This window comes from Pseudaquabacterium inlustre, assembly GCF_038066595.1.
GTDB lineage: Bacteria > Pseudomonadota > Gammaproteobacteria > Burkholderiales > Burkholderiaceae_C > Pseudaquabacterium > Pseudaquabacterium inlustre.
In genome coordinates, this window is record NZ_JBBUTH010000001.1 from 166,889 (window position 1) to 222,738 (window position 55,850).

Annotated in this window: 51 protein-coding genes, 2 tRNA genes and 1 riboswitch (2 of these 54 running past the window's edge); of the genes, 32 read left to right on the forward strand and 21 right to left on the reverse strand. The window is 71.0% G+C overall.

Going from position 1 to position 55,850, the window contains the following annotated elements; all coding sequences use genetic code 11:
- Positions 1-175: the 5' end (the start) of a hypothetical protein gene (locus AACH10_RS00805; protein ID WP_341408446.1), read on the reverse strand. 542 nt of this gene lie to the left of the window's left edge; the window shows 175 of its 717 coding nt (coding positions 1-175); the start codon lies at positions 173-175; its stop codon lies beyond the left edge, outside the window.
- 64 nt (positions 176-239) lie between these two features.
- Between AACH10_RS00805 and AACH10_RS00810 the strand changes: the two genes are divergently transcribed.
- The 7 genes from AACH10_RS00810 (at position 240) to AACH10_RS00840 (ending at position 8,845) form a co-directional block, all read left to right on the forward strand.
- On the forward strand, positions 240-998 hold the full coding sequence (locus AACH10_RS00810; protein ID WP_341408447.1) for an SDR family NAD(P)-dependent oxidoreductase: 759 nt from the start codon (positions 240-242) through the stop codon (positions 996-998).
- A 16-nt stretch (positions 999-1,014) separates the two neighbouring features.
- Positions 1,015-1,584 (forward strand): hypothetical protein, encoded by a 570-nt coding sequence (locus tag AACH10_RS00815; protein WP_341408448.1) that lies wholly within the window; start codon positions 1,015-1,017, stop codon positions 1,582-1,584.
- 116 nt (positions 1,585-1,700) lie between these two features.
- A complete protein-coding gene (locus AACH10_RS00820; RefSeq protein WP_341408449.1) occupies positions 1,701-3,551 on the forward strand; it encodes an ABC transporter ATP-binding protein in 1,851 nt (616 codons plus the stop codon).
- Entirely contained in the window at positions 3,535-5,382 is a 1,848-nt protein-coding gene (locus AACH10_RS00825; protein WP_341408451.1) for an ABC transporter ATP-binding protein, read from the forward strand. Before AACH10_RS00820 ends, AACH10_RS00825 begins: the two co-directional genes overlap by 17 nt.
- A complete protein-coding gene (locus tag AACH10_RS00830) occupies positions 5,336-6,742 on the forward strand; it encodes an MFS transporter (RefSeq protein WP_423228552.1) in 1,407 nt (468 codons plus the stop codon). The genes AACH10_RS00825 and AACH10_RS00830 overlap by 47 nt, the downstream gene beginning before the upstream one ends.
- A 15-nt stretch (positions 6,743-6,757) precedes the next feature.
- On the forward strand, positions 6,758-7,876 hold the full coding sequence (locus AACH10_RS00835; protein WP_341408453.1) for a GGDEF domain-containing protein: 1,119 nt from the start codon (positions 6,758-6,760) through the stop codon (positions 7,874-7,876).
- Between the two features lie 180 nt (positions 7,877-8,056).
- The gene (locus AACH10_RS00840; RefSeq protein ID WP_341408454.1) at positions 8,057-8,845 is read left to right on the forward strand and encodes an enoyl-CoA hydratase; all 789 of its coding nucleotides are present in this window, start codon (positions 8,057-8,059) and stop codon (positions 8,843-8,845) included.
- 18 nt (positions 8,846-8,863) lie between these two features.
- Here the strand turns inward: AACH10_RS00840 and AACH10_RS00845 are convergent, their stop codons facing one another.
- From AACH10_RS00845 to AACH10_RS00860, 4 genes are all read right to left on the reverse strand, one after another.
- Positions 8,864-9,022 (reverse strand): DUF3149 domain-containing protein, encoded by a 159-nt coding sequence (locus AACH10_RS00845; RefSeq protein WP_341408455.1) that lies wholly within the window; start codon positions 9,020-9,022, stop codon positions 8,864-8,866.
- A gap of 313 nt (positions 9,023-9,335) precedes the next feature.
- Complete coding sequence (locus AACH10_RS00850) at positions 9,336-10,394, reverse strand: 6-phosphofructokinase (RefSeq protein ID WP_341408456.1); 1,059 nt, start codon at positions 10,392-10,394, stop codon at positions 9,336-9,338.
- A gap of 44 nt (positions 10,395-10,438) precedes the next feature.
- Positions 10,439-11,959 carry a S10 family peptidase gene (locus AACH10_RS00855; protein ID WP_341408457.1) on the reverse strand — a complete coding sequence of 507 codons (1,521 nt, stop codon included), beginning with the start codon at positions 11,957-11,959 and terminating at the stop codon, positions 10,439-10,441.
- Between the two features lie 30 nt (positions 11,960-11,989).
- Positions 11,990-12,988 carry a threo-3-hydroxy-L-aspartate ammonia-lyase gene (locus tag AACH10_RS00860; RefSeq protein WP_341408458.1) on the reverse strand — a complete coding sequence of 333 codons (999 nt, stop codon included), beginning with the start codon at positions 12,986-12,988 and terminating at the stop codon, positions 11,990-11,992.
- A gap of 202 nt (positions 12,989-13,190) precedes the next feature.
- Between AACH10_RS00860 and AACH10_RS00865 the strand changes: the two genes are divergently transcribed.
- Positions 13,191-13,439, forward strand: a complete 249-nt coding sequence (locus tag AACH10_RS00865; RefSeq protein WP_341408459.1) for a hypothetical protein — start codon at positions 13,191-13,193, stop codon at positions 13,437-13,439.
- Between the two features lie 33 nt (positions 13,440-13,472).
- Here the strand turns inward: AACH10_RS00865 and eda are convergent, their stop codons facing one another.
- Positions 13,473-14,102 (reverse strand): bifunctional 4-hydroxy-2-oxoglutarate aldolase/2-dehydro-3-deoxy-phosphogluconate aldolase, encoded by a 630-nt coding sequence (gene eda / locus AACH10_RS00870; protein WP_341408460.1) that lies wholly within the window; start codon positions 14,100-14,102, stop codon positions 13,473-13,475.
- 39 nt (positions 14,103-14,141) lie between these two features.
- Complete coding sequence (gene edd / locus AACH10_RS00875) at positions 14,142-15,962, reverse strand: phosphogluconate dehydratase (RefSeq protein WP_341408461.1); 1,821 nt, start codon at positions 15,960-15,962, stop codon at positions 14,142-14,144.
- Positions 15,963-16,051: 89 nt separating this feature from the next.
- Between edd and AACH10_RS00880 the strand changes: the two genes are divergently transcribed.
- Together AACH10_RS00880 and AACH10_RS00885 are read left to right on the forward strand one after the other, a co-directional pair.
- Complete coding sequence (locus tag AACH10_RS00880; protein ID WP_341408462.1) at positions 16,052-16,741, forward strand: gamma-glutamylcyclotransferase; 690 nt, start codon at positions 16,052-16,054, stop codon at positions 16,739-16,741.
- 98 nt (positions 16,742-16,839) lie between these two features.
- Positions 16,840-17,790 carry an IS481 family transposase gene (locus AACH10_RS00885; RefSeq protein ID WP_341408463.1) on the forward strand — a complete coding sequence of 317 codons (951 nt, stop codon included), beginning with the start codon at positions 16,840-16,842 and terminating at the stop codon, positions 17,788-17,790.
- Here the strand turns inward: AACH10_RS00885 and AACH10_RS00890 are convergent.
- Positions 17,787-18,473 (reverse strand): nucleotidyltransferase family protein, encoded by a 687-nt coding sequence (locus tag AACH10_RS00890; protein WP_341408464.1) that lies wholly within the window; start codon positions 18,471-18,473, stop codon positions 17,787-17,789. The genes AACH10_RS00885 and AACH10_RS00890 overlap by 4 nt on opposite strands.
- Before the next feature lie 250 nt (positions 18,474-18,723).
- Here AACH10_RS00890 and pdxH point away from each other — a divergent pair, with 250 nt between their 5' ends.
- A complete protein-coding gene (gene pdxH / locus AACH10_RS00895) occupies positions 18,724-19,362 on the forward strand; it encodes a pyridoxamine 5'-phosphate oxidase (protein ID WP_341408465.1) in 639 nt (212 codons plus the stop codon).
- 97 nt (positions 19,363-19,459) lie between these two features.
- On the opposite strand, the gene msrA is transcribed toward pdxH, so the two are convergent.
- Together msrA and AACH10_RS00905 are read right to left on the reverse strand one after the other, a co-directional pair.
- Entirely contained in the window at positions 19,460-19,990 is a 531-nt protein-coding gene (msrA, locus tag AACH10_RS00900) for a peptide-methionine (S)-S-oxide reductase MsrA (protein ID WP_341408466.1), read from the reverse strand.
- Positions 19,991-20,263: 273 nt separating this feature from the next.
- Positions 20,264-21,826, reverse strand: coding sequence for a UbiD family decarboxylase (locus tag AACH10_RS00905; RefSeq protein ID WP_341408467.1), 1,563 nt, complete (start codon positions 21,824-21,826; stop codon positions 20,264-20,266).
- A gap of 270 nt (positions 21,827-22,096) precedes the next feature.
- On the opposite strand from AACH10_RS00905, the gene AACH10_RS00910 reads away from it, so the two are divergent.
- From AACH10_RS00910 to ribD, 10 genes are all read left to right on the forward strand, one after another.
- Complete coding sequence (locus AACH10_RS00910) at positions 22,097-22,984, forward strand: lytic transglycosylase domain-containing protein (protein ID WP_341408468.1); 888 nt, start codon at positions 22,097-22,099, stop codon at positions 22,982-22,984.
- Positions 22,985-23,014: 30 nt separating this feature from the next.
- Positions 23,015-23,143, forward strand: a riboswitch (ZMP/ZTP riboswitch).
- 67 nt (positions 23,144-23,210) lie between these two features.
- Positions 23,211-24,461, forward strand: a complete 1,251-nt coding sequence (glyA, locus tag AACH10_RS00915) for a serine hydroxymethyltransferase (RefSeq protein WP_341408469.1) — start codon at positions 23,211-23,213, stop codon at positions 24,459-24,461.
- A gap of 47 nt (positions 24,462-24,508) precedes the next feature.
- The gene (gene nrdR, locus AACH10_RS00920) at positions 24,509-24,952 is read left to right on the forward strand and encodes a transcriptional regulator NrdR (protein WP_341408470.1); all 444 of its coding nucleotides are present in this window, start codon (positions 24,509-24,511) and stop codon (positions 24,950-24,952) included.
- A gap of 178 nt (positions 24,953-25,130) precedes the next feature.
- Positions 25,131-25,700 carry a GspH/FimT family pseudopilin gene (locus AACH10_RS00925; protein WP_341408471.1) on the forward strand — a complete coding sequence of 190 codons (570 nt, stop codon included), beginning with the start codon at positions 25,131-25,133 and terminating at the stop codon, positions 25,698-25,700.
- A gap of 127 nt (positions 25,701-25,827) precedes the next feature.
- Positions 25,828-26,292 (forward strand): type IV pilin protein, encoded by a 465-nt coding sequence (locus AACH10_RS00930; RefSeq protein ID WP_341408472.1) that lies wholly within the window; start codon positions 25,828-25,830, stop codon positions 26,290-26,292.
- A complete protein-coding gene (locus AACH10_RS00935) occupies positions 26,292-26,879 on the forward strand; it encodes a prepilin-type N-terminal cleavage/methylation domain-containing protein (protein WP_341409186.1) in 588 nt (195 codons plus the stop codon). Before AACH10_RS00930 ends, AACH10_RS00935 begins: the two co-directional genes overlap by 1 nt.
- Positions 26,880-26,887: 8 nt before the next feature.
- Positions 26,888-27,598 carry a PilW family protein gene (locus AACH10_RS00940; protein ID WP_341408473.1) on the forward strand — a complete coding sequence of 237 codons (711 nt, stop codon included), beginning with the start codon at positions 26,888-26,890 and terminating at the stop codon, positions 27,596-27,598.
- A gap of 1 nt (position 27,599) precedes the next feature.
- Positions 27,600-28,952 carry a PilX N-terminal domain-containing pilus assembly protein gene (locus AACH10_RS00945; RefSeq protein ID WP_341408474.1) on the forward strand — a complete coding sequence of 451 codons (1,353 nt, stop codon included), beginning with the start codon at positions 27,600-27,602 and terminating at the stop codon, positions 28,950-28,952.
- Between the two features lie 4 nt (positions 28,953-28,956).
- Positions 28,957-30,291 (forward strand): hypothetical protein, encoded by a 1,335-nt coding sequence (locus tag AACH10_RS00950; protein WP_341408475.1) that lies wholly within the window; start codon positions 28,957-28,959, stop codon positions 30,289-30,291.
- Entirely contained in the window at positions 30,291-31,427 is a 1,137-nt protein-coding gene (gene ribD, locus AACH10_RS00955; protein WP_341408476.1) for a bifunctional diaminohydroxyphosphoribosylaminopyrimidine deaminase/5-amino-6-(5-phosphoribosylamino)uracil reductase RibD, read from the forward strand. Before AACH10_RS00950 ends, ribD begins: the two co-directional genes overlap by 1 nt.
- A gap of 83 nt (positions 31,428-31,510) precedes the next feature.
- Here the strand turns inward: ribD and AACH10_RS00960 are convergent, their stop codons facing one another.
- The 3 genes from AACH10_RS00960 to AACH10_RS00970 all read right to left on the reverse strand — a co-directional run bounded on the left by AACH10_RS00960 (position 31,511) and on the right by AACH10_RS00970 (position 32,163).
- Positions 31,511-31,732, reverse strand: a complete 222-nt coding sequence (locus tag AACH10_RS00960) for a hypothetical protein (protein ID WP_341408477.1) — start codon at positions 31,730-31,732, stop codon at positions 31,511-31,513.
- A gap of 213 nt (positions 31,733-31,945) precedes the next feature.
- Positions 31,946-32,022 (reverse strand) — tRNA-Asp (locus AACH10_RS00965).
- A 64-nt stretch (positions 32,023-32,086) separates the two neighbouring features.
- Positions 32,087-32,163 (reverse strand) — tRNA-Asp (locus AACH10_RS00970).
- A gap of 78 nt (positions 32,164-32,241) precedes the next feature.
- On the opposite strand from AACH10_RS00970, the gene AACH10_RS00975 reads away from it, so the two are divergent.
- Together AACH10_RS00975 and AACH10_RS00980 are read left to right on the forward strand one after the other, a co-directional pair.
- The gene (locus AACH10_RS00975) at positions 32,242-33,105 is read left to right on the forward strand and encodes a DMT family transporter (protein WP_341408478.1); all 864 of its coding nucleotides are present in this window, start codon (positions 32,242-32,244) and stop codon (positions 33,103-33,105) included.
- Between the two features lie 101 nt (positions 33,106-33,206).
- Entirely contained in the window at positions 33,207-33,641 is a 435-nt protein-coding gene (locus AACH10_RS00980; RefSeq protein ID WP_341408479.1) for a universal stress protein, read from the forward strand.
- A 22-nt stretch (positions 33,642-33,663) separates the two neighbouring features.
- On the opposite strand, the gene AACH10_RS00985 is transcribed toward AACH10_RS00980, so the two are convergent.
- Positions 33,664-34,455, reverse strand: a complete 792-nt coding sequence (locus AACH10_RS00985; protein ID WP_341408480.1) for a ZIP family metal transporter — start codon at positions 34,453-34,455, stop codon at positions 33,664-33,666.
- 121 nt (positions 34,456-34,576) lie between these two features.
- Here AACH10_RS00985 and AACH10_RS00990 point away from each other — a divergent pair, with 121 nt between their 5' ends.
- A complete protein-coding gene (locus tag AACH10_RS00990; protein WP_341408481.1) occupies positions 34,577-36,094 on the forward strand; it encodes a Ppx/GppA phosphatase family protein in 1,518 nt (505 codons plus the stop codon).
- A 28-nt stretch (positions 36,095-36,122) separates the two neighbouring features.
- On the opposite strand, the gene AACH10_RS00995 is transcribed toward AACH10_RS00990, so the two are convergent.
- From AACH10_RS00995 to polA, 7 genes are all read right to left on the reverse strand, one after another.
- Positions 36,123-36,596, reverse strand: a complete 474-nt coding sequence (locus tag AACH10_RS00995; RefSeq protein ID WP_341408482.1) for a SixA phosphatase family protein — start codon at positions 36,594-36,596, stop codon at positions 36,123-36,125.
- 38 nt (positions 36,597-36,634) lie between these two features.
- Positions 36,635-38,731 carry a polyphosphate kinase 1 gene (ppk1, locus tag AACH10_RS01000; RefSeq protein WP_341408483.1) on the reverse strand — a complete coding sequence of 699 codons (2,097 nt, stop codon included), beginning with the start codon at positions 38,729-38,731 and terminating at the stop codon, positions 36,635-36,637.
- 20 nt (positions 38,732-38,751) lie between these two features.
- Positions 38,752-39,498: a phosphatase PAP2 family protein gene (locus AACH10_RS01005; protein WP_341408484.1), complete on the reverse strand. Its 747-nt coding sequence runs from the start codon at positions 39,496-39,498 to the stop codon at positions 38,752-38,754.
- A complete protein-coding gene (locus AACH10_RS01010; protein WP_341408485.1) occupies positions 39,495-41,027 on the reverse strand; it encodes a glycosyltransferase family 39 protein in 1,533 nt (510 codons plus the stop codon). Before AACH10_RS01010 ends, AACH10_RS01005 begins: the two co-directional genes overlap by 4 nt.
- Positions 41,028-41,082: 55 nt before the next feature.
- A complete protein-coding gene (locus AACH10_RS01015) occupies positions 41,083-42,141 on the reverse strand; it encodes a glycosyltransferase family 2 protein (RefSeq protein WP_341408486.1) in 1,059 nt (352 codons plus the stop codon).
- Positions 42,138-43,106, reverse strand: a complete 969-nt coding sequence (locus AACH10_RS01020; RefSeq protein ID WP_341408487.1) for a lysylphosphatidylglycerol synthase domain-containing protein — start codon at positions 43,104-43,106, stop codon at positions 42,138-42,140. Before AACH10_RS01020 ends, AACH10_RS01015 begins: the two co-directional genes overlap by 4 nt.
- Positions 43,107-43,267: 161 nt before the next feature.
- Positions 43,268-46,135 carry a DNA polymerase I gene (gene polA, locus AACH10_RS01025; RefSeq protein WP_341408488.1) on the reverse strand — a complete coding sequence of 956 codons (2,868 nt, stop codon included), beginning with the start codon at positions 46,133-46,135 and terminating at the stop codon, positions 43,268-43,270.
- A gap of 169 nt (positions 46,136-46,304) precedes the next feature.
- Here polA and AACH10_RS01030 point away from each other — a divergent pair, with 169 nt between their 5' ends.
- From AACH10_RS01030 to AACH10_RS01065, 8 genes are all read left to right on the forward strand, one after another.
- Positions 46,305-47,291: a trypsin-like serine protease gene (locus AACH10_RS01030; protein ID WP_341408489.1), complete on the forward strand. Its 987-nt coding sequence runs from the start codon at positions 46,305-46,307 to the stop codon at positions 47,289-47,291.
- 46 nt (positions 47,292-47,337) lie between these two features.
- A complete protein-coding gene (locus AACH10_RS01035; protein WP_341408490.1) occupies positions 47,338-47,652 on the forward strand; it encodes a hypothetical protein in 315 nt (104 codons plus the stop codon).
- 13 nt (positions 47,653-47,665) lie between these two features.
- The gene (locus AACH10_RS01040) at positions 47,666-48,649 is read left to right on the forward strand and encodes a homoserine kinase (RefSeq protein ID WP_341408491.1); all 984 of its coding nucleotides are present in this window, start codon (positions 47,666-47,668) and stop codon (positions 48,647-48,649) included.
- A 46-nt stretch (positions 48,650-48,695) separates the two neighbouring features.
- A complete protein-coding gene (locus tag AACH10_RS01045) occupies positions 48,696-49,529 on the forward strand; it encodes a BPSS1780 family membrane protein (protein WP_341408492.1) in 834 nt (277 codons plus the stop codon).
- A gap of 104 nt (positions 49,530-49,633) precedes the next feature.
- Positions 49,634-49,813, forward strand: a complete 180-nt coding sequence (locus AACH10_RS01050) for a hypothetical protein (RefSeq protein WP_341408493.1) — start codon at positions 49,634-49,636, stop codon at positions 49,811-49,813.
- 154 nt (positions 49,814-49,967) lie between these two features.
- Complete coding sequence (locus tag AACH10_RS01055; protein ID WP_423228541.1) at positions 49,968-52,217, forward strand: TonB-dependent receptor; 2,250 nt, start codon at positions 49,968-49,970, stop codon at positions 52,215-52,217.
- 2 nt (positions 52,218-52,219) lie between these two features.
- Positions 52,220-53,185 (forward strand): BMP family lipoprotein, encoded by a 966-nt coding sequence (locus tag AACH10_RS01060; RefSeq protein ID WP_341408495.1) that lies wholly within the window; start codon positions 52,220-52,222, stop codon positions 53,183-53,185.
- A gap of 120 nt (positions 53,186-53,305) precedes the next feature.
- On the forward strand, positions 53,306-55,850 hold the 5' portion of the coding sequence (locus AACH10_RS01065) for a valine--tRNA ligase (RefSeq protein ID WP_341408496.1). 302 nt of this gene lie beyond the right edge of the window; the window shows 2,545 of its 2,847 coding nt (coding positions 1-2,545); the start codon lies at positions 53,306-53,308; its stop codon lies off the right edge, out of view.

A 55,850-nucleotide genomic window follows, 5' to 3' on the forward strand; every position in this document is an offset into this window, starting at 1 on the left:
GTGCGCGCACCTGCCACGGCAGGTTGGCGTCGGCGGCGTCGGGCCGCCGCGCGTCGGCCGTGGCCCCGCCGCCCGGCTGGCCCAGGTGCAGCAGCGGCAGCGCGGCGGCCACCAGCAGCACCGCCAGGCCCAGGCCGGCGGCGATCACGAACGGGTGCTTGATCCAGGACTTCATGGCCGGGATTGTCCCCGCCCGCTGCCGGACCAGGGTCACCAGGCGCGGCGTATGCTGCTGCGCCATGACAAGCCACCTCTACATCGTCACCGGTTCGTCGCGCGGCCTGGGCGCGGCGCTGGCCACCCAGCTGCTGCAGCCCGGCCACCGCGTGCTGGGCATTGCGCGCGGCAGCAACGCCGCGCTGCAGGCCCATGCCCAGGCCAACGGCGTGCCGCTGACGCAGTGGACGCTGGACCTGGCCGATGCCCCGGCAGCGGCCACGCGGCTGGAGCGCTGGCTGGCCGAGTTCGACCCGGCCGAGGTGGCCAGCGCCACGCTGATCAACAACGCCGGCGTGGTCGGCCAGCCCGGCGCGCTGGACGAGGTGCCGCTGGCCACGCTGTCGCTGGCCATCCGCGCGGGGCTGGAATCGGCCCTGCTGCTGAGCGCCGCCTTCCTGGCCGGCACCGCACGCTGGACCGGGCCGCGCCGCATCATGAACATCTCGTCGGGCCTGGGCCGGCGCGCCATGGCCGGCAGCGCCGCCTACTGCGCGGCCAAGGCCGGCATGGACCATTTCAGCCGCGCCGTGGCGCTGGAGCAGGCCGGCCGCGCCAACGCGGCGCGCATCGTGTCCATTGCCCCCGGCGTGATCGACACCGACATGCAGGCCGAGCTGCGCGGCGCCGATGCCGCGCAGTTCCCCGAGCAGGCGCGCTTTGCCCAGCTGCATGCCAACGGCCAGCTGAGCAGCGCGGCCGACTGCGCCGAGCGCCTGCTGCGCTACCTGGGCCGGCCCGACTACGGCGCCGACCCGATCGCCGACATCCGCGAGGTGTGAGGCTGCGGCAACCGACATGACGGTCAGAAGCGTCATCCTGTTCACCGGGCACATCGTCGACCGGCCGGGGCGCACGCCGCCGCGCTTTCCACCCTCGGCCGTGCCGGCCGCCGCGGCGCGCATCGCCGACGCGCTGGCCAGCCTGGACGCCGGTCCGTCCGACCTGGCGCTGACCCAGGGCGCCGCCGGCGGCGATCTGCTGTTCGTCGAGGCCGCGCAGGCCCGTGGCGTGCCGGTGCAGCTGCTGCAGCCCTTCGACGAGCCGCGCTTCCTGGCCGAATCGGTGCTGCCGCATGGCGAGGCCTGGCTGGCGCGCTATGCCGCGGCGCGGGCGCGGCTGGGCGCCGACCACCCCGTGCTGGCCGCACCGGCCGTGCTGGGCGACCTGGCCGCCGGTGACGATGCCTACGAGCGCTGCAACCGCTGGCTGCTGGCCACCGCGCTGGCGCAGCACGGCGCCGCGTTGAGCCTCATCGCGCTGTGGGATGGCGCCGGCGGCGACGGCCCGGGCGGCACCGCCCACCTGGTGCGCACCGTGGGCGAGCAGGCCGGCCGCGTGATCGTCATCGCGCCCCAGTCGCTGTGACCCCTGGGCAGCGCGGCGACACGGCCGGCCCCTAGAATCCGGCGCTTCCCGCCCCGGCCGGCCGGCGCCCACAAGGTGCGTGCGCTGGCGCCTGCCGTCCCCCTCCCACCCGCCGGATGACCCTCTCCCACCTGATCGGTGGCTTCGTGCGCCGCCACTGGCGCGCCTATGCCGCATCGGCGGCCATGCTGGCCACGATCGCCGTGCTCACCGTGTGGCTGCCGCGCCAGATCGGCCAGATGGTCGACGGCCTGGTCACCCAACGCCTGAGTGGCGCGGCCTTGTGGCGCGAGATCGGCTGGCTGCTGGCCGCCGGCATCGCCATCTACTTCCTGCGCGTGGCCTGGCGGCAGATCCTCTATGCCGCGGCCTACCGCATGGGCATGGATCTGCGCAACCAGCTCTACCGCCAGCTGGCGCTGCAGGGCGCGCGCTTCTTCCAGCGCCACCGCACCGGCGACCTGATGGCCCTGGCCACCAACGATGTGGATGCCGTGGAGATGGCCGTCGGCGAGGCGCTGCTGGCCGGCTTCGACGGCACGCTGACCCTGGTGCTGGTGGTGGCCACGATGACGCTGGGCGTCGACTGGCGCCTGGCCGCCGTGGTGCTGCTGCCCTTCCCGGCCATGGCCTGGAGCTTCTGGTGGATCTCGCGCCATGTGCACGAGGCCTCGCGCGATGCGCTCGCCGCCTTCGGCACCTTGAACGACCAGGTGCAGGAAACGCTGACCGGCGTGCGCACGCTGCGTGCGCTGGGGCTGGAGGCGCGCAGCAGCGCCCACTTCGCCACGCTGGCCGGCCGCGCCGCCGACACCAGCCTGTCCGCCCAGCGCTGGGAGGCCGCCTACGAGCCCGCCGTGGGCCTGACGCTGACCGCCGCCACCGTGCTGGCGCTGGGCTACGGCGGCTGGCTGGTGTGGCATGGCCAGATCACCGTGGGCCAGCTCACCAGCTTCGGCCTGTACCTGGGCCAGCTGATCTGGCCGATGTTCGCCGCCGGCTGGGTGCTGGCGCTGATGGAGCGCGGCCGCGCCGCCTGGGCCCGGCTGCAGCCGGTGCTGGCCGAGCCGCCGGCCATCGACGACCACGGCACGTTGGCCGCGGTGACGCCCGGCCCGCTGCGGGCCGAGCAGCTCGCCTTCCACTACCCCGCCGAGGCGGGCGGACAGGGCGGACAGGGCGGCCAGGCCGGCCACGCCGCGCTGCAGGGCGTGGGCTTTGCGCTGCCGCCGGGCGGCACGCTGGGCATCGTGGGCCCCACCGGATCGGGCAAGAGCACGCTGCTGAAGCTGCTGATGCGCCAGTGGACGCCGCAGCAGGGCCGCATTACCTGGGGCGGCGTGCCGCTGGCCGAGCACACGCTGGCCGCGCTGCGCGCGGCCCAGGCCTGGGTGGCGCAGGAGCCCTTCCTGTTCTCGGCCACGGTGGGCGAGAACATCGCGCTGGCGCGGCCGGACGCGACGAAGGCCGAGATCGAGGCCGTGGCCCGCCTGGCCGCGGTGCACGAGGACATCGCCCGGCTGCCCCAGGGCTACGACACGCCGGTGGGCGAACGCGGCGTCACGCTCTCGGGCGGGCAGCGCCAGCGCGTGGCCATCGCCCGCGCGCTGCTGGCCGAGGCGCCGCTGCTGCTGCTGGACGATGCGCTGTCGGCGGTGGACACCGAGACCGAGGCACGCATCCTGGCCGCGCTGCGCGGCGCACGCCAGCAGGCCAACGGTTCCGGCCACGCGGGCACACCGCGCAGCACGGTGATCGTGAGCCACCGCCTGCGCACGCTGCTGGATGCCGACGAGATCCTGGTGCTGCGCCACGGCCGCATCACCGAGCGCGGCACACACGCCGAGCTGGTGGCACTGGGCGGCTGGTACGCCACGCAATGGCGGGTGCAGCAGCTGCAGGCCTCGCTGGAAGCCGACGACGGCCCCACCTCGACGACCGGAGGCGCGCATGGCCCCGCTGCCTGAACACCGCCCGCCGGCGCAGCGCGAGCGCCGCGCCGCGCTGGCCCTGCTGCTGCGCGCGGCCGCGCCCGAGCTGCCGCTGCTGCGCGGCGCGCTGCTGTGGCTGGTGCTGGCGGCCGGCCTGGAGGCGCTGGGCCCGGTGCTGGGCAAGGCCTTCATCGACCGCCACCTGCTGCCGCGCGATGCCGATGCGCTGGCCATCGCCGGCCTGCTGGGCGGTGCGCTGGTGGCCGGCTGGATCGCCAGCTGGCTGCGCTACGGCCAGCTGCTGCGCCTGGCCGGCGTGGCCATGCGCTCGGTGCAGCGCATCCGCGAGCGGGTCTACGGCCATGTGCTGCGCCTGCCGATGGCCTTCTTCGACCGCGCCATCACCGGCCAGCTGGTCAGCCGCGTCACCAACGACACCGAGGCGGTGAAGACGCTCTATGTGCAGGTGCTGTTCGTGATGCTGGACAGCGTGGTCACGCTGGGCGGCATGCTGGTGACGATGGCGCTGCTGGACTGGCGGCTGATGCTGGTGGTGGCCCTGCTGGTGCCGGCGGTGGTGGGCATCGTGTGGATCTACCAGCGCCTGTCGGCCCCGGCCGTGGCGGCCAGCCGCGCGCTGCGCAGCGACCTCAACGCCCAGGTGGCCGAGGCGATTGCCGGCATGGCCACGCTGCAGGCCGCCGGCGCCGCGCCGCGCTTTGCCGAGCGCTATGCCGGCACCAACGCCGGGCATTACCGCTCGCGCCGGCTGGAGCTGCGCGCCAACGCCTGGCTGCTGCGCCCGGCGCTGGACCTGCTGAACGTGGCCATGCTGGGCGCGGTGATCGCGCTGTTCGGCCTGCGCGCCGACGGCGCGGCCGGCGGCCAGCTCAGCGCGGTGGAGGTTGGCGTGCTCTACGCCTTCGTCAGCTACATCGCGCGGGTGGTCGAGCCGCTGATCCAGATCACCATGCAGTTCTCGCAGCTGCAGCAGGCGGTGGTGGCCGCCGCGCGCGTCAACACCCTGCTCGACGAGGCCGAGGCGCCGCCGGCCCAGGCCGCAGGCCAGGTGACGGCCGGCGCCTTGTCAGTGCGCCAGCTGACGTTCGGCTACCAGCCGGGCCGGCCGGTGCTGCACGGGCTGGACCTGGAGATCCCGGCCGGGCGCTTCACCGGCATCGTGGGCGCCACGGGCAGCGGCAAGAGCACGCTGCTGTCGCTGCTGCTGCGCTTTTACGAGGCCACGCCCGGCAGCCTACTGATCGACGGCCAGCCGCTGGGCCGCATCGGCGACGACGACTTCCGCGCCGCCGTGGCCCTGGTGCCGCAAGACCCCTTCCTGCTGGCCGCCAGCGCGCGCGAGAACATCGCCATGGGCCGTCCGCTCAGCGACGCGCAGATCGAGGCCGCGGCGCGCGACGCCCAGGCGCACGATTTCATCCTGCGCCTGCCGCAAGGCTACGACACGCCGCTGGGCGAAGGCGGCGCGCGCCTGGCCGTGGGCGAGAAGCAGCTGATCGCCATCGCCCGCGCGCTGGCCGGCGCGCCGCGCGTGCTGTTCCTCGACGAGGCCACGGCCCACATCGACAGCGAGACCGAGCGCCTGGTGCAGCGCACGCTGGGCGCCCTGCGCGGGCGCATCACCATCGTGGCCATCGCCCACCGCCTGTCCACCATCCGCGAAGCCGACGAGATCGTGGTGCTCAACCATGGCCGCATCGCCGAACGGGGCCCGCACGAGGCGCTGATGGCCCTGGACGGCGGGCTTTACCAGCGCCTGGTGCAGCTGCAGCAGCTGGTGGTGGACACTGACGATGACGATGAATCCCCCGCAGCCCCCCAGCCCACGCCCTCACCTGCCCGCTGACGCCGTCGACACTGCCGCACCGGCCGCAGCGCCCGGACACACCGCCCTGGCCGAACTCGCCGAAGAGGCCCGCGCCGAGGTGACCCTGCTGCGCCATCCGGGCTTTCGCCGCTTCTGGCTGTCGCGTCTGTCCAGCACCGCCGCCGGCCAGATGCTGATGGTGGCGCTGGGCTGGCAGATGTACGACCTGACCGCCAGCGCCTGGGACCTGGGCCTGGTGGGCCTGGCGCAGTTCGTGCCCGCGCTGCTGCTGGCGCTGCCGGCCGGCCATGTGGTCGACCGCCATCCGCGCCAGCGCGTGCTGGCCGGTGTGCTGCTGGCGCAGGTGCTGGTGGCCACGCTGCTGTCGGTGGCCACCGCGCAGGGGGCGCTGGGGCGCGGCGGGGTGCTGGCGCTGTCGATGGTGCTGGGCGCCGCCCGCGCCTTCCAGATGCCGGCCAGCCAGGCACTGCTGCCGCTGCTGGTGGAACTGGCCGTGCTGCCGCGGGCGCTGGCGCTGTCATCGGTGGCGCTGCAGGGCGCCATCATCGCCGGACCGGCGCTGGGCGGTGCGCTGTATGCTGCAGGCAGCTGGCTGGACGCCAGCCACACCTCAGCCGGCACGGCCGCAGCCGGTGCCGCGGCGGTGTACGCGATGTCGGCGCTGGGCTTCGCCATTTCGCTTTGGGCCGTGTGGGGCCTGCGGCCGCGGCCGGCCCAGCAGCACAAGGAGCCTGCCTCGCTGGCCACGCTGTCGGCCGGCCTGGGCTTCGTGTGGCGGCAGAAGGTGGTGCTGGGCGCCGTGTCGCTGGATCTGTTCGCCGTGCTGCTGGGCGGGGCCACGGCGCTGCTGCCGATCTTCGCGCGCGACATCCTGGCCACCGGGCCGCAGGGCCTGGGCCTGCTGCGCGCGGCACCGGCCGCCGGGGCACTGGCGATGTCGCTGTGGCTGGCGCGCCGGCCGATCGAGCGCCACACCGGCGCCTGGCTGCTGGGTTCGGTGGCGGTGTTCGGGCTGACGATGGTGGCCTTCGGCCTGTCGCGCTGGTTCTGGCTGTCGCTGGCGGCGCTGGCCGTCTCGGGCGCCGCCGACATGGTCAGCGTGGTCATCCGCCAGACCCTGGTGCAGCTGGAAACGCCCGACGCCATGCGCGGCCGGGTGTCGGCGGTCAACGGCCTGTTCATCGGCGCCAGCAACCAGCTGGGAGAATTCGAGTCGGGCGCGACGGCGGCGCTGCTGGGGCCGGTAGGATCGGTGGTGTCGGGCGGCATCGGCACGCTGCTGGTGGTGCTGACCTGGATCCGGCTGTTTCCGGCGCTCTCACGCCGTGACCGCCTGGTGACACCCGATTCCCGGCACCCCCCGACATCCCAGCAGTAACCCCAGGAGTAGTGGTTGAACGAGGCGGACCTTCAGGCCCTGGCGCAGTTGCTGGACGGCTTCGGCCTGGCCTGCAGCCTGGTCGATGCCGACGGCCAGCCGCTGCTGGCCAACCGCCAGGCCGCGCAGTTGCAGGCCCAGCGCCGGCCCGGCGCCCGCCCGGCGGCGCTGCGCCTGTCCGACGGCCGCCGGCTGCTGCTGGCCGAGGGCGACCGCCGCCCGGCCAACGACGGCGCCGAGGTGCGTTTTCGCCTGCTGGCCGAACACTCGATGGACCTGATCGTGGCCGTGGACGCCGATCTGGCCATCCGCTACGCCTCGCCGGCCACGCGCACGCTGCTGGGCTGCGAGCCGGCCGACCTGCACGGCCACACGCTGGCCGAGCTGCTGGTGCCCGAGGAGCGCGCCGCCTTCATCGCCCGCCACTTCACCAAGGCCGCGCAGCGCGGCGCCGGGCCCGACCTGTTCCGCACGCTGCGCCGCGACGGCGGCACGCGCTGGGTGGAGGCCCGCGTCGCGCCGCTGCCGCCGGGCAACGGCCTGGGCGACTACCTGGTGACGATGCGCGACGCCGAGCAACGCCGCCGCACCGAGGAACAGCTGGGCCAGGTGAACGCCGAACTGTCGGCCCTGGCCTCCACCGACGCGCTGACCGGCCTGCCCAACCGCCGCGTGTTCGACGCCACGCTGAACAAGGAATGGTTCCGCGCGCTGCGCGACGCCCAGCCACTGGCGCTGATGATGATCGACGTGGACCGCTTCAAATCGCTGAACGACCTGTTCGGCCACCAGATGGGCGACGCCTTCCTGGCCCTGGTGGGCAAGGTGATCCGCGACAATGTGCGCCGCGCCGGCGACATGGCCACACGCTACGGCGGCGAAGAGTTCGCCGTGGTGCTGCCCGGCACCTCGGCCACCGGCGCGCTGGAGATCGCCGAGATCATCCGCCGCGCCGTGGCCGCGGCCGACACGCGGCCGATCATCGAGGGCGGCTATCCCATCAGCGTGAGCATCGGCGTGGCCGCCACCGTGCCGCTGGCCGGCGGCGGCGCAGCAGCCCTGGTGCACAGCGCCGACGCCGCGCTGTACCAGGCCAAGCGCAACGGGCGCAACCGCGTGGAAATTCTGCATTAGTCACCCCCGAAGCGCCCAAGGGCGCTCCCCCTGGGCACTCCTCCTTGGGCACCGCCAGCGGCCCGGCAGAGCCGGTTCCGCGGCGGTCGCTGGGTTTCGGCCTTGGCCTGCCGCGATCGCGACACCTGGCCAGGCCACGCGCTGGCAGCATCGGCCGGCTTTCAAACGCTGGAGACCGCCTTGGCCGATGCCGCCCCCGACGCTGCCCTGATCCTGACCGAGATCGACCCCGCCGGCTTTGCCGTCGTCACGCTGAACCGGCCGCAGGCCATGAACGCGCTGTCGCGCGGGCTGATGAGCGAGCTGGCTGACACGATCGACGCGCTCAGCGCCAACGACGCGGTGCGCGTGATCATCCTCACCGGTGCCGGCCGCGCCTTCAGCGCCGGGCTGGACCTGAAGGAAATCGGCGCCGGCGAAGGCTCGCTGGGCTCGGGCAAGGCTGCAGGCGACCCGGTGGCGGCCATCGACCGCTGCCCCAAGCCGGTGATCGGCGCCATCAACGGCGCCGCCGTGACCGGCGGATTCGAGCTGGCGCTGTGCTGCGATGTGCTGCTGGCCAGCAGCGCCGCGCGCTTTGCCGACACACATGCGCGCGTGGGCGTCAGCCCGGGCTGGGGCCTCTCACAGCGGCTGTCGCGCGCCATCGGACCGTACCGGGCGCGCGAGGTGTCGTTCACCGGCAACTGGGTGAGCGCCGAGCAGGCCGCCGCCTGGGGCTTCGTCAACCGCGTGGTGGCGCCCGAGGCGCTGCTGGACAGCGCCAAGGCGCTGGCGCGCGACATGCTGGGCACGCTGCCCGAGATGCTGCTGCGCTACAAGGCCGTGATCAACGACGGCTACCGCCTGCCGTTCGGCGAGGGCATGGTGCTGGAAAAGACCCGCGCCCGCGAGTTCAATTCAAAGGTCACGGCCGACGGCGTCGAACAACGCCGCGAGGCCGTGCGGGCGCGCAATCGCAGCGCCTGACGCGCTGCGGCACCGGGCTCAATGCGCCAGCTTCTCGCGCTCGGCGCGCTCGGTGTCTTCCTTGATGTGCTTGGCGAAGTAGCGGCCGTAGAAGACGCCCATGCCGAGCGTGAACACGATGACCACCGCGCTGAGCAGGCCGTAGTCGGTGGTGAAGAAGTCCTTCAGGGCGTGCATGTCGTTGCTCCGTTGCAAGTCGATGCACGCATCTGACGCCTGATCCCCCCGGCGGTGCTTGCGCTGCCTCAAACCCGCACCCGGCGCCCAAAAAAAAGCCCCCGGGGGTTTGACCTGATCCCGGGGGCAATGCTCCTCATCGCTGCCGTGGCCTGGCGCCTGCGCCGCCCGGATCGGCCGGACCGCGCTTCACCTCAGCGAACCCACGACAGCTCAACCTTACGCCGCCGGGCCGGGCCTGCCATCCGGGCAAATGCAGGGGGAGCGTGACGGAACTTGTCAGGACGGCAAGACTCCACGCCCGGCTGAGGTTTCAGCCCAGCGACACGCCCAGCCCGCGGGCCGCCGCCAGCAGCGGATGGTCGGCCGGCACCGGCCGGTTGCGCCCGGCCACGGCCTCCAGCGGCACGCTGGCAATGTCTGACCCCGCCAGCGTGACCATGCGGCCCCACTGCCGCCGCTCCACCAGCTGCGCCGCGGCATAGCCGAAGCGCGTGGCCAGCACGCGGTCAAAGGGCGTCGGCGAGCCGCCGCGCTGCACATGGCCCAACAGGGTGGCGCGCACCTCGCTTTGCACCAGCGGCTGCAACTGGTGCGCCAGCACCGCGCCAACGCCGCCCAGGCGCAACGGATCGGGGCTGTCGGCCAGGGTCTGCGCCACCACCAGCTCGCCGCCTTCGGCCTTGGCGCCCTCGGCAATGCAGACCAGCGTGCACAGGCCCTGGACCTCGCGCGCGCGGCAGACGTCGGCCACCGCCTCCAGCTGGTACGGCAGCTCAGGCAGCAGGATCACGTCGGCGCCGCCGGCCATGCCACCTTCCAGCGCGATCCAGCCGGCGTAGCGGCCCATGGTTTCCAGCACCATCACGCGGCCGTGGCTGCGGGCGGTGGTCTCCAGCCGGTCGAGCGCCTCGGCCACCACGGCCACCGCGCTGTCGAAGCCGAAGGTGCGGTCGGTGTGCTGCAGGTCGTTGTCGATGGTCTTGGGCACGCCCACCACCGGCAGGCCCAGCGCCTCGAAGCGGTGGGCGATGGTCATCGTGCCGTCGCCGCCGATGGCCACCAGCGCATCCAGCCCCAGCTCGCGCACGAAGGCCATGGCTCGGGCCGAGACATCGGCGCCGCCGGCGCCGAAGTAGTGGAACGGGTCGCACTTGTTGTGCGTGGCCAGGATGGTGCCGCCCTGGGCCAGGATACCGGCCACCGCGGCGCGGTCCAGTGCCTGAACATCGCGCTCGATCAGGCCCAGGAAGCCGCGGCGGATGCCAGTGACGCGGGCGCCGCATTCGTTGATCAGCGCCAGCGTCACGGCGCGGATCACCGCGTTCAGGCCGGGGCAGTCGCCGCCACCGGTCAGGATGCCGACATGCATGGGGTGGTGTCCTCGTGCGGAATGAAAACCCCGATCGTGCCGGATCAGCGGCCCAGCCAGGCGGCCAGATCGGCCGCCATCTGCGCCAGATCAGCCTGGCGCGTGTACATCATGTGGCCGGCGTCGTAATAGCGGTGGGTGATGCGCGCCAGCACCTCGGCCGGCGCGTCCAGCTGGGCCAGCGACCAGTCGGTGGCCGAATACGGTGTGCCCAGGTCGTAGCGGCCGCTGGCCACGAACACGCGCAGGTGCGGGTTGCGGCGCAGCGCGCGCGCCAGATCGTCGCTGGTGCTGGTGAAGCCGTTGGCCTCGATGCGCCCTTCCCCGCTGCCGCGCCGCCATTCCCAGGCGCGATTGACCTCGCCGTTCATCACCTCGAAACGCGGCTCGACCGGCAGGCCGATCCGGCTGAACCAGGCCATGGCCGCCGTGGCGTAGGGCGCCAGCAAGGCATCGATGCCGGGGTCGAACAGCATCTGCCGCTCCTGGCTGGCCGCCAGCGGTGCGGTGGCGCGCGATTCCAGCCGGCCGACCAGGCGGCCGCGCCCGCGCAGCGCCTCGACGAAGAAGCGGCTGTCGCTGATCCGCAGGTTGCAGGCCTCGACCAGGGCGGGGCTCAGGCCGGTGAGCTCGGCCACGCGGCGCGCCACGCGGCTGCGCTGGCGCGCATCCAGCCGGGCACCGGCGTGCAATGCGCGCAGGTAGTCGCCCTGGGCGAAGTCTTCCGCCGCCGTGCGGGCAGCCTCGGCCGACGCGCCCAGCGCCCCCTGCAGCGTGCCGTGGTACTGCGCAGTGGCGGCATAGGCCGGCAGGAACAGCGCATAGGGCAGATCGTTCTTCGGCGCGAAGACCAGGCTTTGCAGGTCCATCGCGCAACTGACCAGGATGGCGCCGTCGACGGCCAGGCCCAGGTCCAGCATCTTGTCCACCAGGGCCGCGCCGCGCGTGGTGCCGTAGCTCTCGCCGGCCAGGTACAGCGGCGCGCCGAAGCGCCGGTGCGCCGCCAGCCAGCCGCGCATCACCCCGGCCAGGGCCTCGACGTCGCCGTCCACCGACAGCAGCGTCTTGCGCGCCGCGTCGCTGGCGCTGGTGGACCAGCCGGTGTGCGGCGGATCGAGGAACACCAGGTCGAAGTGCGCCAGCCAGGTCAGCGGGTTGTCCTCCACGGCCCAGGGTGAGGGGCCGAGCATGCCGTCGTCCGACACCGGCACGCGCTTGGGGCCCAGCGCGCCCAGCTGCAGCCAGATCGAGCACGAGCCCGGCCCGCCGTTGAAGGCGAAGCACACCGGGCGCTGCGGCGCGCCCTCGGGCTGCGGCACCGTGTAGGCTGTGGTCATCACCGCCGCCTGCGGCTCGCCGGCCTCGGCCCCCAGGCCGCCGGCCAGCACCGGCAGGAAGCCGACGTGCACCCGGTAGGCCAGCGTGCGGCCGTCGGCCAGGGTCAGCTGGTCGTCGTGGGTGACGCCGGGACGGGCGAGCAGGCTGTCGACACGCGCGCGCTGGCGCTTGGCGGCATCGCTGGTGTCCGGGTTCGGCGAGTTGCTGGTGGTGGCGGTGTCGGTCATGAACGGGGCCTTGGGTGGGCAGGCGGGCGCTCAGCGCGCCAGGTACTCGGCAAAACGCGGCAGGTCGACATTGCCGCCCGACACGATGACGCCGACGCGTGCACCGCGCAGGTCGGGCAGCCCCGCCAGGCCGGGGTTCAGCGCGGCGGCGGCAGCCAGGCAGCCGGTGGGCTCGACCACCTGCTTCAGGCGCTCGGCAAAAAAGCGCATCGTCTCCACCAGTTGCGCGTCACTGACCGTGACGATGCGCTCCACCAGGGCCTGGATCACCGGAAAGGTGAGTTGTCCGCTGGCCGGCGACATGGCGCCATCCGCAATGGTGCGCGGCACCGGGATGGTGACGATCTCGCCACGCGCCAGGCTCAGCTGCGTGTCGTTGCCGGCCTCGGGCTCGACACCGATCACGCGCACATCCGGCAGCATGGCCTTGGCGATGGTGGCGCAGCCCGAGATCAGGCCGCCGCCGCCCACGCACACCAGCAGCGCATCGAGCGCACCCACCTCGTCGATCAGCTCGAGCGCAGCCGTGCCTTGCCCGGCCATCACATGCGGGTGATCAAACGGCGGGATCAGGGTCATGCCGCGCTCAGTGGCCAGGCGCTGTCCGATGGCGTCGCGGTCTTCGGTGTAGCGGTCGTACAGCACCACCTCGCTGCCGGCCTGGCCGGCCTGGTACTCGCGCGTGGCGGCCAGCTTGGCGGCGGGCGCGTCGTGGGGCATCACGATCACGGTGGGGATGTCCAGCAGCCGCCCGGCCAGCGCCACGGCCTGGGCATGGTTGCCCGAGCTGAAGGCCAACGCGCCGGCGCGGCGCTGCTCGGGCGTGAACTGCGCCAGCGCGTTGTAGCCGCCGCGGAACTTGAAGGCGCCCATGCGCTGCTGGTTCTCGGCCTTGAAGAACAGCGTGGCGCCGCTGCGGGCATCGGCCGTGCGCGAGCGCAGCACCGGCGTGCGGTGGGCCACGCCACGCAGGCGCTGGGCGGCGGCCAGCACATCGGCCGGCTGGATGGCGAGGGGCGAGGGGCTCATCCGCCACAGCATAACGGCCCGATGCGCCGCGCCACGGCATGCACCGCGATGCGGCCATGCCCTGCCACGGTGCATGGCGCCCGGGCCGCGCGCGGGCGGTTTGCAGCGCTTTCCTGCCGCTGCTGCCGAATTTGCCGCTCATGCGGCAGCCTATGCTGTGCACACCCTGGCTGGCATCGAACCTGCAGAGCACGGGGACACCATGCCTGCCTTGATGACCACCGACGCGCCGCCCCCACCCGCCCTGCCGCCACAGGAGGCCGCGGCGCTGGCCGAGTTCCGCCTGCTGATGGCCGGCGACGGTCACGATGTGGACCTGGCGCGGCTGCGCCTGGACCGGGCCTATGCGCGCGGCTGCCTGGCGCTGGCGCGCGGCTCCACCGCTCCCGGGCTGCAGGCCGCCGCCGATGCGCTGGGCCAGTGGCTGCGCGTCAGCGTGTCACGCGCCTGAGGGGGCACGAGAGGCCGGCCGGGCAGGTCCGGTTCAGCCGCGCAGCGCGTGCGTGGCGCGGGCCAGCGCCGTGATGCAGCCCCAATCCCCCGCCGCCACGGCATCGGCCGGCGTCAGCCATGAGCCACCGCAGACCTTGACATTGGGCAAGGCCAGGAACTGCGGTGCGGTCTCGGGCGTCAGGCCGCCGGTGGGGCAGAACACCACATCGGGGAACGGACCGCCCAGCGCCTTGAGCATGGCCACGCCGCCGGCCTGCACGGCCGGGAAGAACTTCAGGAAGTTCAGGCCGTCGGCATTGGCGGCCATCACCTCGCTGGCCGTGGCCACGCCGGGCAGCAGCGGCAGGCCGATGCGGCGGCAGGCGGCACCCACCTCGGCGGTGTAGCCGGGGCTCACGGCAAAGCGGCTGCCGGCATCCAGCGCGGCCTGGGCATCGGCCGCCGAGCGGATGGTGCCGGCGCCGACCAGGGCCTCGGGCAGCGCCTTGGCGATGGCCTCGATGCACTGCAGCGCCACCGGCGTGCGCATCGTCACCTCCAGCACCTTGACGCCGCCGGCCAGCAGGGCCTCGGCCAGCGGCACGGCGTCCTGCACGCGTTGCAGCACGATGACGGGAATGACGGGGCCGTGGCCGGCCAGGCTCAAGGTGTCGAGGGTCATGAAGGGTCCAGTCTGATGAATTCGTTGGGCGATCCAGGGTCACAGCCAGGTGACGGCGCCCTCTTCGGCGCTGCGCACGGTGCGGCGCAGACCGCCGAACAGCTCGCGGCCCAGGCCGTGGGCGCTGTCCTCGGCCTGGGCCGGGTCCAGCGTGGCCAGGTCGCGCGCGGCCCATTCGTCGTCCGGCACCAGGGCGGCCAGCGTGCCGGCCACGGCATCCAGGCGGATCAGGTCGCCGTCGCGCACGCGGGCCAGCGGGCCGCCGGCCAGGGCCTCGGGGCTCACGTGGATGGCGGCCGGCACCTTGCCGCTGGCGCCGCTCATGCGGCCGTCGGTGACCAGGGCCACGCGGAAGCCCTGGCCCTGCAGCACGGCCAGCGGCGGCGTCAGCTTGTGCAGTTCGGGCATGCCGTTGGACTGCGGGCCCTGGAAGCGCACCACCACCACCACATCGCGGTTCAGTTCGCCGGCCTTGAAGGCGGCCTGCATGGCCTCCTGGCTGGTGAACACCCGGGCCGGCGCTTCGATGACGTGGCGCTCCTCGGGCACGGCCGAGACCTTGATCACCGCGCGACCCAGGTTGCCGCTCAGCAGCTTGAGGCCGCCGCTGGGCGAGAACGGCGCCGCGGCCGGGCGCACCACGCCTTCGTCGGCGCTGGCGGCAGGCGTGGCGTCCCAAGCCACGCCGCCAGAGGGCGCCAGCCGCGGCACCTGGCCGTACGCGGCCATGCCGCCGGCCGCCACGGTGGCCACATCACCGTGCAGGTAGCCGGCATCCAACAATTCACGCAACACATAGCCGGTGCCACCGGCGGCCTGGAACTGATTCACGTCGGCGCTGCCGTTGGGGTACACGCGAGCCAGCAGCGGCACCTCGGCCGACAGATCGGAGAAATCGGTCCAGTCGATCAGGATGCCGGCCGCGCGCGCCACCGCCACCCAGTGGATCAGGTGGTTGGTGCTGCCGCCGGTGGCCAGCAGCGCGACCATGGCGTTGACGATCACGCGCTCGTCGACCAGGCGGCCGATGGGCGTGAAGCGCGCGCTGCGCTCGGTGATGCCCAGCAGCGTGGCCACGGCCTCACGCGTCAGCGCCTCGCGCAGCGGCGTGTGCGGGTGCACGAAGGCGGCGCCCGGCACATGCAGGCCCATGGCCTCCAGCAGCATCTGGTTGCTGTTGGCCGTGCCGTAGAAGGTGCAAGTGCCGGCGCCGTGGTACGCGGCCTGCTCGGCCGCCAGCAGCTCGTCGCGCCCCACCAGGCCCTGGGCGGCCCGTTCGCGCACCTTGGCCTTGTCACCGTTCGACAGGCCCGAGGCCATCGGCCCGGCGGGCACGAACACGCAGGGCAGGTGCCCGAAGTGCAGCGCGCCGATCAGCAGGCCGGGCACGATCTTGTCGCAGATGCCCAGCAGCAGCGCGCCGTCGAACACATCGTGGCTCAACGCCACGGCCGTGCCCATCGCGATGGTGTCGCGCGAGAACAGGCTCAGCTCCATGCCGGGCAGGCCTTGCGTGACACCGTCGCACATGGCCGGCACGCCACCGGCCACCTGCACCGTGGCGCCATGGCGCTGCGCCTCGGCGCGGATCAGCGCCGGGTAGCCCTCATAAGGCTGATGCGCCGACAGCATGTCGTTGTAGGCCGTCACCACGGCCAGGTTGGGCGCGCGCTCGGCCACGATGCGCAGGCGCTCGTCGCCCGGCAGCGCGGCAAAGGCATGGGCCACATTGGCACAGCCCATGCGCTGGGCACCGGGCGCGCGGCCGGTCAGCCGGTCCACCCGCGCCAGATAGGCGCTGCGCAGCGCCGCGCTGCGTTCACGGATGCGCTGGGTGACGTCGACGATGCGGGGCTTCATGCCGTCTCCATGTAACAGTGGATTCGATTATCAAGTAACCTGGTTACATGGTCAACCGTCACCGAATGCCACGACGGCGGCGGACAGGCATGGATCTGGCATGCTCGGGCGCCATGCACAACGGCGATCTCCCGGCTCCGTACCCGGCACCTGAGCCGGTGGCTGCCCAGGTGGACGGCCCCACCGCGCTGCCGGCCCCGCTGCGCGACACCGCGGCGCTGCTGGCGCGTGTGCGCGCCGAATGGGGCGGCCGCAGCGACCTGTGGGTGTTCGGCTACGCATCCCTGATCTGGCGTCCCGAGTTCGAATCCGCCGAGCACCGCCCGGCCCTGGTGCGCGGCTGGCACCGCGCGTTCCGCATGCGCTCACGCGTGAACCGCGGCACGCCGGAGCGTCCGGGGTTGGTCTATGCCCTGGTGTCGGGCGGCATGTGCCGCGGCATGGTCTACCGCATCCCGCGCGAGCGCGCCTCGGCGGAACTGGATCGCCTGTGGCTGCGCGAGATGCCCACCGGCGTGTACGACCCGCGCTGGCTGCGCTGCCAGACCGCCGACGGCACGGTGGCGGCGCTGGCTTTCACGCTCAGCCGCAAGAGCCCCAGCTTCACAGGCCCGATCGGCGACGCGGAGATGCTGCACATCCTGCGCCACGCCCACGGGCGCTACGGCAGCACGCTGGATTACCTGGTGCGCACCGCCGAGAGCCTGCACAGCCACCGCATGTGCGACCGCGAGAGCGCCCGCCTGCTGGCGTTGGCCCGGCGGCAGGGCTTGGTCTAGGTGTGAAGGTTCAATAGGTTGTTGCGGGTGTTCACCCGGAGAGGTTTTGAGAGACTGGCAATCGCCAAACCGCCCGTCTAACTCAAAGCCCGAACCGGATGAACACCCATAAGCATGCCCGATTGACGTACCTGCGCCGACTGGAGATGGTCAAGGACATCACCGAACACGGTGTAAGCGCCGCCCAGGCTGGCCGCCAACATGGCGTCAGTGCGGTCACCGCCCGCAAGTGGCTGGAACGCTACCTGGTCGAGGGCGCCGTCGGGCTGATGGATAAGTCGTCGCGTCCGGCCCGATCGCCTCGAAGCATCGATCCCAGCGTCGCCCTGACGATCGTTGAACTGCGCCGGAAGATGTTTCTGCAAGCGCGCATCGCCTCGTACATGGGCGTGTCCAAGGCCACGGTCAGTCGCGTGCTGCGTCGCGCCGGGTTGTCGCGTCTGAGCGACCTACAGCCCGACGAGCCGGTCCAGCGATACGAGCGCGAAGCGCCTGGCGAACTGCTGCACATCGACACCAAGAAGCTCGGGCGATTCGACAAGGTGGGGCATCGCATCACGGGGGACCGAACCCAGCGCGCCAGAGCCATTGGATGGGACTTCGTCTTCGTGGCCGTGGACGACAACAGCCGGGTCGCCTTCACCCAGGTCTATCCCGACGAAACGGGGCACAGCGCTGCCGCATTTGTGCGTGCTGCGGCGGCATATTTCGGCACGCTTGGCGTGCCGATCCAGCGTGTGCTCACGGACAACGGAAAAGCGTTCTACTCCGCAGCCTTCGCCGAGGCCTGCCTGGAGCAGGGCATCGCCCAACATTTCACCCGCGCCTATCGACCACAGACCAACGGCAAGGCCGAGCGCTTCATCCAGTCCGCGCTACGCGAATGGGCCTACGGCCGCGCCTACGCCAACTCGGCGCAGCGCAACCACGCCTTGCCTGTCTGGACGCACTTCTACAACTGGCATCGCCAGCACCACGGCATCCAGCTCAATGTCCCTGTCTCACGCCTCCCCGCGCTCGACAAGAACCTGTTGACACTTCACATCTAGGCGCGGCGACCCCCGCCCGCGGCGGCCAGGGCTGGCGCGACAGGGGCCACGGAGGCAGCGGGTGCGGCCGGGGCAGCAGGTGCCGCCGGCGGGGTGGCCCGCAGCGCCGCCAGATCAGCCTCGGTGTCCACATCCACCAGCACCCCGGTGTCAGGCAGTTCCACCCCCACCGACGGATAGCGCGCCATCACGCGGCGGGCGCCTTCGTCGCCGGTCAGCGCAACCAGTTCCGAGAACAGTTCCGCCGCGAAGCCCACCGGGTGCCCGCGCCGCCCCTGGTGCTGCGCGTAGGCCACCGGGTGGTGCTCGAGGGCCGACGCCACGGCCAGCAGGCTGGCCGGCTGCACCAGCGGCATGTCACCCGGCAGCACCAGCCAACCGGTGGCGTTGGGCCGCGCCGCCACACCGGTGGCGATGGAGTAGCCCATGCCCAGCGGCTGGCCACCGCCCTGCCCCACCTCGGGCAGCAGCACGATGTCGCGCCGCGCCACCCAACGCGCGGCTTCAGCGGCCAGCGGCTCGGTGGTGACCACCAGCACCGGCAGGCGCGTCTCGATGGCATGGCCGATGGTGCGGCCCAGCACGCTGGTGTCACCCAGGTCCTGCGCCAGCTTGTGGCGCGGACCGGCGAAGCGGCTGCCGCGGCCGGCGGCCAGCACCACGATGACGGGTTGCGGTTTCATTCGGATTGGCGGGCAGATGACGACGACTTCCGCAGCCTCCCCGGCACTGGCGGACGCGCTGTCATCGAGGTCAAGCATGGGCTCGGCCGACCGTGGCAGACAGTCGGACGATCACCTAGGGCATTGCACTTAGGGTGGATCACCGAGCTTGCAGGGGCCTTGCACGGTGGGTGAGCGGAATTCGAACAGACGGATGCAGCGCCGGCGCGCGGCGAGCCCACGCGCTGTGCCAGCGCGGCATACTGGCCGCATGGATCCCCGCATTGCCGACCTCCGCAAGAGCTACGAGCGCGCCGAACTCGACGAGAACGCGGCCGCCGACGCGCCGCTGGCGCAGTTTCGCACCTGGCTGGACGAAGCCCTGGCCGCCCAGGTGCCCGAACCGAACGCCATGACCCTGGCCACCGTGGGCGAGGACGGCCGGCCGTCCACCCGCATCGTGCTGATCAAGGGCGTGGACGAGCGTGGACTGGTCTGGTTCACCAACTACGCCAGCCGCAAGGGCCGCGAGATCGCCGGCCGGCCGTTTGCCGCCCTGCAGTTCCATTGGGTGGAACTGGAGCGGGTGGTGCGCGTGGAAGGCGCGGTCGAGAAGGTGTCGGACGAGGAATCCGACGCCTACTACGCCTCGCGCCCGCTGGATTCGCGCATCGGCGCCTGGGCCTCGCCGCAGAGCGAAGTGATCAGTTCGCGCGCGGTGCTGGTGGCCAATGCCGCCAAGTACGGCGCGCAGTTCCTGCTGCACCCGCCGCGTCCGCCGCACTGGGGCGGCTACCGCCTGCTGCCCGACCGCTGGGAGTTCTGGCAGGGCCGCAAGAGCCGCCTGCACGACCGCATCCGCTACCGGCTGGAGGCCGGGCAGTGGGTCAAGGAGCGGCTGGCGCCGTGAATTGGGGCACCCGGTGCCGCGGGTACGCGGCACCACCCGCCGGGCGGGTTTGCCGGCCGGCTTCGGGCGGCCGGGCGCTCGGCCGGCCCCGCATCAATCAGCGCCGCACGCGGCTGGCGAAGGTCTTCCTGAACTTTTCCACCTTGGGCCCGACCACGAAGGCGCAGTAACCCTGGTGCGGGTGGTTGGCGAAGTAGTGCTGGTGGTAGTCCTCGGCGCGGTGGTAGTTGGCCAGCGGCTGCAACTCGGTCACCACCCGGCCGCCATGCGCCGCATTCGCCTCGGCCAGCACCTCGCGCGCCACGGCCTCATGCGCCGGATCGCTGAGGTAGATGCCCGAGCGGTACTGCGGCCCGATGTCGTTGCCCTGGCGGTTCAGCGTGGTGGGGTCGTGGATGGCGAAGAAGATCTGCAGCACCTCGCGCAGGCTGATCACTGCCGGGTCGAAGGCGAGCTTCACCACTTCCACATGGCCGGTGTCGCCCTCGCATACCTGCTCGTAGGTGGGCCGGGCCAGGTGGCCATTGCAGTAGCCTGACTCGACGGCCGCAACGCCCTGCACCTGCTCGTACACGGCCTCCAGGCACCAGAAGCAGCCGCCGCCCAGGGTGATGGTCTCGAGGCTCATGCACGCGTCTCCAGGTGAGTTCAAGGGATTGGCGCCGATTGTGGGCCGCCACCGTCCGCCCGCGCCGGCCCACAAAACGAAACCCCTCCGGACCTTGCGGCGCCGGAGGGGCGGGTGGCCGATGGCCACCATGTGGGGATCCGGGGAAAGTGGGCCCGGGGCCCCGTTTCACGCAGCGACTGCGTGAATGGAGGTACCTTCATCGAAGGCGACTCAACATTACTCCAAGCCGCGGCGGGCTTCAAGTCGAGATCGCATGTCGGCTGCGTGGGGTCAGGTCGACCGGCCGGCCATCACGGCCTTGAACACGTCCTCGATGCGGCCGGTCACCTCGGCCGGCATGGTGATCGTGCGACCCCATTCGCGCTGCGTCTCGCCGGGCCACTTGTTCGTGGCGTCCAGCCCCATCTTCCCGCCCAGCCCGCTGACCGGCGACGCGAAGTCCAGGTAGTCGATCGGCGTCGAATCCACCAAGGTGGTGTCGCGCGCCGGGTCCATGCGGGTGGTGATGGCCCACATCACGTCCTTCCAGTCGCGGATGTCCACGTCGTCGTCGGTCACCACGATGAACTTGGTGTACATGAACTGGCGCAGGTAGCTCCACAGCCCGAACATCAGCCGCTTGGCATGGCCGGGGTAGGCCTTCTTGATCGAGATGATCGCCATGCGGTAGCTGCAACCTTCCGGCGGCAGATAGAAGTCGACGATCTCGGGAAACTGCTTCTGCAGGATGGGCACGAACACTTCGTTCAACGCCACGCCCAGCACCGCGGGCTCGTCGGGCGGCTTGCCGGTGTAGGTGGAGTGGTAGACCGGGTCGCGCCGGTGCGTGAGCCGGTCGATGCGGAACACCGGGAACCAGTCCTGTTCGTTGTAGTAACCGGTGTGATCGCCGTACGGGCCTTCCAGCGCATGCAGGTAGCCGCCGATCTCCTTGACTGGCACGCCGTGGGCGCTGCGACCTTCGAAGCCCGGCGCGGCGGTGGGGATGTGGCCTTCCAGCACGATCTCGGCCGTGGCCGGCACCTGCAGCTTGCGCTCGCCCTCGCCCACGGCGCAGTCCACCAGTTCGGTGGCGCTGCCGCGCAGCAGACCGGCGAACTGGTACTCGCTCAAGCTGTCGGGCACCGGCGTCACCGCGCCCAGCGTGGTGGCCGGATCGGCGCCCAGCGCCACGGCGATCGGGAACGGCTGGCCGGGGTTGGCGCGGGCGAAGTCACGAAAATCCAGCGCGCCGCCGCGGTGCGCCAGCCAGCGCATGATGACCTCGCGCGGGCCGATCACCTGCTGGCGGTAGATGCCGATGTTCTGGCGCAGGCGCGGCCGCGCCACGCCCTGCGGACCGCGTGTGACCACCAGGCCCCAGGTGATCAGCGGCGCAGCGTCGCCCGGCCAGCAGGTCTGGATCGGCCACTGGCCGAGGTCGATCTCGTCACCCAGCTGTTCCACCTCGCGGCAGGGGCCGTCGCGGCGGCGCGTGGGCTTCATGTCCCACACGGCCTTGGCCAGTTGCACGAAGCGGCCGGCGTCCTTCAGCCCCTGCGGCGGCTCGGGCTCCTTCAGCCGTGACAGCAGCGTGCCGATATCGCGCAGCTCGGACACATCGGCCGCACCCATGCCCAGCGCCACGCGCCGCGGCGTGCCGAACAGGTTGGCCAACACCGGCACGCGGTGGCCGGTGGGCTGGCTGAACCACAGCGCCGGACCTTCGGCGCGCAGCACGCGGTCGGCCAGGGCGGTCATCTCGAGCACCGGCGACACCGGCGTCGTCACGCGGCGCAACTCGCCCTGCGCCTCCAGCTGGGCAGCGAAATCGCGCAAATCGCGGTATTTCATAATTCGGAATGAATAAGAGACGAAAGTCTTATGCTTGACCGGTTATTTCGAGGCTTCCTAGAATGCCTCTCAGCCCGATACTTCGGGTTAACCCGCGCCCGTCGTGCCGCTGGCTCGAGCAGGGCGCAACGCTGCCAGTTCCGGGTCTGTGCCCACGGCCACTGCAAGGTGGCTCCGGCAGACCAGCGGACGATTATCGGCCCCCGACCCAAGCCCCTCCTCGCTGTGCGAGGCGCGGCCCGCCGTCGGAGGCCCGAAGAAAGGATGCACATGACAGCGATTGCGAAGCTGCGCGCCACCGCGTCGACCAGCCTGGCCTCGGCCCAGGTGTTCCTGCGCGACGTGGGCGCCGGCCTGCTGGAAGTCAGCCACAACTCGCTGGCCCTGCTGGGCCTGGCGGTGCTGGGCGCCGCCCTGTTCGCCGGCGGCCGTGAAGACATGCGCGACGCAATGGAGCGGCACGCCCTCGACTGGCTGCTCGCTCGCCAGGAAGCGCGCGAGCCGGCCGATGCGCTGGCCGAGATCACCGAACCCGATGCCGTGGCCCGGGCCACCGCGGCCGATCCCAAGGCCCTGCCGCGCCAGCAGGCCGCCGTGGCCGGCTGGCTCTCGCGCCGTTACCACGTGGCCCCCGAACCGGTGAGCCGCCTGGTGCAGGAAGCCTGGAGCGTGGGCCAGCGCATGGGCCTCGATCCCACGCTGATCCTGGCCGTGATGGCCATCGAGTCGAACTTCAACCCGTTCGCGCAAAGCGCCGTGGGCGCCCAGGGCCTGATGCAGGTGATGACCCGGGTGCACGACGACAAGTACGAAGCCTTCGGTGGCGTGCGCGCCGCCTTCGACCCGGTGAGCAACCTGCGCGTGGGCGTGCTGGTGCTCAAGGAATGCATCGCCCGCGCCGGCGGGCTGGAGGCCGGCCTGCGCTACTACGTGGGGGCCGCCAACCAGAACGACGACGGGGGCTACGCCGCCAAGGTGCTGGCCGAGCAGACCCATCTGCGCAAGGTGGCCGATGGCAAGACCGTGGCGGTGAATGCGCCGCTGCCCGCCGCGCAGCCGGTGGTGCCCGCCGCGCCGGCCAACACCGCCGACGACGGCGCGCCGGTCAAGTCGGCCGGCACATCCGCACACGACGAGCGGGTGGCCCTGCTGCGCTGACGCCCGTACGGGCCGAAGCCGCTAGAATCCAAAGTCTCGCGCAACTGGCGATCAGGGCCTCACCGGCCCGAGGTGGATTGACCACCGGGAAGCGCGAGCCGCCAGCCGCACGCCCAGCGTGACGACCGGCGATGTCAGCCGTTCGCCTGGGCAACCTGTTGCACCTTGCCACCGCGCGGGGTCGCCGCAACGGGTCTTCACCGCACCGTTGAAGAGGATGCCCTCCATGTTCGACCGCTCCCAATCCACCATCGCCAACGTCGATCCCGCGCTGTGGGCCGCCATCCAGGCCGAGAACCAGCGCCAGGAAGACCACATCGAGCTGATCGCCAGCGAGAACTACACCTCGCCCGCCGTGATGCAGGCGCAAGGCTCGCAACTGACCAACAAGTACGCCGAGGGCTACCCCGGCAAGCGCTACTACGGCGGCTGCGAGCATGTGGACGTGGTCGAGCAGCTGGCGATTGACCGCGCCAAACAGCTGTTCGGCGCCGAGTACGCCAACGTGCAGCCCAACAGCGGCAGCCAGGCCAACCAGGCCGTGTACTTCGGCCTGCTGCAGCCCGGCGACACCATCATGGGCATGAGCCTGGCCGAAGGCGGCCACCTGACCCACGGCATGCCGCTGAACATGTCGGGCAAGTGGTTCAAGGTGGTGTCCTACGGCCTGAACGCCCAGGAAGACATCGACTACGACGCGATGGAGCGCCTGGCCCACGAGAACAAGCCCAAGCTGATCATCGCCGGCGCCTCGGCCTTCTCGCTGCGCATCGACTTCGAGCGCATCGCCGGCATCGCCAAGGCCATCGGCGCGTACTTCTGGGTCGACATGGCGCACTACGCCGGCCTGATCGCCGCGGGCGTCTACCCCAACCCGGTGCCGCATGCCGACGTGGTGACCACCACCACGCACAAGACCCTGCGCGGCCCGCGCGGCGGCCTGATCCTGATGCGCGGCGAAGAGATCGCCAAGAAGATCAACTCGGCCATCTTCCCCGGCATCCAGGGCGGCCCGCTGATGCACGTCATCGCCGGCAAGGCCGTGGCGCTGCAGGAGGCGCTGTCGCCGGAGTTCAAGGCCTACCAGGAGCAGGTGGTGAAGAACGCCGCCGCCATGGCCGAGACGCTCAAGCAGCGCGGCCTGCGCATCGTCAGTGGCCGCACCGAGAGCCATGTGATGCTGGTCGATCTGCGCCCCAAGGGCCTGACCGGCAAGGAAGCCGAGGCGCTGCTGGGCCGCGCTCACATCACCTGCAACAAGAACGGCATCCCCAACGATCCGCAAAAGCCCATGGTCACCAGCGGCATCCGCCTGGGCAGCCCGGCGATGACCACGCGCGGCTTCAAGGAAGCCGAGGCCGTGAAGGTGGCCCACCTGATCGCCGACGTGCTGGACAAGCCCAACGACGAGGCCACGCTGGCCGCCGTGCGCGAGCAGGTGTCGGCGCTGACCCGCGCCTTCCCGGTCTACCGCTGACCGGACACGGCGGCGCAGTCGGGCCCGGCTTGAAGACGTAGCACCCCATGCGCTGCCCCTATTGCGCTCACAACGAGACCCAGGTCGTCGAGACCCGCGAGTCCGACGAAGGCGACGTCATCCGGCGTCGCCGCCGCTGCCTGAAGTGCGACAAGCGCTTCACCACCTACGAGCGGGCGGAGATCGCACTGCCGGCGGTGGTGAAGAAGGACGGCGCCCGGGTCGAGTTCGATCCCGCCAAGCTGCGCGGCTCGATGATGCTGGCGCTGCGCAAGCGGCCGGTCAGCGTCGAGCAGGTGGACGCGGCGATCGAGCGCATCCAGGAAAAGCTGCTGGCCAGCGGCGCCCGCGAGGTGCCGTCGGCCCGCGTGGGCGAGCTGGTGATGCGCGAGCTCAAGCGCATGGACAAGGTGGGCTATGTGCGCTTCGCCTCCGTCTACCGCAGCTTCGAGGACGTGGACGAGTTCAGGCAGCTGATCCGCGACATCTGATCCGCAACACCTGATCCCGGCCCGGCCATCGGGGCGATTCCCCCCTTTCGGGTGGCGCATCCCCCCCCGCGCCGCCCCTCCCTCCGAAAGCCCCCGCCCCCTCCCCCCGCGCGGGCGACGCGCCGCCGGGCGCCGATTTCTACAGTGTGCGCATCCCATCCCGATGCATGGAGCGCACATGTCCCAGACCCCCTGCTGCCCCCGGCCCCGCCCGCTGCCGCGCCAAACCAGCCGCGGCCTGACGATGGTGGAGTTGCTGTGCTGCCTGTGCATCAGCGGCCTGCTGCTCGCCGGCGCGCTGCCCTCGCTGCGCGACCTGCGCCTGCGGCAGACGCTGGACGCCGTGGCCGCGATGCTGGAGACCGATGTCCAGTACGCACGCTCGCTGGCCCGCGCCACCGACCGCACCGTGCGGCTGGCGGTGCAGGCGACCGCCGACGGCGGCAGCTGCTACGTGATCCACAGCGGGCCAGCCGGCGCCTGCAGCTGCGATGCCAGCGGTGCCGCCCGCTGCGACGAGCCGGCGCAGCTGCAACGCGTGCAGGTGCAGGCCGCCACGGCCGGCGTGCGCATCAGCACGGCCAGCCGCAGCCTGGTGTTCGACGCCGGCAAGGGCACGGTGACGCCCACGGCCACCTTCGTGGTCACCGACAGCGAGGGCCGCGCCCTGCACCAGATCGTCAACGTGCTCGGCCGCACGCGGTCCTGCTCGCCCAGCGGCCTGGCCGGCTACCGCCGCTGCGCCTGAGCGCTTCGCCGTCCAGCGGGCCCCTGAACCCCCGTGGTCACGGGAGTCGGCCGACGAGCGGTCAATCCCCCGCGATGAACGGCGCACCCGTGACAGGTTGCCGCGTGCATCGGCCAATAATCGGCACATGTTCACACCGTCTGCCCGCCCCCCGCGCGACCGCGGCTTCACGCTCGTCGAGTTGATGATCGTGCTGGCCGTGCTGGCCATCCTGGTGGGCGTGGCCTGGCCGTCCTACCAGTCCGCGGTGCAGAAGGGCCGCCGCGCCGACGCCATGGCCGCACTGGCCCAGCTGATGCAGGCGCAGGAACGCTGGCGCAGCGAGCACGCGAGCTACCAGGCCACGCTGTCCAGCCTGCCGGGCACCGGCAGCACGTCGCCCGAAGGGCACTACACGCTGACGCTGGTCGATGACTCGGTCACCGCCACCGGCTACACCGCCCGGGCCACGGCCAAGAGCAGTTCCCCCCAGACGCACGACAGCGTGTGCCGCGTGATGCAGGTGGCCGTGTCCGGCGGCAGCATCACCTACAGCTCGCTCACCGCCAGCAACACCACCAACTCCGCGCCCGATCCATGCTGGGTCAAGTGATGACACGACCGCGGTCCGCCCGCACCGGGCTGACCCTGGTCGAGATGCTGATCACCATGGCCGTGATGGCCGTGCTGGTGGCCATCGCCGTGCCGTCCATGTACCAGTTCATCATGCGCAAGCGGGTGCAGGGTGTGGCGGATGAGTTGTTGGGGGATGTGCGCTTGGCTCGCTCGGTACAAGCGCGCGACAACCGTGACACGGTGATCCGCTTCGGCAGCCTGGATGGCCAGACCTGCTACGTGGTGTACCACCCCAGTTCGCGCCTTGCCTGCGACTGCACGGCCACGCCGGTGTGCGCTTCGCGCGGTAGTTCCAGCGCAGTGGAAATCAAGACCGTGCGGCTGGCGAGCAGTGGCCGCGTGTCGGTCAACCCCGTCGACGACAGCGCGTCACTGCTGAAGTGGGACGCAGTCACTGGCTTGCCGACCGATGGCGTGACGCTGAACATCCAGGTGTCGGGCAGTTCTGGCGGCGAAGTCCGCATGCGAACCAATGCCACCGGCCGCGGACAGCTGTGCAGTGTCAGCGGCCACACCGGCACCTACCCGGCCTGCGCCACCACCACAACCTCGACGGAACAATGAGACACGCCTTGACGCGCGCCACTTTGTCGCCCCGCCCTCGCGGCATGTCGCTGGTGGAACTGATGGTCGGTGTGACCATCGGCCTGTTCATCCTGGCGGCGGCAACGCTGGTGGTCACCAGCCAGTTGGGCGACAACCGCCGAATGCTCACCGATGCCCAACTGCAGCAGGACATGCGCGCCACCATGGACATCGCCGTGCGTGACATGCGACGTGCGGGCTACTGGGCCCATGGCTGGAACAACGTCTGGGCCGACTCGGTGACCAACGCGATGGCGAACCCGTACAACACGGTGAGCGCCACACGCAGCAGTCGTGAAGGCGACTCGATCGTCTACGACCGTTCCACCGACGAGGAAGGTCAGCAGTCCGGCACCGACAACGACCGTGTCGATTCGTCGGAACGGGTGGGCTTTCGCTTCAACGCCGCGGCCGGCACGGTGGAAATGCTGATGGGCGGCGACACATGGCAGACCTTGACCGACCCTGCGGTGATGCGTGTGACAAGGTTTGATCTGACCTACACGACCCAGGCGGTGCCGCTGCCCTGCGGAGCGCAGTGCCCTGTCAGTTCCCGGGGCTGCGCGCTGGATCTGCTGGTGCGCAATGCCACATTGGTGTTCAGCGCACAGGCGGCGAGTGACGCCTCGGTCAAACGAAGCGTCCGCAGCGACCTGCGGCTGCGCAACGACATCCTGGTCGAGCGGAGTGGATGCTGACATGAGCCGCAGCGAGCCTCTCACCCTCTCCCTCCACCGTCGCCAGACACCGGCACGGGGATTGGCGGCCTTGACCATCGTGATGGTGCTGTTCCTGATCATGGCGATGGTCGCGGCCTACACGAACCGCAACCTGGTGTTCGAGCAACGCACGAGCGCCAACAGCTATCGCGCCGAGCGCGCCCTGGCCGCCGCGGATGCCGGCATCGACTGGGCGTTGTCGATGCTCAACAGCGGCCGCATCGACACGCGCTGCAGCCTGGACGCCGATGGCGGCAGTTCCTACCGCGCACGCTACCTGACCACCGACACCGAAGGTCGCATCAGCGTGGCCACCGGCACCGGCGGCGTCACCCTGTACTCGGGCTGTACCAATGTGGACGGTGCGCTGAGTTGTGGTTGCCCGACCGCCGACTCGCCGACGGTGTCGGTGAGCAACTCAGCCGATCCGCCAGGCAACGCGTTCCGCGTCAGCTACTTTGTGCCCGGCGGCGCGGCGCGCGCCGGGGCCATCGCACTGAACGTCCAAGGCTGCGGCACCCCGGGCGTCAGCGACGCAAACTGCGTCTCCGCATCCACCGATCCTCAGGTCGACGGCAGGGCGCGGGTGGTGGTCACGCTGGGCATGGTGCGTGCACTGCCGACACCGCCTGTGGCTGCACTCACTGCCGCCAACATGATCAGCGCCGCCGGCGTGGAACTGCAGATTGGCAACCAGGACAACCTGACCGGTGCCACCGTGCACACCGGCGCGGCCGGTCCCACCGATGCAGCCTCGACCAGCCGCTACGTGGTACCAGCAGGCGGCGGCGGCAACGGCTGGTTGGTCAACGACGGTGCGTTGTTCCAGAAGCGACTGCAGAACCTGGCTGATGGCGCCACCGCCAGCGATGGCATGTTCACCGCCACGTTCGGCATGGACGGGCCCAACTATCGCCGCCAGCAGGGTGTCGTGCGCAAGACTTGTACCGCAGCGTGCGGCATCGGCGACCTGGACTACATGCTCAAGTTGTTCCCTGGCCGCACGCTGTGGTTTGACGGTGATCTGAGTATTGACGGCAGCACCACGGCCGCTGCCGGCAGCATTGGCACCGTCGCCCAGCCGGCGCTGGTCATCGTCACCGGCACGCTGGGCGTCCAGCGCGACAACCCCATGGTCGGGCTGTTCTATGCAAGTGCCGTGAATTGGTCTGCGGCCGGCGCCTCGCTGCGTGGTGCGTTGATCTCGGCCTCGGACTTCACCGCCACCAGCCGCGCCACGATCAGCTACGACGCCGACGTGATCAATGCCATCGTGACCTCTTATGGCACGTTCGTGCGGGCACCAGGCAGTTGGAACCGCACCACCTTCTGACGCCATGCGCCCCATCCCTCACCCGCACCTGCGTCATCTCGGGGTCTCACTGATCGAGGCCTTGGTGGCACTGGCTGTCATGTCCTTCGGCATGCTGGCGCTCATCGGTGTGCAAAGCACGATGCGCATCAACACCGACCTGTCGCGCCAGACGACCGAAGCCGCGCGAATCGCCACCGAAGACCTCGAATCGTTGCGCCTGTTCGTTGATGTCCGACACGACGATGATCAGCCGGTCCCGTCCTGGGACGATCTGACCAACCGTACCGCCACCGTGCAACTGCCAGGCGATACCGGTAACGTCAGTTTCGCGCTCAGCCGACAATTGACGAACTTCCCGACCCGGCCCGAGCAGATGACGCGTCTGGGTCTGGTGGCCTCGCAGGCCAAGATCGCACAGACCACCGTGACCTGGACCGACCGCACCAACAGCACGCGCACGGTGCGCTTGCAGGGCCTGGTGTCGGCCACCTCGCCGGCACTGGCAGGAATCCTGTCACTGCCACCCATCTCCGGCGTGACGGCGCGCAGCAACAATCGGCATCCCAGCATTCCAGTCAGCGCGCGCGACCTGGGCAACGGCAAGAGCGCCTACAAGCCATCGACCACCAGCAACGTGGTCTGGGTCTTCAATAACACCACCGGCGCCATCACCGGCCGGTGTTCGTCGGTCGCACTGGCGCAGGCCGACATCACCGCCGATTCGGTCAGCAGTTGCACCGCGGTGGGCTATGGCAGCCTGGTCTCGGGCACCGTGCGCTTTCATCTCACCGCGCCACCCAGTGGTGGCTACACGGCCGCGCAGGCCGAAGATCCCCAGGGCGCCGCCGGCACCGAAACCTTGGCGCTCGGGAGCACGCCCTTGAGCTTCAATGCCAACAACCGTGTCGGCCTGGTGTCGCCGTTTTCGGAGTGTTTCGCAGGCCTGCTCTACACGCCGTCCGGCAGCACTGCCCGCGGCCCATCCGCGATCGACTACACCTGCCTGGTGTATGCCACGGACGCCAATGGCTGGGGTGGGCGGATCGATCTGAGTGTTGCGGTGCCGGGCTGGGCACCTACCAGCCTGTCCACGGCGGACAGCACGGCCCAGCGACTGCGGGTCTGCCGCTACACCCGGAGCAGCAGCGATTACACGGCCAACCGCGATCACCCCAGGACCTACTGCCGTGTCGCGTCCGATGAATGTCTGTCTGCCAATCGCGTCACCCGCAACCTCAACAACCAGAACTTCCTGGTCATCGCCGCCGGCGGCCTGTGCCCGGCGGACAGCGACAATAACGCGGCCAGTGGCCAGGATCCGCTGCGCAACGCCAACACCCTCGCCCACCAGCCCTGATGCACGATTGCCTGCCCGCCGCTGACCAGTTGCTGCTGCAGCGGGCGATCACGCTGGCGGAAGGTGCGATCGGCGTGTCCGAGCCGAATCCGCGGGTCGGTTGCGTGATCCACGATGCACAGGGCCGGCTGGCCGGCGAGGGCCACACGCAGCAGGCGGGAGGCCCGCATGCCGAAGTCATGGCACTGCGCGCCGCGCGGGAAGCGGGCATCGACGTCAGCGGCGGCACGGCCTGGGTCAGCCTGGAACCCTGTGCGCACCATGGGCGCACGCCGCCCTGTGCCGACGCGCTGGTAGCCGCCGGCATCGCGCGCGTGGTGGTGGCCCTGCACGACCCGTTTCCGCAGGTGTGCGGCCAAGGCATCGCGCGGCTGCGTGCGGCCGGCGTGCGCGTGGATATCGCGCCCGAGGGTCCCGTCACGGCGGCTGCGCGCGCCCTCAACATCGGCTTCCTCTCGCGGGTGCTGCGCGGCCGGCCCTGGGTGAGGCTGAAGGTGGCCGCTTCGCTGGATGCCCGCACGGCCCTGCCGGATGGCCGCAGCCAGTGGATCACCGGCCCGGTCGCGCGCGCCGATGGCCATGCCTGGCGCCGCCGTGCCGGCGCGGTGCTCACCGGCATCGGCACGGTGCGCGACGACGACCCGCGCCTGGACGTGCGCGAGGTGCCCACGCTGCGGCAACCGCGCCGCGTGGTGCTCGATTCACGCTTTGCCACACCGCCTACCGCGCGCCTGCTGTCGCCCCCGGCCGATGTGCTGGTGGTGGGGGCGGTGGCCGACGCGCCGCGCCAGGCCGCGCTGCAGGCGGCCGGTGCGCGCACGCTGCTGCTGCCCGGCCAAGATGGCCGTGTGGATCTGCCCGCCCTGCTGCGCCAGCTGGGCAGTGAAGGCATCAACGAACTGCATGTCGAGGCCGGCGCCGTGCTCAACGGCGCCTGGCTGGCGGCCGACCTGGTCGATGAACTGCTGGTCTACCTGGCGCCCAAACTGCTGGGGCCGGGCAGAGACATCGCCATGCTGCCGGCACTGCCCTCGCTGGACGAGGCGCGCGGCTGGCGCTTCATCGGCAGCGACCCGGTCGGTGTCGACCTGCGCCTGCGCCTGATGCGCCAGGGCGCCGACGCTTTTCTGGGCTGAGCGTCTGGGCAGAACGTCTGGGCCCAGCGATCCGGCTGAACGCCCAGACCGAACACCGGCGGCGACCGCCGGTGCTGCAAAGCTCAGTGACCCTGGCTGCGGCAGACGGCGGGCTGGCGGTACTCGCGCCCCACCACGGCCCTGGCATACAGGTAGTTCGAGCGTGCGCGCTCGCTCAAGGCGTCGAGGTCCACATGGCCCTCGCGGTCGCAGGGAAAGGCCAGACCACGCCCTTCCACGAACAGAGATTCAAATCGCAGCTCGAAACCGTCGTCGATCTGCAGCATGTTGTCGCTCGGGTGCATGTCCGTCGTCCTGTCGCCACCGCGGTCGCGGCCGATGCTGCAAGACTAGGCGCACCGGCGGCTTGGCGCCTTGGACGGCAACCGGTGCAATACGTCGTCCGGCCGCGCAAACCTGTGTCAGACAGATTCCGACAACTGTGCAGACGGCTTGATCGGCGCGCGGGCAAAGAAAAAGCCGCTGCAGGCGTTCGGCTTGCAGCGGCTTTGCGAGGTTGGCGGAGTGGACGGGGCTCGAACCCGCGACCCCCGGCGTGACAGGCCGGTATTCTGACCAACTGAACTACCACTCCACGTTCGATAAAAAAGCCGCTGCGGTAGCTCAGGCAGCGGCTTTCGCTCACTCGATGAATTGTTTGGCGGAGTGGACGGGACTCGAACCCGCGACCCCCGGCGTGACAGGCCGGTATTCTAACCGACTGAACTACCACTCCGCGTCGGTGAAGCTAGCACTATAGCAGAGCTTTGACAGCCTGCGCAAGTGCACGCCAAAAAGAATCGACAATGCCAGCATGCAAGCCGTCGTGTTCATGGTGTTGGCCGCCCTGCTGTTCTCGATGATGGGGGTGGCGGTCAAGCTGGCGTCGGCCAGCTATCCGGCGGCGGAGATCGTTTTCTATCGCGGCGTCGTGGGGGCGCTCACGATGTGGGCCTGGGGCCGCTGGCAGGGGGTGGGCATGCGCACCCGGGTGCCGATGCTGCACGTGTGGCGCAGTGCCTCGGGCGTCAGCGCGCTGATGCTGTGGTTCTCGGCCATCGCGGTGCTGCCGCTGGCCACCGCGGTGACGCTGAACTACATGTCATCGGTGTGGATGGCGGTGTTCGTCATCGCCATGGGCCTGTGGCGCCGCAGCGCCCGCCTGGACGCGCACCTGGTGCTGGCGGTGGCCGCCGGCTTCATCGGCGTGGTGCTGATCCTGCAACCCACGGTCCAGGGCTACCCGCTGTGGGGCGGACTGGCCGGCCTGGCCTCGGGCATGCTGTCGGCCACGGCGTACCTGCAGGTGTCGGCGCTGGGCAAGGCCGGCGAGCCCGAGGCGCGTGTGGTGTTCTATTTCTCGCTGTGTGGTGCGGCGGCGGGCGCCGTGCTCACCACGTTGGGCGCGGGCTGGCATGGCCACACGCCGCGCGGGCTGGCGCTGCTGCTGGCCGCCGGCGTGCTGGCCACCGCCGCGCAGTTGCTGATGACGCGCGCCTACGCCATCGGCCGGCAGCTCACCAATGCCACGCTGCAGTACCTGGGCATCGTGTTCTCGTTCGGCTGGGGCGTGCTGCTGTTCGACGACCCGGTGCACGTGTCGGCTCTGGCCGGCATGTTGATGATCGTCGGCGCGGGCATCGCCGCCGCACGGCTGCGCGGTCGCCGGCCGTCCTGAAGCCTCGCGCGGATTGACTCGGATCAAGGCCTGCGCCCCACCTGGGCGCACACTTGCTGCATGTCCGCCGGTGCGCCGGCATTCCCGCCCGAGGAGTTCACATGTACCAACGCATCCTGGTCCCGACCGACGGCTCCGAGATCACCGCCAAGGCCGTGGCGTCGGCCATCTCGCTGGCCAAGCTGAGCGGCGCGTCGCTGCTGACGATCAGCGTGAAGGAGCCCTTCCCGTACAGCGCCATCTCCGAGATGCAGCCGGTGCCGCCGCAGGAGTTCTATGACGCGCAGGAGCGCATCGCCAACGACCGCGTGAAGGCCGTGCTGGAAGCCGCCAGCGCCGCCGGTGTGGCCTGCGAGGGCAGCACCGTCGAGGCCCTGCATCCCTGGGAAGCGATCCTGGACCTGGCCAAGGACAAGGGCTGCGACCTGATCGTGATGGCCTCGCACGGCCGCCGCGGCATGGCGGCCCTGCTGATCGGCAGCGAGACCAGCCGCGTGCTGACGCACAGCCCGCTGCCGGTGCTGGTGATCAAGTGAGCCCGCGCGGTGCGGCGGCCCGTCAGTGACCGCCGTGCTGCAGCGCCTTGACCAGCATGATCAGGCTCAGGCCGGCGGCGATCCAGCCCAGCTGGGCCACGTTGTCGCGCCATGACAGCCGGCGCTGCAACTGCGGCAGCAGGTCGGCCACGGCCACGTAGATGAAGCTGCTGGAAGCCACCACCAGCAGGTACGGGAACAGTGCCTGCCACGGCCCGGCGATGAAGTAGCCCAGCACGCCGCCCACCACCGCAGCCAGGCCCGACAGCGCGTTGTAGGTCAGCGCCTTGCGCCGCGAGAAGCCCGCGTTCAGCAGCACGATGGTGTCGCCCACCTCCTGCGGGATCTCGTGGGCGATGATGGCCAGCGCCGTGACCATGCCCAGCTGCGTGTCGGCCAGGAAGGCCGCCGCGATGATCAGGCCGTCGCAGAAGTTGTGGATGCTGTCGCCCACCAGCACCGAGAAGCCGCCGCGACCGGCCTGTTCCACATCGAAGTGGTGATGGTGGTGGTGGCCATCGCCCTCGTGGTGGTGGCCGTGGCGGTACAGGGCCGCCTTCTCCAGCAGGAAGAAGAACAACAGCCCGCCCAGCAGGGTGAGGAACAGCGGATGCGGCTCGATGCCCAGCTGGTGCCCCTGCTCGAAGGCCTCGGGCAGCACATGCAGCAGGGCCGTGCCCAGCAGCACGCCCACCGACAGGCTGACCAGGTGGCGCACCAGTTGGCCCAGCAGCACCTGGGTGAGCGTGGCCGCCAGCACCACCGACAGCACGCCGCCGGCCAGCGTGGCCAGCACGATGTAACCCAGGGTCATCAAGGCTGGCGCTCCAGGCGCGTCGTCTTCGTTGTCGAATGTGTCATCACGGGGTGCATTCTAGGAAGGCCGCCGCAGCCGCGCGGCCGAGCCCGTATTTGCCGCTAGCATCGCGGCCAACATGAGCACCCGTCCTCCCCGCCTTGGCGCGCCGCTGGCCGCGATCGACATCGGATCGAACAGCTTCCGCCTCGAGATCGGGCAACTGCAGCACGGGCGTTACCGCCGCATCGCCTACCTGAAGGAAACGGTGCGCCTGGGTGGCGGCCTGGATGCCAACGGCTTCCTCACCGAAGACGCCGCACAGCGCGGCCTGGACTGCCTGGCCCGCTTCGCGCAGCGACTGGCCGGCTTCGAGCCCGGCCAGGTGCGCGCGGTGGCCACGCAAACCCTGCGCGAGGCCCGCAACCGCGACGCCTTCCTGCTGCGCGGACAGGCCGCGCTGGGCCATCCGATCGAGGTGATCTCGGGCCGCGAGGAAGCGCGCCTGATCTACGCCGGCGTGTCGCACCTGCAGCCCTCGGACGTGCCGCGGCTGGTCATCGACATCGGCGGACGCAGCACCGAGATGATCGTCGGCCACGGCCGCGTGCCCAAGGTGGCCGAATCGTTCCAGGTCGGCAGCGTGAGCCTGTCGATGCGCTGGTTCCCCGATGGCAAGTTCACCGAGCAACGCTTCCGCGATGCCCAGGTGGCCGCCGGCGCCGAGCTGGAAGAGGCGCTGGCCCCGTTTGCCCCGGCACACTGGCGCGAGGCGCTGGGCTCGTCGGGCACGGCCGGTGCGGTGTCGCAGATCCTGGCCGCCGCCTGCCGCAGCGACGGCACCATCACGCCCGAGGGCCTGCGCTGGTGCATCGGCCAGTGCCTGGCGGCCGGCAGCGTGGCCAAGCTGAACCTGCCCTCGCTGCGCGAGGACCGCAAGGCCATCCTGGGCGGTGGCCTGGCACTGCTGTACACGCTGGCCACGCACTTCGGCATCACCGAGCTGAAGCCCGCCAAGGGTGCGCTGCGCCAGGGCGTGATCGTCGACCTGGCCGAACGGCATGCCGCGCTGCGCCAGGCCGACGGCGCGCAGGACATGCGCGACCTGGGCGCCGCCGAGTTGCAGCGCCGCTTCCAGGTCGACACCGCGCAGGCCCAGCGCGTGCGCGAGGTGGCCACCGGCCTGCTGCGGCAGGCCCTGCCCGATGCGGACGCCGAATCGCTGCGCGAGCTGGGCTGGGCCTGCGACCTGCACGAGATCGGCCTGATGGTCTCGCACCACGACCACCACCGCCACAGCGCCTACCTGATGGGCCATGTGGACGCGTCCGGCTTCTCGCAAAGCCAGCAGCGCCGCATCGCCGACCTGGTGCTGGCGCAGCGCGGCGGCCTGCGCAAGATCGAGGCCCAGCTGGCCAGCGAGGCCTTTGCCTGGCAGGTGCTGGCGCTGCGGCTGGCGGTCATCAAGTGCCATGCGCGCGATGCGGTCGACGGCCAGGCCCTGCGCCTGAAGCGCGACGGCCGCCAGGCCCGCCTGGGCTGGGGCCGCGCCTGGGCCGAGGCCCACCCGCGCACCCTGCACCTGCTGCGCGAGGAGGCCGAGGCCTGGGCGCGCCACACGCCGCGGCTGGTGCTTCAGACGGACGCCAAGGTCTGAGCGGGCTGAACGCCGGCGGGGCGGCCGTTCAGAGCTTGTCGGGCGTGCGCACGGCAACCAGCACGACCTCGGCGCCGTCCTCGCGCTGCCGGTGGCGCAGCCACCACACGCCGCCCTTGCGCACCGCCCACACCGGCGACTCCAGTGCAGCGGCACCGGCCATCAGCCAGGCCGCCGTGCGGCCCAGCGTGGGCTGGTGGCCCACCACCAGCACCGGCTCGCGCTGATCGGGCCAGCGTGCGGCGGCCAGCAGCTGGTCGGCGCTGCCGCCAGGGCCCAGCGATTCCATCACCCGGCACTTGCGGCCCAGCGCCTCGGCGGTCTGGCGGGTGCGCAGCGCCGGGCTGACGATGATGCGCGTGCTCTCGGGCAGGAAGCGGTTCAGCCATTCGGCCATGCGCTTGGCCTGCTTCTCGCCACGCGGGGTCAGCGGGCGTGCCAGATCGTCCTCGCCCTCGCGGGCATCGCGCGCCTCGGCATGGCGCCACAGGATCAGGTCCATCGCCGTCGTGCTCCCTGGGATGATCGTCGACCCGGGGGTCAACCGGCGGTCATGAAGCGGCGCGCCAGCGCACCCTGCGCGCTGGGGCCGGTGTCGGCCACCCGCTGGTACTGGCCATCGCTGTGCTGCTGCCAGGCGTCGCAACGGTCGTGCAGGTAGGGCACCAGGCATTCGTCGATGACGCGCTGGCGCAGCGCGGCGTCGCGCACCGGCCAGGCCACCTCGATGCGGCGGAACATGTTGCGCCCCATCCAGTCGGCGCTGGACAGGTACAGCACCTCGTCCTCGTCGCGCCGGCCCCAGCGGAAGTACAGCACCCGCGTGTGCTCCAGGAAGCGCCCCACCACCGAGCGCACGCGGATGCGATCGGTGACGCCGGCGATGCCCGGCGGCAGCATACAGGCGCCGCGCACGATCAGGTCGATCTCGGCGCCGGCCCGGGCCGCGGCGATCAACGCATGGATCAGCCCCGGATCGGTCAGCGCATTCACCTTCACGACGATGCGCGCCGGCTGCCCGGCCCGCGCCGCATCGGCCACCAGCGCGATGCACGACACCAGCCGGCGGTGCAGCGCGAACGGCGCGGTGAGCAGGTGGCGCGGCGTGCGCACCTTGGTCAGGCTGGCCAGCTGGTGGAACACCGCATCGGCATCGGCGGTGAGCAGCGGGTCGGCGGTGAGCATGCCCACATCGGTGTACAGCCGCGCGGTCTTGGGGTTGTAGTTGCCGGTGGACAGGTGGGCGTAACGGCGCAGCACCGGCAGGCCGCGGCGCGTGGTCTCCCGGCGCGTGATCAGCAGCAGCTTGGCGTGCGTCTTGAAGCCGACGATGCCGTACACCACCTGCGCGCCCACGGCCTCCAGCCGCTCGGCCCAGTTGATGTTGGCCTCCTCGTCGAAGCGGGCCTTCAGCTCCACCACCACGGTCACTTCCTTGCCGCGGCGGGCCGCCTCGATCAGCAGCTCCATCAGCACGCTCTCGCTGCCGGTGCGGTAGATGGTCTGCTTGATGGCCAGCACCGCGGGGTCGGCCACCGCCTCGCGCAGAAAGGCCACCACCGGCTCGAAGCTCTGGAACGGGTGGTGCAGCAGCACGTCGCGCTGGGCCACGCGGGCCAGGATGGATTCGCCCTGCGGCAGCGCGGCCTCGGGCCAGCTGGGCTCCAGCGGCGCAAAGCGCAGCGCCGCGCCGTCGGCCTGGTCGATCAGCTGGTTCAGCCGCACCAGGTTCACCGGGCCGTTGACGCGGTACAGCGCCGCCTCGGGCAGCTCGAACTGCTCCAGCAGCAGGCGCCACAGCTCCTCGGGGCAGCTGGCCACCACCTCCAGCCGGATGGCCTGGCCGAAGTGGCGCGTGGTCAGCCCGGTGCGCATGGCCTGGCGCAGGTTGGCCACGTCGAGCTCGTCGATGTCGATGTCGGAATCGCGCGTGACGCGGAACTGCGAGAACGACTCCACCGGCCGGCCGCCGAACAATTCCTCCAGATGCGCGCGGATCACGCTGGTCAGCTGCACGAAGCCCTGCGTGCCCCTGGGCATCAGCGCATCGGGCAGGCGGATGATGCGCGGCAGCGCACGCGGCACCTTGACGATGGCGATGGCGTTGTGCCTCCCGAAGGCATCGTGCCCGCCCAGCCTGACGATGAAGTTGAGCGACTTGTTGGCCACCAGCGGAAACGGATGCGCCGGGTCCAGTCCCACCGGCATCAGCAGCGGTTGCACCTGGGTCTCGAAGAAGCGGGCCACCCATTCGCGCTGCGCCGCATTGCGCTCGGCATGGTTCAGGATGACGATGCCCTGCCCTGCCAGCGCCGGCATGACCTCGTCGTTGAACACGCGGTACTGCTCGGCGATCAGCTCGTGCGCCTCGGCCGTCACCTCGTCCAGCGCGTCGCGGTGCGGCTGCGCGGCACCGTCCTGCCCGGCGCGGCGCATGGCCTCCAGCGCGTCGGCGAAGCGCACCTCGAAGAACTCGTCCATGTTGGACGACATGATGGTGACGTAGCGCAGCCGCTCGAGCAGCGGCACATCGGGCCGCCGGGCCTGCGCGAGCACGCGCCGGTTGAATTCAAGGATCGCGCGCTCGCGGTTGAGCAGCGCCGGCATCTCTGGGGACGCCTCGGGAACATCGGTCATGCACCGAGTCTATGAATCTTTCAAGACAATTCCGTGACGTGGCCATCATGGATTGGGGAGCGGCGCCGGCGCCACACGGCCCAGCGCAGCCAGAGCTCGCGATGCAGCACGGCGGCCGCCCACATCACCAGCAGGCAGAACACGATGTCGCTGGCGAAGTGGCGGCCCTGCGCCACACGCACCGCGCCGATCAGGCCGCCACACACGGCGCCGATGGCCCACCAGCGCCAGCGCGTGCGCCGGCTGCCAAACAGGCCCAAGGCCAGCAATGCGAAGCCCGCGCCGGCATGACCACTGACGAACGAGCAGTTGCGGTCGCAGCGCGTGCTGGGCTGCAGTGCCGGTGTGAAGGGCTGTGCGCCACCAAACACCTGCACCTGGTCGGGACGCGGCCGGCCCCAGCCATCCTTCAAACCCATGTGCACCAGGCCACCCAGGCCCATCAGCACCAACGTCACCACTGCCGTGGCCCGCCGCCAGCGCCAACGCGCCAACGGCGTGGGTGGTGCACCCCTGGCAGCCAACGCGCGCGGCTGCCGCCACACGCTCAGGCTGAACACCAGCGCCACCGCAAAGCCCAGGGCCCCCAGCCAGGGCACGCCGCGGTACACCCAGCGCACCGCCGCCCACTCGTCACCGACGAAGCGGCCCGCCACGAAAAACCGGGCGCTGAGCCAGGCATCGGCGTCGGGCCAGACCTCCACCGCCACGGTGGCCACGGCCAGCGCGGCCACCAGGGCCAGCCGCTCGGCATGCCGCGCCTTCATGGTGACGTGACCCCGCCACGCCGACCCTCGGCACGCCACAGGCTCAGCTGGCGGCCGCTGTCGGCGCGGCCCAGTGCCAGCCGGCGCCAGTGCAGGTAATGCGCTTGCTGCGCGGCGGAGGGTTCGGTCTCGCACAGCAACAACAGCGCGTCGGGCCAGGCGGTGCTGCCGGCGCCTGCGGGCACCAGGGACTCGAACTGCTGGTAGTGGTTTTGCGGTGCGCCGTCGGCAGGCCAGGCCAGCACTTGGCGGCCGCTGTCGCGCCAGGCGCGCCGGGCCTGCACCAGCACATCACGCTCGGCGGCCGCCACCGGCAACGCGGGCTGCGCCAGCAGTGCCAGGCGCAGGCCGTCGAGTGCGGCGTCCCACCCGCGCATGCGCGCCCAGATGTCGGCCTGGCGGCCCGCCCAGGCAGGCAGCACCGTTGCGGCCAGGGCCACGGCGGTGGTGATGGCCAGGCCGCCTGCGGCATGCCACAACAGCGGGCGTACGCCCAGGCCGGCACGTGCCGCGCGCAGACCCAGCCACAGGCACAGACCGGCCAGTGCCGGAGCGGTCCAGTTCATCTGCGCCTTGGCATTCAGCGCCTGCAGGGCCCCCAAGCACAGCAAGGGCACGGCCATGGCCAGCGCGAAGCCCTCGCCCAGCGCGGTGGCCTGATCGGCGTGCCTCACCGCCCTGCCGCGCGGCCGCACCCGCCAGGCCAGCATCAACGCGGCAGGCCCCAGCAACAGCCCCTGGCCCAGCAGGTACTCGGCCAGCGAGGTCAGCGGCCCGGCGCCAGGCCGCGCGCTGGCCTGGGCCGTGATCGCGGCCGTGTGCGTGAGCGTGGGCCAGCCATGCCGCGCATTCCACAGCAGGTGCGGCAGCAGCAGCACGGCCATCACCCCCAGCGCCAGTGCCGGCCCGCCCAGCATCTGCCAACGCTGCGCGCCCGGGGCTTGCCGCAGCCGCCACAGCCCCGGCAAGGCGCCCAGCACAAAGGCCGCCGCGGTGTACTTGGACAGCAAGCCCAGCCCCAGCACCAGGCCGAGCACCCACCAGGCCCGCCACCGCATGGCGCCTTGGCCGCTTTCGGATGGATGGATTGCGTGCCAGCAGGCCAGCATGGCCAGCGCCCAGCACAGCAGCAGCGGCCCATCGGTGGTGACCACCAGACCCAGCAGGCCCGCGGCCGGCGTGGTGGCGAACAAGCCTGCGGTCCACAGCGCCGCCGCCGTCCCGTGAGCCGTGCCGCCGATGCGCCAGGCCAGGGCGGCCAGCACCGCGGCAGCGGCCGGCCAGCAGGCCATGCCGAGCAGGCGCACGCCCAGCAGACCATTGCCGAACAGCTGCGTGCTGGCCGCGATCAGCACGGCCACGCCGGGCGGCTTCGACCAATAACCCCATTGCAGGTGGCGCGACCAATCCCAGTACTGGGCCTCGTCGACATGGAGGCCCGCGCCGCTGGCCCGCATCGTCAGCCCATGCAGCACCAGCAACAGCACCAGACCGGCGCCGATCGCCGTCGCCAGCGTGGCTGGCGACATGGGCCGTGCGCCAGCACTGTGGGCCGGGACGTGCGAGACCGCAGCGAGCTTCGCTTCAGCCATGCCAGCCCTCACCGGCCGCCGGCTCGACCACCGGCCGGGCGTGATAGGGGCGCGCATGGCCGCCGTCGTAGTACACGCGCATCAGCAGTTCGGCCAGCACGCCGGTGGTGAGGAACTGCAGGCCGCCCATCACCGAGAAGAAGCCGAGCGCCAGCAGCGGCCGCGTGCCCACCGATTCACCCAGCAGCTTGAGCACGCCCAGGTAGGCCAGCATCAGCCCGCCCAACGTCATCGCCACCAGGCCGATGCCGCCGAAGAAGTGCCCCGGCCGCGTGCCGAAGCGCAAAAAGTAGTGCACCGCCAGCAGGTCCACCACCACGCGGAAGCTGCGCGACAGGCCGTACTTGGACTGCCCCTGCTGGCGCGCATGGTGGCGCACCGGCACCTCGGCCATACGCTCGGGCGAGGTCACCGTGGCCAGCCAGGCCGGGATGAAGCGGTGCATCTCGCCATACAGCCGCACCTGGCGCAGCACCGGCGCGCGAAAGGCCTTCAGGCTGCAGCCCAGGTCCTGGAAGGCCAGGCCGCTGACGCGCCGGATCAGCCGGTTGGCCAGCAGCGACGGCAGGCGGCGCAGCACGAAGCCGTCCTGCCGCTGCCGGCGCCAGCCGGCCACCAGATCCAGGTCATCGGCCAGCAGGCGCGCCACCAGGGCCGGGATGTCGCGCGGATCGTTCTGCAGGTCGCCGTCCATCGTCACGATGACATCGCCGCGCGCCGCGTCGATGCCGGCCTGCATGGCCGCCGTCTGGCGGAAGTTGCGCGCCAGCCGCACGATGCGCACATGCGGCCCCACACGCGCGGCGTGGCGCTGCAGGGCCGCGCCGGTGCCGTCGGTGCTGCCGTCGTCCACCACCACCAGCTCCCAGGGCTGCGGATACGCGGCAAGCGCGGCCTGCACGGCGTCGATCAGCGGTGCGGCATTGGCCAGTTCGTTGAACATCGGCACCACCACCGACAGGCGGTGCGCCGGCAGCGGCCCGGCCGGCGCGTGCGGCATGGCCAGCGGCAGGGCATTGCGGCGCTCGGGCGCCAGGCTCAGGCTGCTCATCGCATCGGTCTCCGGTCGCGCCACAGTGGCAGATGGATCAGCGCCGCCGCGCCCAGCGCCACCGCCACGCTGAAGGCGTGCACGGCCAGCACGGCGGCGATCAGCGCCTGGCCTGTGGTCACCGGCAAGGGCCGGCCCGGCGCGGCCAGCCAGGCGCCGGCCTCGTAACTGCCCAGGCCCGCCGGGCCTTGCACGGGCATCACCCCACCCAGTTCACCGCCCAGCGATGTGCGCCACGACAGTTCAAGCCCCAGGCCGGTGAGCGCCGCCACCAGGCCGCCCAGCACCAGCACCTTGGTCAGCCAGATGGCCGCGGCGATGCCGAAGCCGGCGTGCGGGTCACGCCGAGGCGGCGCCGCCGCGTGCCCTTTGCGGCGCAGCAGCAGACGCTCGGCGCCGCGCTGCACGCACGGCGCCAGCGTGGCCGCGGCCACCAGGGCCGCCACGGCCAGCACCACGCGCGCCGGCCAGCCCAGCGGGGCCAGGCACAGCAGCGCCAGCAGGGCCAGCACGGTGGCGTCCTGCACGCGCCACCACAGCAGGCTGCGCGCCGCCTCGCGCCAGTCCACGCCCCAGGTGCGGTGCACCAGCCACAGGTAGCCGGCCTCGCCGCTGCGCAGCGGCATCAGCAGCACGGCGGCGTTGTGCGCCAGCACCAGGCGCAGCACCTGCAGCCAGGGCACGGTGCGCAGGTGCCGCCATTCGTCGCGCAGGCGCCAGGCGCGCAGGCCATGGCCACCCAGCAGCGCCAGCCCGGCCAGCAGCCAAAGGCCGGCCGGCAGGCGCCGCCCCTGGGCCAGCACCTGGGTGAAATCGGCATGCCGCAGCAGCCACCACCAGGCCAGGCCCAGCACGGCGGGCGGCAGCAGCCAGCGCCAGGCCGGGTGCAGGCCAGCGCCTGTGCCAGCGGCCAGGCCGGGCGACAGCTGCGTGGGGGCGGGCAGGGTTTCGGTGCGCGAGCTCATGCGGTGCAAGGCCCCGCACGGCCGGGTGGCCGCGGAGGCGATGCCCGCCAGCGTCGCCCAGCCCTGCGACGCTGGCGTGACCCCGGCGCTTCAGTTCAGTGACAAGCCGCCGCCACCGGGCGCTGCAGCACGCCGCAGAGCGCCGGACGAGCGGGCAGCGCTCAGTGCGCCTGCTCCCAGTTGGGCCCCACGCCCACCTCGGCCAGCAGCGGCACGCTCAACGCGGCCACGCCGGCCATCAGCCGCGGCACCTCGCTGCGCGCCCAGTCGATCTCGTCTTCGGGCACCTCGAACACCAGTTCGTCGTGCACCTGCATCACCATCACCGTGCGCTTGCCCTGCTCGTCCAGCGCGCGCTGCACCGCGATCATCGCCAGCTTGATCAGGTCGGCCGCCGTGCCCTGCATCGGCGCGTTGATGGCCTGGCGCTCGGCGCCGGCGCGGCGCGGGCCATTGCCGCCGCGGATGTCCAGCAGCGTGATGCGGCGGCCGAACAGGGTCTCGACATAGCCCTTGTCGGCCGCGCTGGCGCGGATGTCGTCCATGTAGCGCTTGACGCCGGCAAAGCGCGCGAAGTAGCGGTCGATGTAGTCCTTGGCCGCCTTCTGCTCGATGCCCAGACTCTGCGCCAGACCGAAGGCGCCCATGCCGTAGATCAGGCCGAAGTTGATGGTCTTGGCATAGCGGCGCTGCTCGGACGTCACCGCATCGGGCGCCAGGTTGAACACCTCGGCGGCGGTGGCGCGGTGCACGTCCATGCCCTCGGCGAAGGCGCGGGTCAGGCCGGGGTCGCCGCTCATGTGGGCCATGATGCGCAGCTCGATCTGCGAGTAGTCGGCACTGACGATCACGTGCCCTGGCGGCGCGATGAAGGCCTCGCGCACACGCCGGCCATCGGCGGTGCGGATCGGGATGTTCTGCAGGTTGGGGTCGTTGCTGGACAAGCGCCCGGTGACGGCCACCGCCTGCGCGTAGTTGGTGTGCACGCGGCCGGTGGCCGGGTTCACCATCTGCGGCAGCTTGTCGGTGTAGGTGCCCTTCAGCTTGGCCAGGCTGCGGTGTTCCAGGATGCGGGCCGGCAGCGGGTAGTCGGCGGCCAGTTCCTGCAGCACCTCTTCATCGGTGCTGGGCGCGCCGGTGGCGGTCTTCTTCTTGACCGGCAGGCCCAGCTTGGTGAACAGGATCTCGCCGATCTGCTTGGGGCTGCCCATGTTGAAGGGCTGGCCGGCGATGTCGTAGGCCTCGCGCTCCAGGTCCATCATGCGCTGGGCCAGCTGCTGGCTCTGGCGCGCCAGCACGCCGGCATCCACCAGCACGCCGTGGCGCTCAATGCGCGCGAGGATGGCCGACACCGGCAGCTCGATCTCCTCGTACACCCGCTTCATGCCCGGCTCAGCGGCCAGCTGCGGGTAGAGCTGCTGGTGCACCTGCAGCGTCATCTCGCTGTCCTCGCCGCTGTAGGTGGTGGCGCGCACCACATCCACCTGGCTGAACGGGATCTGCGCCGCGCCCTTGCCGCACAGGTCTTCGTAGCTCAGGCCGCGGCGGCCCAGGTGGCGCTCGGCCAGCTTCTCCAGGCTGTGGGCCAGATGCGCCTCGAAGACATAGCTTTCCAGCAGCGTGTCGTGCCGCCAGCCGCGCACGGTGATGCCGTGGTTGGCCAGCACATGCGTGTCGTACTTGATGTTCTGGCCCACCTTGGCGGCGGCGGCATCTTCCAGCCAGGGGCGCAGTTCGGCCAGCACCTCGTCGAGCGGCAGCTGCTCGGGCGCGTCGGGGCCGTCGTGGGCCAGCGGCACGTAGGCGGCCTCGCCGGGCTGCACCGCGAACGAGATGCCGACGATGCGCGCGCGCATCGGGTCGAGCGAGTCGGTCTCGGTGTCGAGTGCGCTGATCTCGGCTGCTTTCAGGCGCGCGATCCAGGCGGCCAGCTGCTCGCGGGTGAGCACGGTTTCGTAGTGACGGGCCAGGCCGGCGTCGCCGGGCGGAGTGGCCGGCGCTGCAGTGCCCTCGACCGGCACGGCCACCGCGCCAGCCGCAGCCGCCGGCGCTGGCGCGCCCAGTTCGGCCGCCAGCTCGTTCTTCAGCCGGCCAAAGCCGTAGCGCTGCAAAAAGTCCAGCATGGCCGGCTTGTCCACCGGCGCCAGCGCCAACGACTCGATGGCCGGCCAGCCCGGCACATGGCCGGCCAGGTCGCAGTCGGTCACCACGGTCACCAGGCGCTGGCCCTGCGGCAGCCAGTCGAGGGCCTTGCGCAGGTTCTCGCCCGCCACGCCCTTGATGCTGCCGGCAGCCGCCATCACGCCGGCCAGCGAGCCATGTTCGGCCAGCCACTTCACAGCCGTCTTGGGGCCTACCTTCTCGACGCCCGGCACGTTGTCCACCGTGTCGCCGATCAGGCTCAGGTAATCCACGATGCGCTCGGGCGGCACGCCGAACTTGGCCTGCACGCCGGGAATGTCCAGCGTCTCGTTGGTCATCGTGTTGATCAGCGTGACGCGCTCGTTGACCAGCTGGGCCAGGTCCTTGTCGCCGGTGGACACGATCACCCGGTGGCCGGCCGCCGCGCCCACGCGGGCCAGCGTACCGATGGCGTCGTCGGCCTCGATGCCGGGCACCTCCAGCACCGGCCAGCCCAGCAGGCGCACCACCTCGTGGATGGGCGCGATCTGCGTGCGCAGGTCGTCGGGCATGGGCGCGCGCTGGGCCTTGTACTCGGGGTACCAGGCATCGCGGAAGGTGGGGCCCGAGGCGTCGAACACGCAGGCCGCATGGCCGCCGGGCCCGGCGCCGATGACCTGCTCGCGCAGGCGCTTCATCATCGCGATGAAGCCGTGGATCGCCCCGGTGGGAAAGCCGTCCGGGCTGCGCAGATCGGGCATCGCGTGATACGCCCGGTACAGGTAGCTCGAGCCGTCGACCAGCAGCAGCACCGGCAGCGCCGCGGCATCGGTGGCCGGGCGGTCAGCCGGGCTGGCGGCGGCGGGGGTCTCGGGCAGGGCTTGGTCGGGGGCGGCGGGCTCGGTCATGACGCGATTGTGGCCGCGGCCGCCCTGTGTTCAAGGCGCCACGCGGTGGCCCCGCAGTCGCGGGGGCTGGGCCGGTGCGGCACAAAGCGTTTACAGCGCGCTTGCAAGCTGTCACACATCCCGGCCGGCCTGCCATGCCGTCCGGCCTGCAGTTCCACACCGCCACCGCATGACCGCTACGACACCGACTCCGCGCAAGCTCGCCCTGGCCGCCCCCCTGCTCGCCCTGCTGGCCACCGCCAGCGAACCGGCGCAGGCCATCGTGTCCACCACGGCGTCCAGCAACTGGCTGGCCACCGACGACAGCCTGGATGGCGTGGCCAAGCTGCTGATCAACGGCAGCACCGGCTGCAGCGGCACGCTGCTGGCCGGCGGCGCCTATGTGCTCACCGCGGCGCACTGCGTCACCAACAGCAGCGGCCAGCTCACCGCCACGCAGATCAGCGTGACGCTGGACGGCGGCGCGGTGACGGCCCAGGTCAGCGCGTCCAGCCAGATCAGCGTGTACGGCAGCTGGAACGGCAGCACGCTGGGCCTGAACAACGACCTGGCCCTGCTCAAGCTCGACAGCGCCGTGACCAGCGTCGAGGGCTACCAGGTCTACGCCGGCCAAAGCCTGGGCAGCACGGTGATCCTGGCCGGCTACGGCTACACCGGCACCGGCAGCACCGGCTACAGCAGCGGCAGCTTCGGCACCCTGCACTGGGGCATGAACACCTATGACCTGCTGTACAGCGGCCGCTCGGGCAGCCTGGTCTACGACTTCGACGACGGCACCACGGCGCACAACGCCACCGGCAGCACCGGCCTGGGCAGCACCGAGGCCGGCATCGCACCGGGCGACTCGGGCGGCGCCAGCTTCATCGCCGCGGCCGACGGCAGCTACTACCTGGTGGGCGTGCACTCCTTCGGCGGCCGCGAGACCGGCAGCGACACCACCGACATCGACGGCACGCTCAACGGCAGCTATGGCGAATACGCCGGCGACACCGGCTTCTACAGCGCCGCCACGGCGCGCTGGCTGATCGGGCTGGCCGGCAGTGGCGTGGTCGTCACCAGCCTGCCGACGGTCGCCGGGCTGGTGCCCGAGCCCGGCTCGGCCGCCCTGATGGCCGCCGGCGGCCTGCTGCTGGCGCTGCGCCGCCGCAAGGCCTGATCCGGCGCCGGCAGCGGGTCCGGCGGCGGTTCGTAGAATCGCGCCGATGACCGCCTTTCTGTCGAAGTCCGCCAGCGCCCTGCTGCTGGCCGCCACCGCGGCGCTGCTGAGCGCCTGCGCCGGCCTGGTGCCGCCGCCCACCGAAGCCGCCGTGGCCCGCCTGACGGCCGAAGACAGCCAGGTGCGCATCGACGAACTGCGCGTGCGCGGCCAGACCCAGCGGGTCACGGTGCAGCCCAAGGCGGTGGCCGGTGCGGCATCGGCGCCGGCCTACGAGGTGCTGCCGGCCCCGGGCGGGCAAGACCCGTCGCAGGCCAAGGATTCGGCCGGCCGCCGCGTGTGGCCGGTGCTGAGCTTCTGACAGCCGAGGCAGCATGGCCGTCTTCACCGAGGTGGCACCGGCCGAGGCCGGTGCGCTGCTGACCGAGCTGCATCTGGGCACATTGGTGTCGCTGCAAGGCATCGGCGCCGGCATCGAGAACACCAACTACTTCGTCACCTCCCGCAACGATCAGGGCGACGAGCAGCAGTGGGTGCTGACGCTGTTCGAGCGCCTGCACGCCGATCAGCTGCCCTTCTATCTGCAACTGATGCAGCACCTGGCGCGCAACGGCCTGCCCGTGCCCGAGCCGCGTGCCAACGCCAGCGGCGGGCTGGTGCACCACGTGGCGGGCAAGCCCGCGGCCCTGGTCAACCGCCTGCCCGGCGCGCACCAGCATGCGCCCGACCTGCACCACTGCGCCCAGCTGGGCGCGGTGCTGGCGCGCATGCACCTGGCGGTGGCCGACTTCGCGCCGCAGCAGCCCAATCTGCGCGGCATCGACTGGTGGCTGGCCACGGCACCGCAGGTCATGCCTTACCTGGACGCCGAGCGCCAGGCCCTGCTGGCCGACGAGATCGCGTTCCAGCAGCAGGTGGCCGCGTCGGCCGCCCACGCCGCGCTGCCGCGTGGCGCGGTGCATGCCGACCTGTTCCGCGACAACGCCATGTTCGACGGCCTGCCAGGCCACGAGAAGCTCACCGGCTGCATCGACTTCTACTTCGCCGGCACCGACACCTTCGCCTACGACCTGGCGGTGTGCCTGAACGACTGGTGCCTGGGCGGCCGCGACGGCCTGCTCGACGACGCCCGCGCCGAGGCCCTGGTGGCCGCCTACGAGCGCGTGCGGCCGCTGCAGGCGGCCGAAGCGCGGCTGCTGCCTGCATTGCTGCGCGCCGCCGCGCTGCGCTTCTGGCTCTCGCGGCTGGCCGACTGGCACCTGCCGCGCCCGGCCTCGCTGCTGGCACCGAAGGACCCGCTGCACTTCGAGCATGTGCTGCGCGAGCGCATCGCCAATCCCTGGCATCCGCCGCGCTGAGCGCGCCCGGCCGCCGCATCCGACACCGTACCCGTTCTCACACCCCATGGGACTTCGACTGCACCCGGTGGCGCCCCGCCAGGGCTGGCTCTGGATCACCCGGGCCTTCGCGCTGTGGCGCCAACGGCCGCTGGCGCTGGTCGGCCTGTTCGTGTTCTTCCTGGTCAGCCTGCTGCTGTTGGCCCTGCTGGTGCCCGGACTGGGCGGCGCCATCGGCCTGGGCGGCCTGCCGCTGCTGACGCTGGGCTTCATGATCGCCAGCCGCAGCCTGCTGGACGGCGGCCCGGTGCATGCGCTGCAGTTGATCGAGGGCCTGCGCGTGCCCGACCGGTCCCGCCGGCGCGCGCAGTGGACGCTGTGCGCCGGCTACATGCTGGGCGCCATGCTGGTGATCAGCCTGGCCGACTGGGCCGACGGTGGCCAGTTCGAGGCCCTGCAGCGCGCGCTGGCCGAGAACCAGCCCGGCGGCAAGGGCGCGGCGCAGGTCAACGCCATCCTGGCCGATCCGCGCCTGGCCTGGGGCATGCTGGTGCGCCTGGGCCTCACGGTGCTGCTGTCGGTGCCCTACTGGTACGCGCCAGCCCTGGTGCACTGGGCTGGCCAGAGCGCCGGCCAGGCGCTGTTCTCCAGCACGCTGGCGCTGTGGCGTTCGCGCGGCGCCTTCTTGGTGTATTCCATCGGCTGGATGGCGCTGATGACCGCCATCGGCACCGGCGCGATGCTGGCCAGCGCGCTGCTGGGCGCCGGACAGCTGCTGGGCGTGCTGGTGATGCCGCTGGCCCTGGTGATCTCCACCGTGTTCTACGTCTCGCTCTGGTTCGGATTTGCCGACAGTTTCGGCGCACGGCCGGTGGGCAGCGCCACGACAATCGACGCATGAACCACGCCGCCCACCGCCAAGCTCTGTCCACCCTTCCGGCCCATCCGGCAGCGCACCGCCCGGCCCGCGCCGGCCGGTCGGCGTGGGGGCCCCGGCGCTTGGCGATGGCCGGTCTGGCCGCGGCGGCCGTGGCCGCGCTGTCGGGTTGCGCGGTGGTCAACGTGGCCGGCGCCGCGGCTGGCGCGGCCATCAGCGTCACCGGCGCGGTGGTGTCCACCGGCGTCAAGGTCACCGGCAAGGTGGTCGAGAAAACCATCGACGCGGTGACGCCTAGCAGCAACTGAGCCGGGCCCGAGCGGGCGGCCGGCGTTTGATCGGCGCCACAGACACCCAGTCTTCACGGCCGTGTGTCACCGGTTTGGCCGGGGTCGACATGCACAATCGTTTGGTTCAGCGGCAGGCACGACGCTTGCGTGCCGCCACCCCATCGACACAGCCATGGAGGCCCCCGCCGTGCCCACCCCAGCCCTGCCCCGTTTCCACCGCCACACCCCGCTGGCCGCCGCCCTGGCGCTGGCCTTCGCCGCGCCGGCCTTCGCCCAGAGCGCCGGCCAGCTGCAGACCGTGACCGTGACGGCCGAGCGCCGTGCCGAGAACGCGCAGAGCGTGCCCAGCTCGATCAGCGTGGTGGGTGGCGACCTGCTGGAGGCGCTGAACACCAGCGGGCAGGATCTGCGCATGCTGGCCGGCCGCGTGCCCAGCCTGAACATCGAGTCGTCCTTCGGCCGCGCCTTCCCGCGCTTTTACCTGCGCGGCTACGGCAACACCGACTTCCGCCTGAACGCTTCGCAGCCGGTCTCGCTGGTGTACGACGACGTGGTGCAGGAGAACCCGATCCTGAAGGGCTTCCCGGCCTTCGACCTGGATCGCATCGAGGTGCTGCGCGGCCCGCAGGGCTCGCTGTTCGGCCGCAACACGCCGGCCGGCGTGGTGAAGTTCGAATCGGCCCGGCCGTCGCCCAAGAAGCTGGAAGGCTACGGCAGCATCAGCTTCGGCAGCTACCAGACCATCAACGCCGAAGGCATGGTCAACGTGCCCACCTCGGCCAGCTCGGCGCTGCGCGTGTCGGTGCTCAGCCAGACGCGCAACGACTGGGTGCACAACACCGTGGCCAATGCGCAGACGCCCGACATGGAGGGCTACCGCGACAACGCCGTGCGCGTGCAGTACCTGCTGACCGCGGGCAACGACTTCTCGGCGCTGGCCAACGTGCATGCCCGCGACTACTCGGGCTCGGCCCGCGTCTTCCGCGCCAACATCATTAAGCCCGGCACCAACGACTTCGTCGACGGCTTCGATCGCACCAAGGTGTCGTTCGATGGCAAGAACGAATCGGAAGTGCAGAACTACGGCGCCAACCTGCGCTTGAAGTGGAACCTGGGCGGCGGCCTGTCGCTGAACTCGATCACCGGCTACGAAACGGTGCGCACCTACAGCCGCGGCGACATCGACGGCGGTTCGACCTACAACTTCGCCGGTGGCGCCGGCAGCATCCCGTTCCCGTCCGAGACGGCCGACGGCATGCCCGCCCACCACCAATTCACGCAGGAACTGCGCCTGGAGTCGAACAACAGTGGCCCGCTGAACTGGCAGGCCGGCGTCTTCTACTTCAACGAAGACTACAAGATCGAGAGCTTCAGCTACAACAGCACCGCCGCGGGCAACCCGCAGACCGGCTACGAGCGCGTGCGCCAGAAGAACGACGCCTACGCCATCTTCGGCGCCGTCAACTACCAAGTCAGCCCGGCACTGAAGCTGCGCGGCGGCCTGCGCTACACCCACGACAAGAAGACCTTCACGGTCGAGGACAACACCTACAGCCTGACCGAACTGGGCACCGGCACCAAGGACAGCAAGCTGAGTTGGGATGTCAGCGGCACCTATGCGCTGGACAAGGACACCTCGCTGTACGCCCGCGTGGCCACCGGCTTCCGTGGCTCCAGCGTGCAGGGCGCCGGCCCGTTCAATGGCCAGTCGGTGGCCGGCCCCGAGACCAACACGTCCTATGAGGCCGGCGTCAAGGCCGACCTGTTCGGCAAGCGCGCGCGCGTCAACTTCGGTGTCTTCCGCTACGACGTGAAGGACCTGCAGCTCACCGCCGTGGGTGGTGCCAGCGGCAATGCCAACATCCTGCTCAACGCCAAGAAGGCCACCGGCCAGGGCTTCGAACTGGATGCGCAGGCCTTCGTCACCGACAACCTGCTGGCCTCGCTGGGCTTCGGCTACAACGACACCCAGATCAAGGATCCGACGCTGGCCGTCTCGCCCTGCGGCAACCTGCAGGACCTGACCAAGACCAACTGCACGGTGCTGGATCCGGTGGACGCCAACGGCAAGGCACTGATCAACGGCAACCCCCTGCCCCAGGCCCCCAAGACCACGCTGAACTTCTCGCTCAAGTACACCCAGCCGGTGGCCAACGGCGAGATGTACGTCTACACCGACTGGGTCTACCGCAGCAAGATCAACTTCTTCCTGTACGAGAGCACCGAGTTCACCGGCAAGGCGCTCACCGAGGGCGGCGTGCGCGTGGGCTACACCTGGGCCAACGGCAAGTACGACGCCGCGGTGTTCGGTCGCAACATCACCAACCAGACCCGCATCGTCGGCGGCATCGACTTCAACAACCTGACCGGCTTCATCAACGAGCCGCGCACCTGGGGCGTGCAGTTCAAGGCGCTGTTCTGAACATGCGCCTGACACGCGCGCTGGCTGCGGTGCTGGCGCTGGTGGCTTCGGCCGCCGGCGCCCAGCCCGCGGTGATCTACGAACTCGGCGGCAAGTTCGACCGCTCCTTCAACCAGGCCGCGTCGGATGGCGCCGAGCGCTGGAAGAAGGAGACCGGCAAGCCCTTCCTCGAGTTCGAGATCGCGCAGAGCGCGCAGCGCGAGCAGGCCGTCCGGCGCTTCGCCGAGCGCGGCGCCAATCCGGTGGTGGCCATCGGTTTTCCGCAGGCCGAGGCCATCGGCAAGGTGGCGCGCGAGTTCCCCAAGACCTCGTTCGCCCTCATCGACGCGGTGGTCGACGCGCCCAACGTGCAGAGCGTGGTCTACCGCGAGCATGAAGGCGCGTTCCTGGTCGGCGTGCTGGCGGCCATGGCCAGCAAGACCGGCAAGATCGGCTTCGTCGGCGGGATGGACATCCCGCATGTGCGCAAGTTCCTGTGCGGCTACGAGCAGGGGGCCAAGCACGCCAACCCCAAGGTGCAGGTGCTCTCGGCCATGGCCGGCAGCACGCCCGCCGCCTGGACCGACCCGGTACGCGGCGCCGAACTGACGCGCGGCCAGATCGCCCAAGGTGTCGATGTGGTGTTCGCCGCGGCCGGCACCACGGGCTTGGGGATCCTGCAGGCGGCCAAGGACGGCGGCATCTACGGCATCGGCGTCGACAGCAACCAGAACCACCTGCACCCCGGCACCATGCTCACCAGCCTGGTCAAGCGCACCGATCTGGCGGTGTACCAGGCCTTCCAGGGCGTGAAGCCAGGGGTCAGTGCCTTGGGGCTGAAGGAAGGCGGCCTGGACTACGCGGTGGACCAGCACAACGAAAAGCTGCTCACCCCCGCCATGCGCCAGAAGGCCGAGGCTGCACGCGCCGACATCATTGCCGGCCGGCTGAAGGTGATCGACTACACGGTGGCCAACCGCTGCCAGTGAGTCCGACCAGGGTCTGAGACTCGGGCGACCGGAAGGTCGCCTCCTACAATCGGCGGTTCCCCCTCCCATTTCGCGCAGCGGGTGCGGCCGCAAGGCCGACCCGCGCTGCCTGCCGTTGCCATGACCGAGCTCGCCAAGTCCTTCGAACCCGCCGCCATCGAGGCCCGCTGGGCCCCGCAGTGGGAGCAATCGGGCGTCTACGCGCCCACGCTGGATGCCGCCAAGCCCAGCTTCTGCATCCAGCTGCCGCCGCCCAACGTCACCGGCACGCTGCACATGGGCCATGCGTTCAACCAGACCATCATGGACTCGTTGACGCGCTACCACCGCATGCTGGGCCACAACACGCTGTGGGTGCCGGGCACCGACCATGCCGGCATCGCCACGCAGATCGTGGTGGAGCGCCAGCTGCAGGAGCAAGGCGTCAGCCGGCACGACCTGGGCCGCGAGGCCTTCGTGGCCAAGGTGTGGGAATGGAAGGCCAAGAGCGGCGCCACCATCACGCAGCAGATGCGCCGCATGGGCGACAGCGTGAGCTGGGGCCACGAGTACTTCACGATGGACGACAAGCTGTCGGGCGTAGTCACCGACACCTTCGTCAAGCTGTTCGAGGAAGGCCTGATCTACCGCGGCAAGCGCCTGGTGAGCTGGGACCCGATCCTGAAGTCGGCCGTGTCCGACCTGGAGGTGGAGAGCGAGGAGGAAGACGGCTTCCTGTGGCACATCCGCTACCCATTGGCCGATGGCTCGGGTGAGCTGGTGGTGGCCACCACCCGCCCCGAGACCATGCTGGGCGACACCGCGGTGATGGTGCACCCGGAAGACGAGCGCTACGCCGCGCTGATCGGCAAGCAGGTCAAGCTGCCCATCACCGGCCGCCTGGTGCCGGTGATCGCCGACGACTACGTGGACAAGGCCTTCGGCACCGGCGTGGTCAAGGTCACGCCCGCGCACGACCCCAACGACTACCAGGTGGGCCAGCGCCATGGCCTGCCGATGCTGACCATCTTCACGCTGGAAGCCAAGGTGGTGTCGGACATGGCCGACATCCCCGAGGCCTACCGCGGGCAAGATCGCTTCGCCGCACGCAAGGCCATCGTGGCCCAGCTCGATGCCGAAGGCCTGCTGGTCGAGACCAAGAAGCACAAGCTGCAGGTGCCGCGCTGCGCCCGCACCGGGCAGGTCATCGAGCCCATGCTGACTGACCAGTGGTTCGTGGCCATGACCAAGCCGGGCCACAACGGCAAGAGCATCGCCGAAGAGGCGATCGAGGCGGTCAGCAGCGGTGACGTGCGCTTCGTGCCCGAGCAGTGGGTCAACACCTACAACCAGTGGATGAAGAACATCCAGGACTGGTGCATCAGCCGCCAGCTGTGGTGGGGCCACCAGATCCCGGCCTGGTACGGCACGAACGGCGAACTGTTCGTGGCCCGCAGCGAGGCCGAGGCCCGCGCCCAGGCCGATGCCGCCGGCTACACCGGTGAGCTGACCCGCGACCCCGATGTGCTGGACACCTGGTACTCCAGCGCGCTGGTGCCCTTCAGCACGCTGGGCTGGCCTGGGCAGACGCAGGAGATGGACCTCTTCCTGCCCAGCAGCGTGCTGGTCACCGGCCACGACATCATCTTCTTCTGGGTCGCCCGGATGATCATGATGACCAAGCACTTCACCGGCAAGGTGCCGTTCAGGGACGTCTACATCCACGGCCTGGTGCTCGATGCACAGGGCAAGAAGATGAGCAAGAGCGAGGGCAACGTGCTCGATCCGGTCGACTTGATCGACGGCATCGCACTGGCCCCGCTGCTGGACAAGCGCACCACCGGCCTGCGCAAGCCCGAGACCGCGCCCAAGGTGCGCAAGGCCACCGAGAAGGAGTTTCCCGAGGGCATCCCGGCTTATGGCGCCGACGCGCTGCGCTTCACCTTCGCGGCCATGGCCACGCTGGGCCGCACGGTCAACTTCGACACCAAGCGCTGCGAGGGCTACCGCAACTTCTGCAACAAGCTGTGGAACGCCACGCGCTTCGTGCTGATGAACTGCGAAGGCCAGGACTGCGGCCTGATGGAGCACTCCAAGGCCGACTGCACCGTGGGCGGCAAGGCCCATGGCTACATGCGCTTCAGCGCCGCCGACAAGTGGATCAGCAGCGAACTGCAGCGCGTGGAAGCGGCCGTGGCCCAGGGCTTCGCCGACTACCGCCTGGACAACGTGGCCAACGCCATCTACCAGTTCGTGTGGGACGAGTACTGCGACTGGTACCTCGAGATCGCCAAGGTGCAGATCCAGACCGGCAGCGAGGCCGAGCAGCGCGCCACGCGTCGCACGCTGATCCGCACGCTGGAGACCGTGCTGCGCCTGCTGCACCCGATCGCCCCGTTCATCACCGCCGAGCTGTGGGACACGGTGGCGCCGGTGGCCGGCCGCAAGACCAGCGACAGCGTGGCCACCGCCGCCTACCCGCTGGCACAGCTGGAGCGCATCGACGCCGCGGCCGACGCCTGGATGGGCCGGCTGAAGGCCCTGGTGGACAGCTGCCGCAGCCTGCGTGGCGAGATGGGCCTGTCACCCGCCGAGCGCGTGCCGCTGCTGCTGGCCACGCCCGCCGCCGAGGCCGAGTTCGCCGAGACGGCCGCGCCGCTGCTCAAGGCCCTGGCCAAGCTGGCCG

Coding starts and splice junctions, on each gene's coding strand:
- AACH10_RS00810 (WP_341408447.1), top strand. CDS start 240: ATGACAAGCCACCTCTACATCGTCACCGGTTCGTCGCGCGGCCTGGGC.
- AACH10_RS00815 (WP_341408448.1), top strand. CDS start 1,015: ATGACGGTCAGAAGCGTCATCCTGTTCACCGGGCACATCGTCGACCGG.
- AACH10_RS00820 (WP_341408449.1), top strand. CDS start 1,701: ATGACCCTCTCCCACCTGATCGGTGGCTTCGTGCGCCGCCACTGGCGC.
- AACH10_RS00825 (WP_341408451.1), top strand. CDS start 3,535: ATGGCCCCGCTGCCTGAACACCGCCCGCCGGCGCAGCGCGAGCGCCGC.
- AACH10_RS00830 (WP_423228552.1), top strand. CDS start 5,336: ATGAATCCCCCGCAGCCCCCCAGCCCACGCCCTCACCTGCCCGCTGAC.
- AACH10_RS00845 (WP_341408455.1), bottom strand. CDS start 9,022: ATGCACGCCCTGAAGGACTTCTTCACCACCGACTACGGCCTGCTCAGC.
- AACH10_RS00850 (WP_341408456.1), bottom strand. CDS start 10,394: ATGCATGTCGGCATCCTGACCGGTGGCGGCGACTGCCCCGGCCTGAAC.
- AACH10_RS00855 (WP_341408457.1), bottom strand. CDS start 11,959: ATGACCGACACCGCCACCACCAGCAACTCGCCGAACCCGGACACCAGC.
- AACH10_RS00860 (WP_341408458.1), bottom strand. CDS start 12,988: ATGAGCCCCTCGCCCCTCGCCATCCAGCCGGCCGATGTGCTGGCCGCC.
- AACH10_RS00865 (WP_341408459.1), top strand. CDS start 13,191: ATGCCTGCCTTGATGACCACCGACGCGCCGCCCCCACCCGCCCTGCCG.
- eda (WP_341408460.1), bottom strand. CDS start 14,102: ATGACCCTCGACACCTTGAGCCTGGCCGGCCACGGCCCCGTCATTCCC.
- edd (WP_341408461.1), bottom strand. CDS start 15,962: ATGAAGCCCCGCATCGTCGACGTCACCCAGCGCATCCGTGAACGCAGC.
- AACH10_RS00880 (WP_341408462.1), top strand. CDS start 16,052: ATGGATCTGGCATGCTCGGGCGCCATGCACAACGGCGATCTCCCGGCT.
- AACH10_RS00885 (WP_341408463.1), top strand. CDS start 16,840: ATGAACACCCATAAGCATGCCCGATTGACGTACCTGCGCCGACTGGAG.
- AACH10_RS00890 (WP_341408464.1), bottom strand. CDS start 18,473: ATGAAACCGCAACCCGTCATCGTGGTGCTGGCCGCCGGCCGCGGCAGC.
- pdxH (WP_341408465.1), top strand. CDS start 18,724: ATGGATCCCCGCATTGCCGACCTCCGCAAGAGCTACGAGCGCGCCGAA.
- msrA (WP_341408466.1), bottom strand. CDS start 19,990: ATGAGCCTCGAGACCATCACCCTGGGCGGCGGCTGCTTCTGGTGCCTG.
- AACH10_RS00905 (WP_341408467.1), bottom strand. CDS start 21,826: ATGAAATACCGCGATTTGCGCGATTTCGCTGCCCAGCTGGAGGCGCAG.
- AACH10_RS00910 (WP_341408468.1), top strand. CDS start 22,097: ATGACAGCGATTGCGAAGCTGCGCGCCACCGCGTCGACCAGCCTGGCC.
- glyA (WP_341408469.1), top strand. CDS start 23,211: ATGTTCGACCGCTCCCAATCCACCATCGCCAACGTCGATCCCGCGCTG.
- nrdR (WP_341408470.1), top strand. CDS start 24,509: ATGCGCTGCCCCTATTGCGCTCACAACGAGACCCAGGTCGTCGAGACC.
- AACH10_RS00925 (WP_341408471.1), top strand. CDS start 25,131: ATGTCCCAGACCCCCTGCTGCCCCCGGCCCCGCCCGCTGCCGCGCCAA.
- AACH10_RS00930 (WP_341408472.1), top strand. CDS start 25,828: ATGTTCACACCGTCTGCCCGCCCCCCGCGCGACCGCGGCTTCACGCTC.
- AACH10_RS00935 (WP_341409186.1), top strand. CDS start 26,292: ATGACACGACCGCGGTCCGCCCGCACCGGGCTGACCCTGGTCGAGATG.
- AACH10_RS00945 (WP_341408474.1), top strand. CDS start 27,600: ATGAGCCGCAGCGAGCCTCTCACCCTCTCCCTCCACCGTCGCCAGACA.
- AACH10_RS00950 (WP_341408475.1), top strand. CDS start 28,957: ATGCGCCCCATCCCTCACCCGCACCTGCGTCATCTCGGGGTCTCACTG.
- ribD (WP_341408476.1), top strand. CDS start 30,291: ATGCACGATTGCCTGCCCGCCGCTGACCAGTTGCTGCTGCAGCGGGCG.
- AACH10_RS00960 (WP_341408477.1), bottom strand. CDS start 31,732: ATGCACCCGAGCGACAACATGCTGCAGATCGACGACGGTTTCGAGCTG.
- AACH10_RS00975 (WP_341408478.1), top strand. CDS start 32,242: ATGCAAGCCGTCGTGTTCATGGTGTTGGCCGCCCTGCTGTTCTCGATG.
- AACH10_RS00980 (WP_341408479.1), top strand. CDS start 33,207: ATGTACCAACGCATCCTGGTCCCGACCGACGGCTCCGAGATCACCGCC.
- AACH10_RS00985 (WP_341408480.1), bottom strand. CDS start 34,455: ATGACCCTGGGTTACATCGTGCTGGCCACGCTGGCCGGCGGCGTGCTG.
- AACH10_RS00990 (WP_341408481.1), top strand. CDS start 34,577: ATGAGCACCCGTCCTCCCCGCCTTGGCGCGCCGCTGGCCGCGATCGAC.
- AACH10_RS00995 (WP_341408482.1), bottom strand. CDS start 36,596: ATGGACCTGATCCTGTGGCGCCATGCCGAGGCGCGCGATGCCCGCGAG.
- ppk1 (WP_341408483.1), bottom strand. CDS start 38,731: ATGACCGATGTTCCCGAGGCGTCCCCAGAGATGCCGGCGCTGCTCAAC.
- AACH10_RS01005 (WP_341408484.1), bottom strand. CDS start 39,498: ATGAAGGCGCGGCATGCCGAGCGGCTGGCCCTGGTGGCCGCGCTGGCC.
- AACH10_RS01010 (WP_341408485.1), bottom strand. CDS start 41,027: ATGTCGCCAGCCACGCTGGCGACGGCGATCGGCGCCGGTCTGGTGCTG.
- AACH10_RS01015 (WP_341408486.1), bottom strand. CDS start 42,141: ATGAGCAGCCTGAGCCTGGCGCCCGAGCGCCGCAATGCCCTGCCGCTG.
- AACH10_RS01020 (WP_341408487.1), bottom strand. CDS start 43,106: ATGAGCTCGCGCACCGAAACCCTGCCCGCCCCCACGCAGCTGTCGCCC.
- polA (WP_341408488.1), bottom strand. CDS start 46,135: ATGACCGAGCCCGCCGCCCCCGACCAAGCCCTGCCCGAGACCCCCGCC.
- AACH10_RS01030 (WP_341408489.1), top strand. CDS start 46,305: ATGACCGCTACGACACCGACTCCGCGCAAGCTCGCCCTGGCCGCCCCC.
- AACH10_RS01035 (WP_341408490.1), top strand. CDS start 47,338: ATGACCGCCTTTCTGTCGAAGTCCGCCAGCGCCCTGCTGCTGGCCGCC.
- AACH10_RS01040 (WP_341408491.1), top strand. CDS start 47,666: ATGGCCGTCTTCACCGAGGTGGCACCGGCCGAGGCCGGTGCGCTGCTG.
- AACH10_RS01045 (WP_341408492.1), top strand. CDS start 48,696: ATGGGACTTCGACTGCACCCGGTGGCGCCCCGCCAGGGCTGGCTCTGG.
- AACH10_RS01050 (WP_341408493.1), top strand. CDS start 49,634: ATGGCCGGTCTGGCCGCGGCGGCCGTGGCCGCGCTGTCGGGTTGCGCG.
- AACH10_RS01055 (WP_423228541.1), top strand. CDS start 49,968: ATGGAGGCCCCCGCCGTGCCCACCCCAGCCCTGCCCCGTTTCCACCGC.
- AACH10_RS01060 (WP_341408495.1), top strand. CDS start 52,220: ATGCGCCTGACACGCGCGCTGGCTGCGGTGCTGGCGCTGGTGGCTTCG.